Genomic DNA, 55371 nt, shown 5'->3' on the forward strand with positions numbered 1-55371 from the left:
CGCGGCCGTCGCTGATGCCTCCGGCGAGCACGATGATGCCGTCAAAGAACGCGCGCACCGCGCGGACGAACGCGAACGGATTGAGCCAGCCGGTCTGCCCGCCTGCGCCCGCGGTGAGCAGCACAAGGCCGTCGGCGCCGGCTTCCGCCGCGCGCTGGGCGTGGCGGATCGAGGCCACGTCCGCCAGCACCAGCGCGCCCGCTTGGTGCAGCGGCTCCAACACCGGCGCGGGCGATCCAACAGAGGTGATGACGATCTCCGGTCTGTGTCGCAGCAGCACGGCGAGATCCTGCTCCAGCCGTGCGTTGGAGCGATGCACGATCAGGTTCGGGCAAAGCGGCGCGGCCTTGCGACCCGTGTGATCTTCGTGTTGCCGCAGTCGCGTTTCGATCTCCGTGAGCCACGCCTCGAGCTGTTCCGTGCTGCGGCAATTCACGGTGGGGAAGCTGCCGATCACGCCATTGCGACAGGCCGCGACCATGAGCTCGACGCCCGACACCAGAAACATCGGCGCCGCGATCAGAGGCAGAGCGAGACGATCACGGAAGTGTTGCAGTCGATCGGATGCCACTCACGCCTCCTTGCGCGGGCTTTGTCGTTCCATCCCGCCTTCCCTGTGCTAGCGTTACGCGCAAACATTGGCACGTCAAAAGCCGATGACAAAGCAACGGGGAAACATATGTCCGATCCGCTCCACGCATCGTCCCCGACTTGCGCGCAGACGCTGCGGGCATTGTCGCGCTATCCCGGCCGCACCGCTTTCGCCTGGCCCGGTGGATCGTTGAGCTATCAGGGCACCATCGACCTGATCGGACGCATCCAGGCCGTGTTCATGCGGTTGGGATTGCAGCCCGGCGCGCGCGTCGCCTTCCTCACCGCGAACCGCGCCGACACCTGGTGCGCCGGCGTCGCCGCGCAATTATCCAGGCTCTGCGTTACCTGGCTGCATCCGCTGGGATCGCGGGCAGACCAGCTCTTCCAGCTCGAGGATTCCGAGGCCGAAATGCTGGTGGTCGATGCCGCCACCTTCCGCGATCGCGGCGGCGAGCTTGCCGCGAGTGCGAGCCGGCTCAAGGCGGTCTTCACCACGGGACCGGCGGACTATGGCGTCGACCTGTCGCAGGCGATCGAGATCGAGGGCCATGCCAGCGCGCATTGCTTCGCCGGCCCCGACGATCTCTCCACACTGAATTACACCGGCGGCACGACCGGCAAATCCAAGGGCGCGCTGCGCTATCACCGCGAGAACGCCGGGGGTGCTAGCGCGATCCTCGCCGACTTCGAGATCCCGGACACCCCGCACTATCTCGCGGTTGCCCCGATCAGCCATGTCGCCGGCACGAAAGTCGTGCCGACCCTGATGCGCGGTGGCACCGTGCACATGCTGAAAGGCTTCGATCCCGAGGCGGTGCTGGCGACGATCGCGCGCGATCGCATCAATTTCACGCTGTTCGTGCCGACCATGATCTATGTGCTGCTTGATCATCCCGCCTTGAGCAAGACCGATCTGTCCTCGCTCGAACTCGTGCTCTATGGCGCTTCCGCGATGTCGCCGAGCCGGCTGGTCGAGGGCATCGAGCGGATCGGGCCGGTGTTCTCGCAGCTTTACGGGCAGACCGAATGCTATCCGATTTCGGTGCTGCGCAAGGCTGATCACGATCCCAGGACGCCGGAGCTGTTCCTGTCCTGCGGCTTCCCGATCTCGACCTGCGAGGTCAGGATCCTTGACGACAACGACCAGGAAGTGAAGACGGGCGAAGCCGGCGAGATCTGCGTGCGCGCTCCGCATGTCATGGCCGAATACTGGAAACGGCCCGACATCACCGCCGAGACGCTGAAGAATGGCTGGGTCCACACCGGCGACGTCGCGCGCAAGGACGAGCGCGGCTACATGTTCATCCTCGACCGCAAGAAGGACATGATCGTCTCCGGCGGCTTCAACATTTTTCCGCGCGAGGTCGAGGACGTGCTGTCGCAGCATGCGGATGTCGCGATGGTCGCGGTCGTCGGCATTCCCGACGAGAAATGGGGCGAGGCCGTCACCGCCATCGTCGTGCCGCGCGAGGGGGCAAAGCCTGATCCGGACGAGCTGATCAATCTGGTGAGGACGCGAAAGGGCTCGGCCCATGCACCGAAGCAGATCCAGTTCGTCAAGCAGCTGCCGATGACCGGCGTCGGCAAGGTCGACAAGAAGGTGCTGCGCGCAGGCTTCTGGAGCGGACGAGACCGGATGGTGGGGTAGTCATCCCGATCTGCAACTTGTGGCAGGCAGCACCGCACGTATTCCCGCGACCGGACCCCGGGGTTCTACGGGTCGCTGTGACCCGCGAACAACAGCTCGGAAGGGACTTTTCAGGCACGCCGTCCGCGCAATTGCAGGCGAATCAACGAATCAACTAGACCGCTGACGGGGCTGGGAAGCGGAGTATCAAATGAGAGTCGCTTCCTTGGAAAGTGCGTTGGCCGCGATCACGTTGATCACGGCTATCATCGTCCTGCTGTGGGAGATCAAGATCGTCTACGGCAGCTGAACTGGCAGGACGCTGGCGTCGAACAGAGACCTCCGGACAAGAAGAGGTTCGCGACCAGGGCATCCCTTCCGCGGCGGCGGAAGTCTGCCGTTCAATCGGCTCAAGGAGCGATCACGGCGCTTGCCGTCACGCTGACCGCTTTTCGATCACCAGACTCTGCACCGCACGGCCGAAATAGCCGAGACGATCCGCGAGCCGCGACATCGCGAGGCCGGCGCCGTCGGGACCGATCCAGGATTCGCCGTCGAGCAAGATCCACTCGCCGACCGGCTGGCGCGACAGGTTCACGGTGAGGTCGGCATTGATGTAGGTCCAGGCGCGGAAGTCGAGCGTCGAGGCGGCGCCGTTGGAAAAGTCGGCGGCGACCACGGCGCGCATCGCCTGCGAGACCGCTTCGCCTTCGACCAGCGGATGGTCGAGGCGAAACCAGATCGCGCCAGCCCCGGCCTGGCCGAAGCGGCCGCGCGCGGCGCGCATCGAGACCATGCCTGCGAACGGACTGGTCGCGCCATGACCATCCTCGACCAGCGAGTCCTCGGGCGACGGCAGCGTCACCGGCAACTCCTTGACGTCGTCCGGCAACGGCTGTGATTGCCGCTTGATCTTGAGCACGGTGGCACCGACGACCTGAACGCCGTCGGCGAACAACTTGATCTCGCAGAGCTGGATCTTGCGCCCCTCGCGCAAAACCTCGCTCTCGATCGTGAGCGGCGCCACCGGCACCGGGCGCATCAAGTCGATGGTGACGCGCGCAACATTCATCGGCACCGGCGTCGGAATGCGTTCCGCCGCCCACGTCACCAGCGCAGACGGCGCCGAGCCGTGCTGCATGCGCCTGTCCCACGGGCCCGCGGCATTGGGGCTGGTGACGACGTTGTTGCCGTCGACGCGATAGATGGCGGTCATGTTTGCACGATATCTCGGCTGGCGTTACCCGGACGCAACGCGTAAGCGGTGCGCTGCAGAGCCGGGGTCCATGTGCTGCAGCGATGGGTCCCGGCTCTGCGCAGCAGCGTTGCACGCTGCAGTGTCCGGGACACGAGAGCGGTTAGAGCGGCGGATCGATCGCCTCGTCATATTCCTTCTTGAAGCGCGCGATCAGATCGGCGGCGGGGATGATGCCGTCGACGCTGCCGATGCCCTGGCCCGAACCCCAGATCTCCTTCCAGGCTTTCGGCTTGGCGCGCTCGCCGGAGGCATCCGTCCCGAAGTTCATCTTGGACGGATCGGACGTCGGCAGGTTTTCCGGATCCATGCCGGCCGCGAGGATCGAAGGTTTCAGATAGTTGCCGTGCACGCCGGTGAAGAGGTTGGAGTAGACGATGTCGTCGGCCGTCGAGCCCGCGATCATCTCCTTGTAGTTCTCGACCGCGTTGGCTTCCTTGGTCGCAATGAAGGCCGAGCCGATATAGGCGAAGTCGGCGCCGAGGATGCGCGCGGCGCGGATCGCCCTGCCGTTGCCGATGGCGCCCGACAGCGCGATCGGGCCGTCGAACCATTTTCGCGTCTCTGCAACGAAGGCCAGCGGCGAGATCGTGCCGGCATGGCCGCCGGCGCCGGCCGCAACCAGGATCAGGCCGTCGGCGCCCTTCTCGATCGCCTTGTGGGCGAACTTCTGGTTGATCACGTCGTGGAAGACGATGCCGCCCCAGCCGTGCACCGCCTGATTGAGCTCCTCGCGCGCGCCGAGCGACGAGATGATCATCGGCACCTTGTACTTGGCGCAGAGCTGCATGTCGTGATCGAGCCGGTTGTTCGACTTGTGCACGATCTGGTTCACCGCGAACGGCGCCGACGGCTTGTCGGGATGCGCGCGGTCATAGGCCGCGAGCTCTTCGGTGATCCGCGCCAGCCATTCGTCGAGCAGCTCCGGCGGCCGCGCGTTCAGCGACGGAAACGAGCCGACCACACCGGCCTTGCACTGCGCGATCACGAGATCGGGCACCGAGATGATGAAGAGCGGCGAACCGATCACGGGGATCGACAGGCGTCCCTTGAACAAGGCAGGCATGGACATAGGCGAAACGATCCTTTGGTGGCGAGCAAATCGAAAGCTGGAGGCCATACCAACAAGGCAATCTTTCCACTGTCAAGTATTGCGTTTTGACGCCGTGGCGGATGCCGTTACCGCAATTCCAACATGCGGAATTCGCTGCGCAAATGCGGGCGGCATCACCCAATCAGATCCGGATTGATCAGCCGCTCGAACGAGAACATCTCGTCCCATTTCTCCTGCGTCAGCAGCTTGCGCTCGACCACCACGATCTGGTGCAGCGACTTGCCGCTCTTGTAGCCCTCGCGCGCGATCTCGGCGCATTGCTTGTAGCCGAGAAGCGGCTTCAGCACCGTAACGATGCCGAGCGAGTTCAGCACCATGTTGCGGGTGTGCTCCTCGTTGGCGGTGATGCCGACGACACAGTTCTCACGCAGGCTGTTGACCGCGCGCTCCATGGTGCGGATCGAGAAGAACAGCGCGAACGAGATTACCGGCTCCATCACGTTGAGCTGAAGCTGGCCGGCCGAGGCCGCCAGCGTCACCGTGGTGTCGAGGCCGATGACGAGGAAGCTGGTCTGGTTGACGACCTCGGGGATGACAGGGTTGACCTTGCCCGGCATGATCGACGAGCCCGGCTGGAGCTGCGGCAGGTTGATCTCGTTGAAGCCGGCGCGCGGGCCCGAGGCCAGCAGGCGGATGTCGTTGCAGATTTTCGTCAGCTTGCTCGCCGTGCGCTTGAGCACGCCGGAGAGTTGCACATAGGCGCCGGTGTCCGAGGTCGCCTCGACGAGATCACCGGCGAGGATGAAGTCGACGCCGGTCAGCGCGCTCAAATGCCGGACCGCGAGTTTTGGATAGCCGACAGCCGCGGTGACCGAGGTGCCGATCGCGGTGGCGCCGAGATTGATCTCGCGCAGCAGCGCGCGCGCCTCGGAGATGCGGTCGACCTCCTCGCCGATCGTGGTGCCCCAACCGCGGAATTCGGCGCCGAGCGACATCGGCACGGCGTCCTGAAGATGCGTGCGGCCCATCTTCAGGACGCGCTCGAACTCGCGGCCCTTGGTGAAGAAGGCCTCCTGGAGCTGGCGCAGCGCCGTCATGTAGCTCTCGAGCCGCAGGATCAGCGCCAGCCGGAACGCGGTCGGATAGGTGTCGTTGGTCGACTGGCCGTAATTGACATGGTCGTTCGGGCTGACGTGCTGGTAGTCGCCCTTGCCGAAGCCGAGCGATTCCAGCGCGAGATTGGCGATCACCTCGTTGGCGTTCATGTTGGTGGAGGTGCCGGCGCCGCCCTGAATGAAATCGGTGACGAACTGATCCATCATGTCGCCGGCGATGACGCGGTCGCAGCCCTGGATGATCGCGTCCGCAACTTTCGCATCGACCGCGCCGAGGTCGCGGTTGGCCATCGCGGCAGCCTTCTTGACGTAACCGAGCGCCTTCACGAAGTAAGGCTCTTGGTTCATCGGAATGCCGGTGATGTGGAAGTTCTCCTTCCCGCGGATGGTCTGGACGCCGTAGTAGATGTCGTCGGCGATCTCACGCTGTCCGAGGAAGTCCTGCTCCGTGCGGCTCATGGGCGCTCCTTTGCTGGCGCTACGTCCTCAGTTCTGGCACAGCGCGCTGGTGACGAAGGTATCGGTGCGGCAGTCATCCGGTTTGCGTTGCCGGCCCGGGATCAGAACCTTGGCCGAGCATTTTTCCGCGGAATCGGCGTTCAGGCTCTTGCCTTCCTTGTAGCCCTTGCTCTGGCAGAGCTGGTCGGCGGCCTGCTTGCAGTCGGGCGCGCCATTCGACGAGGCGGGGCAGGCCATGCGCCCCGACACCATGGCCGACGGCGTCGCCAGCCGCGACAGATCGTTCATGGTCTCGCTCGGGCTTTTGATCGGCGGCAGGATCGAGGGCAGCTTGTCGAACAGCTTGCCCATTTCGTTGATCAGCCCGGGATTTTCCTCGCGCGCGGGCGGCGATGAAGGTGCTGATGTCGAGGGCGGCGGCGCGCTCTGCGGTCCCTGCTCCTGCAAGCCGAGCGCCGGCGGCGCGGATTGCGGCCAACCGGTGCCGCCGGCACCGAGCAGGAGCGAAAGCACTGCAAATATCAGCGTCCCCAGTCGGAGGACCGGATTGCCGGATCGAACCATCATGACGGCAACCGTAGCCGAACCCGGCGCGGCGGCAAAGCGCGGGGTCATCGAGTAAGCATGATCTTTTCGGAGAACCGCTTCACGCGTTGCGCTGACGCGACGCTTCGGGTCCGGATCATTCCCTAGATCAGCTTGACCGCGACGACGAAGCCGAGCACCAGCACGGCGGCGCCGAGCGCCACCCAGAGACCGAGATGCTTCTCGATCCTGACGCGGATCCAGTCGCCATAGCGGTTGAGCAGGATCGCGACGATGAAGAAGCGGCCGCCGCGCGCGACGATCGAGCACAGGATGAACAGGCCGATATTGTAACCGGCAAAGCCCGAGGTGATGGTGACGAGCTTGTAGGGGATCGGTGTCAGGCCCTTGAGCAGGATGATCACCGCGCCCCACTCCGCATAGGAGGCGCGGAAGGCATCGACCTTGTCGCCGAGGCCATAGACCTGGATCAGCCAATGGCCGACCGAGTCGAACAGCAGCGCACCGATGGCGTAGCCCAGCAGACCGCCCACCACCGAGGTCGCGGTGCAGACCGCGGCGTAGAGCCAGGCGCGCTGCGGGCGCGCTAGCGACATCGGGATCAGCATCACATCCGGCGGGACCGGAAAGAAGGAGCTTTCTGCGAAAGCCACGGCTCCCATGATCCAGAGCGCGTAGGGCTTGTGGGCGGCGTCGATGCACCAGTCGTAGATACGTTTCAGCATGGCGCCGCGATGAAGCACCATGGGACGGATTTGTCCATCGCGAGTTTTGTGACGATTTGGCGTGATCTGGAACAGTGTGTCGCGGTTTTCCGAAAGATCGCGCGCAAACAACAACCTAAAGCGCGATGACGCTTTGCTCCGGCTTCACCGCGCTTTAGTGGCGCTTGCGCGAGACGCGCCCTTCCAGCGCGACAATTGGCCGCCTGGCGGCGACGCGCGGTGACGCGACCTTGGGCAGCTTCATCGGCGACTTCGGCAGCTTCTCGGCGATGCCGAGCATGTCTTCCCGCCGCGCCATCTCGCGCCAGACATCCTCCGGGCGCACGCCGGCCGAGGCCCAGAGCACCGTGAGATTGTAGAGCAGGTCGGCGCTTTCCCGGATCACGGCCTCGCTGTCGCCATTGACCGCGTCGATGACGACCTCAATGGCTTCTTCGGCCAGTTTCTTCGCCATTTTGGATGGCCCACGCTGAAACAGCCGGGCGGTACGCGATGTTGCCGGATCAAGATCCCTGGCCGCGAGCACAGCCAGATATAGCCGCTCAAGCGAATCACTCATGGTGCTCAAAACTACCCTAAACCAATGGCTAGCGCGTTAACGCGCGGTGATAAAAGCGAAAAACGGGCCGCCGCGGCAAGCGCGACGGCCCGTTGTGGTCAAGACTTGGTAGCCAGGGACTTGGTAGCCAGGGACTTGGTAGCCAAGGCTAGTAGCAGTTCTGCATGTAGCCCTGGCCACAAAGCTCCGACGGAGCCGTGCCGCCATAGCGCTGATATTGGTAGTTCGGGCCCGGGCCGTAGTAAGGACCGTAGGCGGGGCCACTGTAATAGGCAGGGCCGCCGTAATAGCCATAGCCCGGACCCGGACCGTAATCATAGGCGTAGGCGTCACGGCTCGCCGCGATCGCGAGCCCGGTGCCGACGATGCCGGCAAAGGCCGCGGCAGCCGCCGCGCCGCCGCCGCCGCGCCAGTGGCGACCGCCTGCGTATGAGGCGGTCGGGGCGACCGCGGTCAGCGCCAGCACCGCGGCGGTGGCAAGGACGGCCTTGCGGCCGGCAAACCCCGAAAATCTGTCAAACATGTCCTGGACCCTCCTTGGGACCTCGAATGGTGCCTGACGACAGGCTCATGTCGTTCAAACACCTGCAGCCCATGTTGAGTTCCCCAACCCCAACAGAAGCTGAACGGGGTTGCGTGATCATGACGCAACCCCCGCTCATCCGCCGTTCATGTTGCCGCGCGCAGGCTCATCGCCGGCCGGCGCTGCGAGCGTCACGAAACCACAACAATGCGGGACCGGCGCAACTGATGTTTGCATTCAAGACGATCGCCCTTCGCGGCCTGCTGGCCATTGCAATCTCGCTTGCCGCGCTGGCTGCGCGCGACGTCAGCGCGGCCGAGACTGCTGCGCCGTCCACTGCGATCCACTTCACATTCGATCGTCCCGTCGATGCGAGCATGGCGCCGTTCTTCCTCGCCGCGAAGGACGGCAATTTCGGCGCCGAGCGTCTCAACGTGTCCTTCAATAGCGCAGCCGGATCGCCTGAGGCGCTCGCGCGCGTCGCCAAGGGCGACAGCGAGCTCGCGCTCGTCGACATCAACGAGCTGATCCGCTTTCGCGACAAGGACGATGCCGCGGCGGTCAAAGCCGTGTTCGTGTTGTTCAATCGCGCGCCTTACGCGATCGTCGCGCGCAGGAGCCGCGGCATTCACCTGCTGCCCGACCTCGACGGCAAGACCGTCGGCGTCGCCGACGGCGATCTGTCGATGCGGCTGTGGCCGGCGCTGGCGCAGCAGAACGGCATCAACGCGTCACAAGTGAAATTCCACAAGATCAGCGCCGCGGTCCGCGAGCCGATCCTCTCCGCAGGCCAGGTCGATGCGGTCGCCGGCTTCAGCTATCTCTCGGCGGTGAACCTGCGCGACCGCGGCGTGCCCGGTGGCGATCTCGTGGTACTCCGCTATGCCGACTATGGCTGCGAAGCCTACGGCTTCGCCGTGGTGGCCAACCCCGCTTTCGCCGCCGCGAAGCCCGACGCCGTGAAGGGTTTCGTGCGCGCATTGATCGCCGGCGTCAACGCGACCATCAAGGAGCCGGCCCGCGCGGCGGACGAAGCCACGAGCCGGATCGACGACGGCGACCGCGACCTCGAGCGGGAACGCCTGCGCAGCGTGCTCATCGACAACATCCTGACCGACGAGGTCAAGCGCAACGGCCTCGGCGGCATCGACCCGGCGCGCCTGGACCGCTCGATCGACCAGATCGCGCAGGATTTCAAATTCCGCAAACGGCCGGCGGCGGGCGATATCTTCGACGACCGGTTCCTGCCGCCGGTCGCGGGACGGCTGATCAACTGAGCAAAACCCGCAGCTTCCGCTGTATCTCACCGGCGATCCCTGATTAGAATATGGGCTCACACCGTTTTGTCCGCCCGAGTTCGTCCCCGCATGCCCATCCTCCGTCTCTACACCCGCGTTCTCGAACTGCTCGGCAAGGAGGCGCGGCTGGGCTGGTTGCTGGCGTTTGCCAATCTCCTGCTTGCGGCCTCGCAGTTCGCGGAACCCGTGCTGTTCGGCCGGATCGTCGACGTGCTCTCGGGCAAGACGGTCGCCGGATCGAACTCGGCGTGGCCGTTCCTGCTGGCCTGGGTAGCGTTCGGGCTGTTCACCATCGGCTGCAGCGCGATCGTGGCGTTGCAAGCCGACCGGCTCTCCCACCGCCAGCGCCAGGCGGTGCTGACCGACTATTTCGAGCACATTTTGCAACTGCCGCTGACCTTCCACTCAGGCACCCATTCGGGCCGGCTGATGAAGGTGATGCTCAACGGCACCGATGCGCTGTGGCGGTTGTGGCTCGGCTTCTTCCGCGAGCACTTTGCCGCGATCCTGTCGGTCGTGGTGCTGCTGCCGCTGTCGCTCTACCTGAACTGGCGGCTCGCGGTCCTCTTGTTCGTGCTCTGCATCGTCTTCACCGCGCTGACGACCTTCGTCGTGCGCAGAACCTTCGGCATGCAGATGCAGGTCGAGGAGCACTATAGCGAGCTCTCCGCGCGCGCCTCCGACGCGCTCGGCAACGTCGCGCTGGTGCAGAGTTTTGTGCGCGTCGAGTCCGAGGTGAAGGGCTTGCGCTCCGTCGCCGATGAGCTGCTGGCCGCGCAGATGCCGGTGCTGTCCTGGTGGGCGCTCGTCACCGTGATCACGCGCGCCTCCACGACGATCACGGTGCTCGCGATCTTCACGCTCGGCATCGCGCTGCACGATCAGGGGCTCACCTCCGTCGGCGAGATCGTGATGTTCGTGAGCTTCGCGACGCTGCTGATCCAGAAGCTCGAGCAGGTCGTGAGCTTCATCAACAACGTGTTCATGGAAGCCCCGCGGCTGCGCGAGTTCTTCAACGTGCTCGACGCCGTGCCCGCGGTCCACGACCGCCCCGACGCGATCGATGCCGGGCGGCTCTCCGGCCTCGTCGAATTCAACGACGTCACCTTCTCCTATGACGGCAAGCGGCCGGCGGTCGAGGACCTCTCCTTCACCGCGCTGCCCGGCCAGACCATCGCGCTGGTCGGCGCGACCGGCGCCGGCAAGTCGACGGCGATCGCGCTTCTGCATCGCGCCTTCGATCCGCAGTCGGGCTTCATCAGGATCGACGGCATGGACGTCCGCGGCGTGACGCTGACGTCGCTGCGCCGGAACATCGGCGTGGTGTTCCAGGAGGCGCTGCTGTTCAACCGCTCGATCGCGGAGAATTTGCACGTCGGCAAGCCGGATGCGACCGAAGCCGAGATGCGCAAGGCCGCGGAGCGCGCGCAGGCGCTCGAATTCATCGAGCGCAGCGGCGGCTTCGAGACCAATGCCGGCGAGCGCGGCCGCATGCTCTCCGGCGGCGAGCGCCAGCGGCTGTCGATCGCCCGCGCGCTGCTGAAGGATCCACCGATCCTGATCCTGGACGAGGCCACCAGCGCGCTCGACGCCGTCACCGAGGCCAAGGTGAACGCCGCTCTCGACGAAGTGATGAAGGGACGGACCACGTTCGTGATCGCCCACCGTCTCTCCACCATCCGCAATGCCACGCGGATCCTGGTGTTCGAGAACGGCCGCGTGATCGAAAGCGGAACTTTCGATGAACTCGTGGCCAAAGGCGGCCATTTTGCCGAACTCGCCAGGGCCCAGTTCATGGTTCAGGAAAATGCACGGGCCAGCGTGACGGCCGCCGAGGCTGCGGCGACTGCGGTCAAGTCCCCATAGCATCGTCGAAATTCGGCCTATTTCATCGCGGAATACCCGGCCGAAACCCCTGTTCTCGACGCACGAGCCGGTATAGGTTTGCGACGCCGCAAGCGGCGGCGCCGGATTTCAGAACCGAACATCAGATCACGAGATCCGACCGGAACCGGCGGGTCTCCAAGGACCGGAATCGGATAGTGCACGCCCTTCGCCCGCTGCTTCGCAAGTCCCTGTTCAACCTGTTCGCTGCGGCCCTCGCATCCGCCGTACTGCTTGCGCCGCGCACCGCGGGCGCCGAGGCACTGCTGCTGATCGAAGCTGACAGCGGCAAGGTGCTGCAGGCCGAGAACGCGACCATTCCCTGGTATCCGGCCTCCGTCACCAAGATCATGACAGCCTATGTGACGCTGAAGGCGGTCAAGGACGGCAGGCTGACGCTCGACACGCTGCTCACGGTGTCGCCGACGGCGGCTTCACAATCGCCGTCGAAGATGGGGTTCCGTCCGGGAACACAGCTCACCGTCGACAACGCGCTGAAGATGATGATGGTGAAGTCGGCGAACGACATGGCCGTGGTGCTCGCCGAAGGCGTCGGCGGCTCGATCGACGGCTTCTCGGCGATGATGAATGATACCGCGCAGAAGCTCGGCATGACGCAGACGAGCTACGTCAATCCGAACGGCCTGCCCGCCGACGGCCAGATCACGTCCGCGCGCGACCTCGGCATTCTCTCGCGCTCGTTCCTGCGCGACCTGCCGGAATACGAATACTTCGTGCACATCCCCGCAATCCGCTTCGGCAAGCGCGTCACCGGCAATTTCAACAAGCTGATCGGCCGCTACCCCGGCGCCGACGGTTTCAAGACCGGCTTCATCTGCGCCTCCGGCTACAATCTCGTGGCGTCGGCCACGCGCAACGGCCGCCGGCTGATCGCCGTCGTGCTGGGCGCCAACTCCGGTACTGCGCGTGCGGTCAAGGCGGCGCAGCTGCTCGAGCGCGGCTTCAGCCAGGACAATCTCACCTGGCTCCGCCCCTCGCTCGGCACCGTCGACAGGCTGGTGCCGGTCGACGCCTCGCCGCCGAACCTGCGCGAGGACATGTGCGGCGGTCATCGCAAACGGCCGGCCAGCGACGATGACGACGCACTGATCGCCGCCAATGGCGGCACGTCCGGATCGGCCTCCGCCACCGGCGGCGAAGCCCAGGTCACCTTCTTCACCGCGGGCCTTCAGCCGCCCCTGATGAAGGCCTCCGAGCTGATGGCCTCCGCCCCCGCTGCGGCCGAGCCCGTGCTGGTCTATACCGGCCCGACCCGCACCGGCACCGCCCTGATCGCGGCGGTCGCGGCCGATGCCGACCAGCAGGCCACGCCAAAGCCGCGTGGCAAGAAGTCGCGCGTCGCCAGGAAGCCCGACGCGACCGACAAGCCAGCCGACAAGCCGAAGGATGCCAAGACGGCGGCGGCAAAGCCGGCTGCGACCAAGCCCGACGCCAAGAGCGATACCAAGTCCGCTGCGAAGCCGGCCGGGACCAAGCATGCCGCGGCCAAGCACGATGCGGCGGCGAAACCCGCCGAGAAGCCTGCGGCAAGCGGCGATCAGGCGGCCAAGCCCGCCAAGCCCAAGGCCGCGACCAAGCCCGCCGCCAAGCCCGCCAACAACAGTTAACGGCACCCATCGCAAGCCGCGCCCGCGCTTCGCACCTGCGGCAGAACGGCTTGCGACAATTCCAGTAGCCACTCCCGGACCTTTGTCCTAAGCCTCGAACGGCTTGCCACCCGTTCCGGCAGGCTCGATACTGGCCGCAATGAGGCAAGCCCGAGACACAACGGGCTCTGGTAAATTGAGGGGAGTTTTCCATGGAGCGCATCTGGCTCAAGCAATACCCGCCCGGCGTGCCTGCTGATATCGAGCCGACCCAATACGCGTCGCTGGTCGACCTGCTGGAGGAGAGCTTCGCCAAGTTCGCCGACCGCAAGGCGTTCATCTGCATGGACAAGGCGATCAGCTATCGCGACCTCGACCAGATGTCGCTGGCGCTCGCCGCCTATTTGCAGGGCCGCGGCCTGCAACGTGGCGCTCGCGTCGCGATCATGATGCCGAACGTGCTGCAATATCCGGTCGCAACCGCGGCCGTGCTGCGCGCCGGTTTCGCGGTGGTCAACGTCAACCCGCTCTACACGCCGCGCGAGCTCGAGCATCAGCTCAAGGATTCCGGCGCCGAAGCCGTCATCGTGCTGGAGAATTTCGCCCACACGGTCGAGCAGGTGATCGCGAAGACACAAGTCAAGCATGTCATCGTCGGCAGCATGGGCGACCTGCTCGGCTTCAAGGGCGTGATCGTCAACCTCGTCGTCCGCCGCGTCAAGAAGATGGTGCCGGCCTGGTCGCTGCCGGGCGCGGTGTCCTTCAACGACGCGATATCGGTCGGCCGCGGCCTGACGTTCAACAAGCCGAAGCTGTCGCCGGGCGACGTCGCCTTCCTGCAATATACCGGCGGCACCACCGGCGTCTCCAAGGGCGCCACCCTGCTCCATCGCAACATCGTCGCCAACGTCCTGCAGAACGACGCCTGGCTCCAGCCGGCACTCGCCGCGCCGCCGCATGTCGATCAGCTCATGATCGTCTGCGCGCTGCCGCTCTATCACATCTTCGCGCTGACGGCCTGCTACCTGCTCGCGGTGCGCGCCGGCGGCTGCAATCTGCTGATCCCCAATCCGCGCGACATCGCGGGCTTCGTCAAGGAGCTGGCGAAGTACCAGGTCAACAGCTTCCCCGCCGTGAACACGCTCTACAACGGCTTGATGCACCATCCCGACTTCAAGAAGCTCGACTTCTCCAAGCTGAAGATCTCGAACGGCGGCGGCATGGCGGTGCAGCGCCCCGTCGCCGAGCAGTGGAAAGCGGTGACCGGCTGCTTCATCGCCGAAGGCTACGGCCTGTCGGAGACCTCGCCGACGCTGACCTGCAATCCCGCGACCACGACCGAGTTCTCGGGATCGATCGGCATCCCTGTGCCTTCGACTTACATCTCGATCCGCGACGACGACGGCAACGAAGTCCCGCTCGGCCAGCCCGGCGAGATCTGCGCCAAGGGCCCGCAGGTGATGTCGGGCTACTGGAACAGGCCGGAAGAGACCGCCAAGGTGATGACCGCGGACGGTTATTTCCGCACCGGCGACATCGGCGTGATGGACGAGAAGGGCTACACCAAGATCGTCGACCGCAAGAAGGACATGATCCTGGTCTCCGGCTTCAACGTCTATCCCAACGAGATCGAGGAAGTGATCGCCAGCAATCCGGGCGTGCTCGAATGCGCCGTGATCGGCATTCCCGATTCCAAGTCGGGCGAGGCGGTGAAGGCGTTCGTGGTGAAGAAGGATCCTAACCTCACCGCGGAAGCCGTGATCAAGTTCTGCCAGGAGCAGCTCACCGGCTACAAGGTGCCCAAGCACATCGAATTCCGCACCGACCTGCCGAAGACCAATGTCGGCAAGATCCTGCGCCGGCAGCTCCGCGACGAGAAGAAGGCGGAGGCGGCTTAGGCCGCGCCTTGGTTCATGACTCTTGGGTTCATGACTGACGTCGGCGACATCACGCCGTCGGGCATTCTCGCCTTCTGGCGCGAGGCCGGCCGCGAGCGCTGGTACAAGCGCAGCGACGCTTTCGACGCGGAGGTCAGGCGTCGCTTTTTTCCGCTATGGAAGCGGGCGACCGCCGGCGAGCTGGCCTCCTGGGAAGAAAGCGACGAGGGCGCGCTCGCGCTCGTCATCGCGCTCGACCAGTTTCCCCGCAACATGTTTCGCGGCACGCCGGAAGCCTTTGCCAGCGACGCGCCGGCGCGCGACGTCGCCCGCCGCGCCATCGATCGGGGCGTCGATCGCAGGATCGATCCCATCCTGCTCGAATTCCTCTATTTGCCCTTCATGCATTCCGAGCACCTGCCCGACCAGTTGCATTGCGTCGCGTTGTTTCAGAACACCGACAATGCCGAGAACCTGAAATACGCGCAGGAGCACGCCGACATCATCCAGCGGTTCGGCCGCTTTCCCCACCGCAACCGCCTCCTCGACCGCGATACCACCGAGGAAGAACAGGCCTTCCTCGACGCCGGCGGTTTTGCCGGCTGATGACAGAACGGTGAAAGACGCGCCCCTCGCCGCCAATGTTGTGCAGCGCCGCCGCACGGTCTAAAAAGCGGGACCGATTTTCAGGGAGACTGACGATGGCGATCCAGACTGGCGACAAGCTGCCCGAGGCGAAATTCCGCGTGATGACGGCCGAGGGTCCGCAGGTGAAGACCACCGACGACATCTTCAAGGGCAAGAAGGTGGCGCTGTTCGCAGTGCCCGGCGCCTACACCGGCACCTGCCACAAGATGCACCTGCCGAGCATCTTCCTCAACGCCTATGCCATGAAGGACAAGGGCGTCGACACCATCGCCATCGTCTCCGTCAACGACGCTTTCGTCATGAACGCCTGGAAGCGCGATACCGACCAGCGCGACGAAGCCATCTTCCTCGCCGACGGCAATGCCGACTTCGCCAAGGCGATCGGCATGGAGCTGGACGCCTCCGGCAACGGCCTCGGCATCCGCTCCAAGCGCTATTCGATGCTGGTCGAGGACGGCGTGGTGAAGAAGCTGAACCTCGAAGCGATGCCCGGCAAGGTCGAGGTCTCCGGCGGCGATACGCTGCTGGGGCAGCTGTAAGCTTAGGCCAGAGCTCCTTCCAAGCGGGAAGTGCCGTAGGGTGGGCAAAGGCGCGTCAGCGCCGTGCCCACCATCTTTCCTTGATTGAGAAGAAGCCGTGGGCACGCTTCGCTTTGCCCACCCTACGAAACCGGGCGACGCCGATAGCGCGTCGCCTACTCCCCCACCCGCTGCTGCAACCGCGCCTTCACGATCCCATCCCGCGCGAGTTGATCCGCGCGCTCGTTCTCCGGGTGCCCGGCGTGGCCCTTGACCCAGTGCCAGCGGACCTCGTGCTGCTTCAGCGCCGCATCGAGGCGCTGCCATAGCTCGACATTCTTCACCGGCTTCTTGTCGGCAGTGCGCCAGCCGTTGCGCTTCCAGCCGTGGATCCAGCCGGTGATGCCCTGCCGCACATACTGGCTGTCGGTATAGAGATCGACGGTGCACGGCTTCTTCAGCGCTTCGAGCGCGGAGATCGCCGCCATCAATTCCATCTGGTTGTTGGTGGTGTGGCGTTCACCGCCGTTCAGCTCTTTTTCCTTGTCGCCGAACTTCAGGATCGCGCCCCAGCCGCCGGGCCCGGGATTTCCCGAGCAGGCGCCGTCGGTATAGATCGTGACGATGGGAAGCTCGCTCACGCGACCAGTCCTGACGGCATCAGCCCGTAGTCGCGCACGCTGGAAACGCTCTGGTGGAAGCGCAGCTTGCGAAAATACTCCAGCGGATCCTTGGGCTTGACCAGCGCGCCCTCGGGCACGTTGAGCCAGTCGACCAGCCGCGTCAGCAGGAAGCGGATCGCGGCGCCGCGCGCGAGCAGCGGCAGCGCGGCTTCTTCCGCCTCGGAGAGTTTTCGCACCCGGCCATAGGCATTGAGGAAGGCGCGCGCCTTGGTGACGTTGAACGAATGGTCCGGCTCGAAACACCAGGCATTCAGGCAGATCGCGACGTCATAGGCCAGCATGTCGTTGCAGGCGAAGGTGAAGTCGATGATGCCGGAGAGCCTGTCGCCGAGGAAGAAGACGTTGTCGTTGAAGAGGTCGGCGTGGATTACGCCCTCCGGCAGATTGCTCGGCCAGACCCCGCTCGAGAGATAGTCGAGCTCGGCGGCGAGAAACGCATGCAGGCCCGGCTGGACTTGGTCGGCGCGGCTTGCCGCCGCGTCGAACAGCGGCCGCCAGCCGGAGACCGACAGCGCATTGCCACGCTTGATCGCAAAATTGGCGCCGGCCAGATGCATCCTGGCCAGTCCCTCGCCGACGCCGGCGCAATGGGCCACGTTCGGCTTGCGCGGCCAGACGCCTTCGAGAAAGGTGATGATCGCGGCCGGCCGGCCCGACAGCTCGCGCAGCGCCTCGCCGTCCCCGGCCTTCACCGGCAGCGGGCAGGTGACGCCGTGCTCGGCGAGATGCGTCATCAGCGCGAGGAAGAACGGCAGGTCGTTCTTCGCCACACGCTTCTCATAGAGCGTGAGGATGAACGAGCCTTTGCTGGTGTGCAGCAGGAAGTTGGTGTTCTCGACGCCCTCGGCGATGCCCTTGTAGGAGAGCAACTCGCCGAGATCGTATTGCTTCAGGAAATCCGCAAGCTCGTCGGCGGCAACGTCGGTGTAGACCGCCATAAAAGTCTACTCGGCGGCGGCTTCGGGACGCACCTGGCGCGGCAGCGGGAAGAACTCGTTCTCTTCCGCGGCCGAGACCGTCTCCACATGCAGCGTGTAGCGCTCGGCGAACGCGTCCATGATCTCCTCGACGATCACTTCCGGCGCGGACGCGCCCGCGGTGATGCCGAGGCTCTTGATGTTGCCGAACCTGGTCCAGTCGATGTCGGTGGCGCGCTGCGCCAGCACCGCAATCCCGCAGCCTTCGCGCTCGGCGACTTCGCGCAGGCGCTGCGAGTTCGACGAATTGGGAGCACCGACAACGATGAGCGCGTCAACCACCGGCGCCACCTTCTTCACCGCGAGCTGGCGGTTGGTGGTGGCGTAGCAGATGTCTTCCTTGTGCGGGCCGTTGATATTCGGGAAGCGCTCCTTGAGCAGCGCCACGATCTCCGCGGTGTCGTCGATCGACAGCGTGGTCTGGGTCACGAAGGCGATGTTGTCGGGGTTCTTCGGGACGATGGTCTTGGCGTCCTCGGCGGTCTCGATCAGGGTCACGGCGCCGACCGGAAGCTGGCCGAGCGTGCCGACCACTTCAGGATGATGGGAGTGGCCGATCAGGAAGATCTCGCGGCCGCGCTTGAAGTGGATCGCGGCCTCGCGGTGCACCTTGGTGACCAGCGGGCAGGTCGCATCCAGCGAGAACAAGTTGCGGGAGGTGGCGTCGGCCGGGACCGATTTCGGCACGCCATGGGCCGAGAACACCACCGGCGCGGTGGTGTTTTCCGGGATTTCGGCGAGCTCTTCGACGAAGATCGCGCCCTTCTTCTTCAACCCGTCGACGACGTATTTGTTGTGCACAATCTCGTGGCGAACATAGACGGGGGCGCCGTATTTATCGAGCGCCCGTTCCACGGTGTCGATCGCCCGGACCACCCCGGCGCAGAAGCCGCGGGGAGAACAAAGCACGATCTTGAGGTCTGGTTTGGCTGACATTGAGCGATCTCGGGACCGAATCACCCGTTTCGCCTTCTGGCGGGGGCGGTCAATGGATGGAATGGGGCTTAAAAGGGTCTGCTAGGACTCTACAGGCGTTTCCAAGGGAATTGGGCCCCCTTTCGGGCGCTGTCAAGGCACTATCTATAGCAGAACCATTGCGTGGCTAGCCCCTCCGGGCTTATATAGCGCGAATTCCCTGTCATCGCTGATGACCACCGGTTTCGCCTCCAGAGGGGTGGGCGAAGCACAAAGGAGATTTGCCATGAGCAACGCACCTCTGATGCCCAAGGCGACCGCCGTCTGGCTGCTCGACAACACCGCGCTGACCTTCGACCAGGTCGCCGATTTCACCAAGATGCATCCCCTCGAGGTGCGCGCGATCGCCGACGGCGACGCTGCTCAGGGCATCAAGGGCATGGATCCCCTCTCCAACGGCCAGTTGACCCGCGAGGAGATCGAGAAGGGCGAGAGGAACCCGGACTACCGACTCCGCCTCCAGGAGAGCAAGGTGATTCTGCCGCCCCAGCCGAAGCGCAAGGGCCCGCGCTACACCCCGGTCTCCCGCCGTCACGAGCGCCCGAGCGCCATCCTCTGGCTGCTGCGCAGCCATCCGGAGCTCAAGGACGCCCAGATCATGCGCCTGGTCGGCACCACCAAGAGCACCATCGCCAGCGTTCGCGACCGTACCCACTGGAACACCTCCCAGCTGACCCCGATCGACCCGGTGACCCTTGGCCTTTGCTCGCAGATCGAGCTCGATTTCGAAGTGGCGCGCGCGGCGAAGGAAAAGCCGATCGACGCATCCTACGGCGGCGCCACCCTGCTGCCGGCTTCCGAAACCACTAAGAAGGACGAATTCGAGCCGGCCGAGCGCTCGAGCGACGACCTCAACGTCGACGCCGTGTTCGCAAAGCTGAAGACGCTCGGCGGCAAGAAGCAGGACGAGGAGGAGGAGTAAGGCTCCCCTCTCAATTCGTCATCGAACGCAATCAAAACGCGGCGGGGAAACCTGCCGCGTTTTTGCTTTGTCTCTTCAACAAGAGTAGCCCGGATGGAGCGCAGCGTAATCCGGGATGCACGACACGCCGATGCACGTCTCCCGGATTGCGCTTCGCTACATCCGGGCTACGAACCGAGTTGTACCTACGGCCGCTGGGGATTGTTCAGCATGTATTCGCCGAGATCGCGCTGGCGGCGGTCGGCGCGGGTGGTCGCAGCGTTGCGCTGGACGTCACGGTCCTTGCGGCACGCCACATATTCGGGCGAGCCTGCCGCATAGCCGCGGCTCTGGCAGACCGCGTCGTCATCGTCGCCACCCACCGCTACCGGCGTCTGGTAGCGCGCGGAGCAGGCGGAGACAGCGATGGCGAGCAACACGGCGACAAGCAGGCGCGGCGCGGTGGCGAGTGGCATACGAGGTCCCCTGTTGGCCGGCCCTGTTTAGCGCGGAATGAGGAGATTGTAAGTCCCTGGGCGTCGTTCCCCGCTCGCTGTCATTCCCCGCGAAAGCGGGGAATCCAGTACGCCGCGGCGGTCATTGGGTCACGCAACTACCGCCGCGGAGTACTGGATCACCCGCTTTCGCGGGTGATGACAGCAGAGGTTGGGGCGGCAGCGTCGCACCTCATTGGCACGACGGCCCGAGCGTAACCTCACACCCTCCCCTTCAGCGCCTCACCGATCTCGTCCAGCACCTTGGGATCCTCGATCGTGGCCGGCATGGTCCAGGCTTCGCCATCGGCAATCTTCTTGATGGTACCGCGCAGGATCTTGCCGGAACGCGTCTTCGGCAGGCGGCCGACGGTGATGGCGAGCTTGAAGGCGGCGACGGGGCCGAGCCTGTCGCGCACAAGCGCGACGATCTCCTTTTCGATCTCCGCAGGCGGCCGCTTCACGCCGGCCTTGAGCACCAGGAAGCCGCAGGGCACCTCGCCCTTGATCGCGTCCTTGACGCCGAGCACGGCACATTCGGCGACATCCGGATGCGAGGCCAAAATCTCCTCCATGCCGCCGGTGGAGAGCCTGTGGCCGGCGACGTTGATGATGTCGTCGGTGCGGCCCATGACGAAGACATAGCCGTCCTCATCCTTGTAGCCGGCGTCCGAGGTTTTGTAGTAGCCGGGGAATTCAGTGAGGTAGGCGTCCTTGAAGCGCGCGTCCTGATTCCACAACGTCGGCAGGCAACCCGGCGGCATCGGCAGCTTGATGACGATCGAGCCCATGGTGTTGGGGCCGACGGGCTTTGCGGCTTCGTCGACGACGTCGACCTGGTAGCCCGGCATCGGCACCGTCGGCGAGCCATGCTTCACTGGCAGCATACCGAGACCGACCGGGTTGCCGGCGATGCACCAGCCCGTCTCGGTCTGCCACCAATGGTCGATCACCGGCACCTTGAGCTGCTGCTCCGCCCATTCCACCGTCGGCGGATCGGCGCGCTCGCCGGCGAGGAACAGCGTGCGGAATTGCGACAGGTCGTATTGCCGGATGAACTTGCCTTCAGGATCCTCTTTGCGGATCGCGCGGAACGCCGTCGGTGCGGTGAAGAAGGCGACCGCCTTGTGCTCGCTGATGATACGCCAGAACGCGCCGGCATCGGGCGTGCCGATTGGCTTGCCCTCGTACATGATCGACGTCGCGCCATGCAGCAGCGGGCCATAGATGATGTAGCTGTGGCCGACCACCCAGCCGATGTCGGAGCCACACCACCAGACCTCGCCCGGCTTGACGCCATAGAGGTTGAACATCGACCATTTCACCGCGACGAGATGGCCGCCATTGTCGCGCACGACGCCCTTGGGAATCCCGGTCGTGCCTGACGTGTAGAGGATGTAGAGCGGATCGGTGGCCGCGACAGGCACGCAAGCGGCCTTCTTGCCGTCGTTCATCGCCTTGCGGCGAAGGCTCGCCCAATCGTAGTCGCGGCCCGGCGTGAGGTCGCAGATATGCTGGGGACGTTGCAGCACGATGCAGGCCTGCGGCTTCGTGCCCGCAAGCTTGATCGCCTCGTCGAGCAGCGGCTTGTACTGCACGATCCGGCCGGGCTCGATGCCGCAGCTTGCGGAGAGGATGAGCTTCGGCTGTGCGTCGTCGATGCGGGTGGCGAGCTCCTTGGCGGCAAAGCCGCCGAACACGACCGAGTGCACCGCGCCGATGCGCGCGCAGGCGAGCATCGCGACGACGGCCTCCGGCACCATCGGCATATAGAGGATGACGCGATCGCCCTTGGCGACGCCAAAATCCTGCATGATGGCGCCGAGCGCCTGCACCTCACCCAATAGCTCGGCATAGGTGAACTTGGTGACCGAGCCCGTCAGCGGCGAATCATGGATCAGCGCGACCTGGTCAGCGCGGCCGCGTTCGACATGGCGGTCGAGCGCGTTGTAGCAAGTGTTGACGACGCCCCCCATGAACCAGCGACCGTAGACGCCGTGCGAGGCATCGAAGATCGTCTTTGGCGGCTCGATCCAGTCGATCTCCGTGGCCGCCTCGGCCCAGAAGCCCTGGGGATCAGCCAGCGAGCGCGCATGGACCTCGTGATAGAGGCTCGTTCCCTTGACGTTCATGCCCGCGCTCCCGTTCCCTTTTCGCCTGGCCTTGACCTGACCGACAGGACGAGCGTCCCGCCATGACAGGGATCAAGTGCCGGCGTTGTTTGAGAGGTATTTTCCCGGGAACGGGCCGCGGTTCAAGCTGAAAAGGATGGGCCTTTCGGGGGGAGGGAAGAAAGGCCATCGAGGCAAGCTGGAGCCACAGCAAAGGTGAGCCCTCTCCCCCCTTGCGGTGGAGAGCGGGAGAGAGGGGTGGCCACGAACTCAGTCTGGAGTTTGTGGCCCCCCCTCTCCCTAACCCTCCCCCGCAAGGGGGGAGGGAACGCAGTGTGCGCGGAGAGGCGCCTCAACTCTCCATCGCATTCAGCCGCTGCAACCGATCCTGCATGATCTTCTTCAGATCGTAGCCCGGACGGCGGAAGCTGGCATCACGGGTGGCGAGGAAATCGCGCTGGGTCTTGCGCAGGTCGCCGGCCGAACGGCCTTTCGTAACCTTCAACACCCGCTCATAGGTCTCGGCGATCTGGCGATCGAGCACGCCGAGTTGCGGGTCGGCGCAGATCACCTTCTCGACCTCGCGCTTCGCCGTGGCGCAATCGAACGACGGACCGTTGCCGGAATTCGCCGCGAGCGGACGCAGCGGCTCGGCGCCGAACTTCGCGATCTCCGCGATCACAGTGCGGCGGCCATTGGCCGCGTTCTCGTTGCCGGGATCGAGCTTCAGCGCCGTCTCGTAATCGGCTAGCGCCTTCTTGCGCTCGCCCATCTTCTTGTAGAGCACGGCGCGGTTGTTGTAGGTCTGCGCGAAATTCGGATCGATCTTCAGCGCGGATTCGTAGTCGTTGAGCGCCGCGCCAAGCTCGCCCTTGAGCTGGTAGGAATCGCCGCGGTTGGTGAAGAAGTTCGGCCGCGGCGCCAGCCGCAGCGCCTGGTCGTAATCCGCGATCGCCTTGTCGTACTCACCCATCGCGGCCAGTACCAGGCCACGATTGTCGTAATATTCGGGGACCTTCGGATCGAGCCTGATCGCCTCGCCGTCATCGGCGACCGCCTTGTCGAGCTGGCCGAGCTTCTTGTAGGCCGCGCCGCGATTGGTGTAGGCGCGCGGCCGGTTCGGATCGAGCCGCAGCGCCTCGCTGAGATCGCGGATCGCCTTCTCGTTGTCGCCGCCGAGATAATAGTTCACGCCGCGGTCGGACCAGGCCTGCGCATCATCCGGCTTCAGCTTGATCGCCTGATCGTAATCGGCGAGCGCGCGGTCGAGCCGGCGCTGATTGGTGTAGACGACGCCGCGCAGCTCGTAGGCTTCCGCGTCCCGCGGATCGAGTGCGATGGCCTTGCTGAGATCAGCCGCGGCGCGATTGAGATCGCCGCCGGCCTCGCGCAGCAAATCGCCGCGCAGGCGCCATGCCTTTGCATTCCTGCCGTCCAGCGCGATGGCGCGGTCGATATCCCGCAGCGCCTGCGTGAGGCCGCCTGAGGTTCGCGCATTGGCGTCGGCGCGCACCAACAGCGCGGCCGCACGGTCGGAGCTCGAATTGGCGGTTTGGTCGATGATAGCGCCGCACGCCGTGATCAGTTCGGCAGGAACGGTCTTGCTGCCCATCACGCAATCGACGGCAGCAGAGGCCGGGGCGGCGAGGACAAGGCTCATCGCAGTGCAGAGCAGCAAGGCGCGAAGCGGGACTTTGGCAAACGGGAACATTTGCGCGGAAGAACGCGTGCCGCACATCAGGAAGACTCCGTGACATCAGGTTTTCACCATTGTCGCGGCGGGCAAGGATTGGGTTCAATTCGGGCCTGTCAGGGACGCTCGGGAGCATCACTCCCTCGCCCCGCTTGCGGGGAGAGGGTGGGGTGGGGGGGACTCTCCGCGGAGACGGTGACGATGAGGACTCGCGGAGAGTCCCCCTCACCCGGAATTCAAGCTTCGCTCGAATTCCGGCCTCTCCCCGCACGCGGGGAGAGGCGAAGACCGCCTCAATACCCGTCCACCCCGTTGATCCGCTGCAAGCGTTCCTGCATCGCCTTCTTGAGATCGTACCCGGCTCGCCCATAACCGGCATTGCGGCGGGCAATGAATTCGTCCTGCTCGCGCTGAAGCGCCTTGGCTTCCGCAGGACTGCGCGCCTCCCGGATCACGCGGGCATTCGACGCAAAAATCTCCCGATCGAGATCGGCGAGCTCGCGGTTGGCGCAGATGGCCTTCTCGACGGCCCGGGCCGCACTCCTGCAATTGAAGCTGGGCTTGCCGGCCACCGCCATCTGCGCGCCGATCCGCTCGAGCTCGCGCGCCATCGCCTTGTGGTTGGCCTTGGCCTTCTCGTGGTTCGGATCGATCTTCAGCGCGGCGCCAAAATCCTGCACCGCCTTCGGCTTGTCGCCCTTCTTCAGCCAGAGCTCGCCGCGGGCGTTGAAGAGGTCGGCCAGGGTCGGATCGAGCTGAAGGGCGCGGCTGTCGTCGGCGATCGCACGGTCGACCTGGTCATGTCGCGCATAGAGCGCGCCGCGCGCGACCAGCGCCTTGACCAGGTCCGCCTTGGCGGTCTTCTCGTTGTCGATGACGGAAGCGCAGGCGGAGCCGGCCTTGTCCATGTCGTCGGCGGCAGCAGCAGCGAGGCACGGCGCGACGTCGACCTGGACGACGGCGGCGGGCTCACCCCCGGTCGCGGCATGGGCCGCTCCGAGCGAAAGCGCACAGAGCGCCACCGCACCGGACAATCGAATGAGATTTTGAGAACGCATGAAAGTCTTGGCTTTGGTCTTGGCTTGAGCCTTGCCTTGAAGGCGCACTATCCATCATACGGCCGGATTGGTGCTAGCTTGTGGCACAGCCAAAATCGGTTTCGGGGATCAACGTGTCGACATTCGAATGGATCATCGTGCTTCTGCTCGGCGCCGTTGCATTATCGGCGCTGGCGCGGCGGATCAAGGTCCCCTACCCGACCTTTCTCGCCATCGGCGGCGCGCTGATCGCCTTCGTTCCGAACAGCCCGTCCTGGACGCTCGAACCCGACCTCGCCTTGGCACTTTTTGTCGCACCGGTGCTGATGGATGCCGCCTTCGACACCTCGCTGCGCGATCTCCGCAACAACTGGGTTCCGGTCTCGACCCTGGTGGTGGCCGCGGTCGGCCTGACCACGGTCGGCGTGGCCTTCGTCGCGCACCGGCTGATGCCTGACATGCCCTGGGCCGCCGCCATTGCGCTCGGCGCCATCGTGGCACCGCCGGATGCCGCAGCCGCGGTTGCGATCCTGAGCCAGGTGAAGCTGCCCTATCGCATGGTGAAGGTCCTGGAAGGCGAGAGCCTGCTCAACGACGCCAGCGCGCTTCTGATCTATCGCATCGCGGTCGGCGCTGTCGTCATGGAGCATTTGAAATGGAGCGAGGTCGCGCCGACGATTGCACTCGGGCTGGTCGGCAGCGTCCTCGCCGGTCTTTTGGCCGGGCGCATCATCCCGCTGTTCCTGGAACGCGTGAAGGAAGCGCCGAGCGCGATCATCGTGCAGTTCGCCACCACCTTCATGGTCTGGATCGCAGCCGAGCATCTCGGCCTCTCCGGCATCCTCACCATCGTCGTCTACGCCATCACCGTCGCGCGCACGGCGGGGGCGCGCATGCCGGCGCGGCTGCGGGTGCCGTCCTATGCGGTCTGGGAAACCATGGTGTTCGTGCTCAACGTGCTCGCCTTCATGCTGATCGGCATGCAGATGCGGCCGATCTGGACGCGGCTCGACGCGGAGGTGCGCTGGGAATATTGCGTGGCTGCCGCCTGGATCCTGCTCACGGTGGTGCTGGTGCGGCTTGCCTGGATCACGTTCTACCGCACCACGCTGCGCGTCCTGATCGTGAACGGTCTCTATCATCCGAAGGATCCCAAGCAGGTTGCCTCGCCAAAGGGCGGCCTCATCATCTCATGGTGCGGCATGCGCGGTCTCGTCACGCTCGCCACCGCCTTCGCCCTGCCGGAAAACTTCCCCCATCGCGACTTCATCGTCTTCATCGCCTTTGCGGTGGTGCTGGGCTCGCTGGTCATCCAGGGCCTGACGCTGCGGCTGCTGATCCTCGCCTTCGGCCTCAAGGACGACGATCCCGTCGGTATCGAGGTCGCGCGCGCCCGCGCGATCGCCTATCGCGCCGCACTCGATGCGATCGAGGACGATCCGTCGGAGGAAGCGGAAATCCTGCGGCTCGAATACCGCGCCATCCTGATGCAGGCCGACGACGACCCGCACGGCGGCATCGCCAGCGGCGAGTTACCCGCCGATCCCCTGCGCCGCCGCGCCATCGAAGCCGCGCGCAAATCGATCCTCGGCCTTCGCGATACCGAAGTGATCGGCGACGATGCGTTTCACCGGATCGAGGAAGAGCTCGATCGCGCAGAATTGAGCGCGGGCGGATAGGTCCGCAAACGCCGCCGTCGTCCCGGACAAGCGAAGCGCCGATCCGGGACGACAGCGGACTATGAGGCGCCTTAAGCCCCCGCCTTGCACGTGATCCCGCCGTCGACCACCAGCTCGATCCCCGTCACATATTTCGACTCGTCCGACGCCAGGAACAGCGCGGCGTTGGCGACGTCCCAGGCCTCGCCCATGTGCCCCATCGGCACCTGCGCATCGCGGGCGCGCCACATCGCCTCGACGTCGCCCTTGGCGTAGCTGTTCGCAAGACCTGCGGAATGCTCCACCATCGGCGTCTTCATCAGGCCGGGCAGGATTGCGTTCACCCGCACATGGTTCTTCGCGAACTCGATCGCGGTGGAGCGCGTCAGCTGGTTCATCGCCGCTTTGCTGGCGTTGTAGCTGACATAGGAAATCCCGACATGCCGGATCGAGGCGATCGAGGAGATGTTGATGATCGAGCCGCCGCCCTGCTTCACCATCACGGGGACGACGTGCTTCATGGCGAGATAGGCACTCTTGAGGTTGACAGTGAAGACGCGGTCCCAGCTCTCCTCAGTGACCTCGACCACGCTGCCCATCTCGGCGATGCCGACATTGTTGTCGAGCACGTCGATGCGGCCATAGGCCTTCAGGCACGCCGCCACCATCGCCTCGATCTCGCTCGCGCGCGAGACGTCCGCGGTGAACGCCGTCGCCTTGCCGCCCTCACCGGTGATGATCTTCGCAGTCTCCTCGGCTGCAGCACCGTTGCGGTCGACGCAAAACACCTGCGCGCCCTCGCGCGCGAAGGTCACGGCGGTCGCCTTGCCGTTGCCCCAGCCCGGCCCGATCGAGCCGGCGCCCACCACCATCGCAACCTTGCCCTTGAGCCGATCCATCGCGTTTCTCCCGTGTTGTTGTTCTTGTAGCCCGGATGGAGCGCAGCGTAATCCGGGGCGACTGTTCCCGGATTGCGCTTCGCTTCATCCGGGCTACGGATCGTTACAGACTTTCATCGTCGTAACGTTAGCACCAATGGGATGCCCGACAATCTCCGACAACGTCCGGCAGCTTCCATCATGGCATAACCGCCATTCCCCGGCCGCGCCGGAATTGCCGAGCACGACCTCCGGCATCGGCGCGCGCGCGGGCCTCCATCGAAACCAGCCGTCGACCAGTCGCGCCTCGGGCGGCGGCTCCATGCCGGGCCCGGTGCCCTTGACCCGCGCCTGCACCAATTCGAGGCCGGCAGGTGTGACGCGCCAGTCCTCCTGCCAATCGACCTTCGCAATCGAATGCGTCCACACCAGCGTGAAGGCGGAAAGCGCGAGCGCTTTCACGCCACCCGCTGTGGCGAAGCAGAGGCTCACACCGCCTCGATCACTGCCGGCGGACGCTGCCGCCACTGCCACAGCACGAGTGCGGCGGAGAGCGTGAAGCCCGCGGTGTCGCTGAGCGGGAAGTCGCCGAGCAGGCAGAGCGCGGCGCCGAGCGCGAGGACACGTTCGAGCAGCGTCATGCGCGTGAACAGGAAGCCGATCGCGACCATGCCGAACAGGCCGATTGCCACCAGCGCCTTCAGGGCCGCGAGCGCCACCGCGCCGTAGAAGCCGAGCTTTGCCGCCATGGGATCGCCGGCCTGGAGCATCAGCGCCGGCGAATAGACGAAGATGAAGGGGATGACGTAGCCGGCGAGCGCGATGCGCATCGCCTCCCAGCCGATCTTGTCCGGGTTCTCCTTCGCAATCGGCGCTGCCGCGAGTGCTGCGAGTGCCACCGGCGGCGAGAGATCGGCCATGATGCCGTAATAGAACGCGAACATGTGGCTCGCGATCAAGGGCACGCCGAGCTTCGCCAGCGCCGGCGCGGCGAGCGCGGCGGTGATGATGTAGGTCGGGATGGTCGGAATGCCTGTGCCGAGCAGGATCGACAGCAGCATGGTCATGATCAGCGCCAGGAACAGGCTCTTCTCGCCGAGCCCGATCACCCAGCTGCCAAAAATGGTGCCGACGCCGGTCTGCGACATCATGCCGATGATGACGCCGACGATGGCGCAGGCCATCCCGACGGTGATGGCGGACTTGGCGCTTTCGGCCAGCGCGTCGCGGCACTCGCGCAGGGCCTTGAACCCGCCACGGATGAAAGCCGTGATCACGATCAGGCCGACGACGACGCTCGCGACCGGCACGATCTGGAGGCCGTCGCGCGACAGCGCGGCGACGACCAGCGCGAGCCCGATCCAGAAGATGGAGCGGATCACCATCGACGAGGCGCCGGCCGTGATGCTGGCACCGAGGATCAGCGTCACCGTCAGTGCGAGGCCCATGCTGCCGGCATAGAGCGGCGTAAAGCCCTCGAACAGCATGTAGACGAGAGCGGCGAGCGGCAGCACGAGGTACCAGCGCGTCACCAGCGCCTTCCAGGCGCTCGGGATTTCCGAGCGCTTCATGCCGACGAGACCGTGCTTGCCGGCCTCCAGATGCACCATCCAGAATGCGGACGCGAAATAGAGGATGGCGGGGATCGCCGCCGCCTTGACGATTTCCGAGTACTGGACGCCGAGCGTCTCCGCCATGATGAAGGCGACCGCGCCCATCACCGGCGGCATGATCTGGCCGCCCATCGAGGCCGTCGCCTCGACACCGGCGGCAAAGGCGCGGCAATAGCCGAACTTGATCATCAGCGGAATCGTGAACTGGCCGACGGTGACGACGTTGGCGACGCCGGAGCCGGAGATCGTGCCCATCATGCCCGAGGCGAACACCGCGACCTTGGCAGGCCCCCCACGCGTGCGGCCGAACAGGCCGAGCGAGACATCGGTGAACAGCTGGATCATGCCGGCGCGCTCCAGGAACGAGCCAAACAGGATGAACAGGAAGATGTAGGTCGCCGACACGTAGATCGGCACGCCGTAAAAGCCTTCGGTGCCGAACGACAGATGCGTGACGATCTGGTCGAAATCATAGCCGCGATGGTTGAGCGGCGACGGCAGGTATTGCCCGAAGAACCAGTAGACGAGACACGCGCCGCACATCAGCGGCAGCGCCGCGCCCATCAGACGCCGCGTGCCCTCGAAGATCAGCACCGCAAGCAGCGTGCCGACCGCGAGATCGAGCCGCGTCGGATCGCCGTCGCGCGCGATCAAATCGGCGTAGAAGATCCACTGATAGAGGCCGCAGAAGAAGCCGGCGCCACCGATAACCCAGCCGAGCGCACGACCAAAGTCGCTCTTCGCCGTAAAATTGGCGATCAGGCCGAAGGTGAGGAGTACGAGAAAGCCGACATGGACGCCGCGCACCACCTGGCTCGGCAGATAGTTGAAGGCCGCGACATAGAGCTGGAAGGTCGCAAAGGCGATGCCGATCCAGTAGGCGAGTTGGCCCCACCAACCCGGACCAAAACCTTCCGGAAAGCCATGCTCGAAATTGTCGAATTCAACCTTGATGGGCGCTTCGGTGCCCTGTGCTTTTTCCAGTTTCAAATCGCCCCAGTCCACCTGCAAAATTTATAGCATTGGCACGGCTCATCCGAACCGTCATGTCCGGGCTTGTCCCGGGCATCCACGGACTTGCTCGCCTAGCCTTAGAACGTGGATGGCCGGGACATCTACGCGAAGACGCGCTTCGCGCTTTTGCCCGGCCATGACGTCCGATAACGAAAGCTGACTACTTGATCAGCCCTTTTTCCTTGTAATAGCGGATCGCACCGGGGTGCAGCGGAACCGGGCTGCCGGTGGCGGCCGTCTCGAGCTTGATCTCCTTGCCCGCGGCATGGGCGTTCTGCAATTCGGGCAGCGACTCGAAGATCAGCTTGGTCATCTGATAGGCGAGGTCGTCCGACACCGCGGAGCTCGTCACGAGATAGTTGACTACGGCCGCGGTCGGCACGTCCTTGTCCTGGCCGGTATAGGTATTGGCCGGAATGATTGCCGAGATGAAGGGCGGGCCGATCTTGTCGATGGTCTCCTTCGGCACCGACACCACGGTGATCGAGGCCGAGCTCGAGAGATCCTTCAGCGAGGCGACGCCAAGGCCGGCCGATTGAAGCGTCGCGCCGAGCTGGCGGTTCTTCATGAGGTCGACGGATTCGGCGAACGGCAGATATTCGACCTTGCCGAGGTCCTTATAGGTCATACCTGCGGCCGCGAGGATCGCGCGGGAATTGAGCTCGGTGCCCGACTTCGGCGCGCCGACCGACAGGCTCTTGCCCTTGAGGTCTGCGAGCGTCTTGATGCCCGATTCGGCGGTCGCGACAATCTGGATGTAGTTCGGATAGATCGCGCCGATGGTGCGCAGCTTGTCCAGCTTGGACTTGAAGCCGGCTTCCTCGTCGCCCTCCCAGGCGGCCTTGAGCGAGTCACCCAGCGTGAACGCAATTTCACCGCGGCCCTGCTGGAGCAGGATGAGATTCTCGACCGACGCCTTGGTGGCCTGCACCTGCGTCTTCACGTTCGGAATCTTGTCGCCGTAGATCTTTCCGATCGCGACCCCGAGCGGATAGTAGACGCCGGAGGTGCCCCCGGTCAGCACGTTGATGAAGGATTGCGCATGCGCGCAAGGTGCCGACGCCGCCAGGGCAAGAGCCGCGGCCGCGCCGAAAATCGTCCGTTTCATGGTTGTTGTACTCCCCAAACCGGCCGGGAAATTGGCCGGATGGGGGAAGCGGGTCAACCCATCCAAAAGTCACAACAGGACTGCGGTAAACGGCTGACCCGGCTCGACTTTCAGGGAACCCGCGGGTGCGGCGAGGTGGCGCAGTCAGGGTCTGGCGCGTGTCTCGCCGTCGCCGGCAATCGATACTGGCAAGCCCCTTACTGAAAGGTCATGTCCAGGCACTTGGAGATGTCGGAGCCGAGGCCGGAGGAGATGATGATGCAGCCGCGCACCTTCTGCGCGGTGACGTCGGCGGCCCAGACCGAGTAGCCGCCGGGGCCGAAGAACGAGTTGGTGTTCGGCGGTTCGGTCTCGGTCGCGTCGAAATCGTATTTGCCGTCGGTCTCGAAGATGCGCGGCTTCTTGGTACAACCGCCGTCGGTCTGGACGTTGATGACTTCCTTGTTGTCGCGGGTCAGCGCGAGCGAGACCTGGCAGCGGAAATATTCCGAGGTCTTGGTATTGAACAGGTAAGTGTAGGACTTGCAGGTCGCGGTGTTCAGCTTGCCCGGGGCGAGGCCACGGCTGCACGAAATCCGCTGGTTGTGGCTGAGCTGGTAGTCATCCGCCCGGGCGTCGGGCGCCAGCGCCGTCACCAACAGCGCGGCGGCTGAGCAGGCTTTCACGACATGGTTCATCCGAATCATCCCCCTACCAATATTTTTGTCGAATTGCGTTCTAGACTGAAAGCGGAACATAGTCGTGCGGGGACCAAGGGAAAATCACAAACTGCTGGGCAGGACGTGATGCGCTGCGGCGCTTTCGCAAATTGACCTGTAAACGCCGTTCGTGATTTGTTCAAGACGGCAACCCCAACGATGGGGAGGATGGGACGATGGCATTTTCAACGAAGACATTTGCACTTGCACTCACAGCAGCGCTCGGCGCGTTCAGCGCACCCGCATTGGCGCAGACCGCGGCAACGCCCTGGGAGCTCAAGCCCGACACCGGCTATGCCTATGACAAGGAAGGCAAGACCTTCTCCTACAAGATGGGCACCAGCAACGCCGGTGAACTCCTGAAGGGCGCCAAGAAGGTGCCGAAAGGCACGCTGTTCTTCATCGGCCACAACGGCCAGCTCTACATGCGCAGCGGCCCGTATCTCGAAGGCGACGGCAAGTTCAAGTTCGGGTCGGATCAGTAGGGGCGACGACGCCGCCACACACTCGGTCATCACCCGCGAAAGCGGGTGATCCAGTATTCCAGAGGCCGTCGTGATTCAATCCAGAGGCTGCGGCGTACTGGATGCCCCGGTCAAGCCGGGGCATGACAGCGGAGGATGTGGCAGCGAGGACTAAAACGCCCCCGCCAGCTCCCGTGCGCCGGCATTGTTGCTGTTACTGTCCATCCGCGTGTCCGTCACCGCCAGCAGCTTGGCCACCGTGTTGTGTCGGATCGCGACCGGGTTGCGCTCGTAGCCGCCGCGCTGGAAGAAGTTCGAGGTCGGCACCTGCTCGCGCATCGCCTGCGGCATCGTCACCATGTCGAGACCGGTGCCGTCGCCGGTGAGGTTCATCATCTCGAGCTCGGCGGCGGTGAGCGGCCGGGTGTAGCCCTTGGCGCGCGCGAACAGCACCGAAGTCAAAAGCTTATGGGTTTGCAGCATCGGGCCGATATCGATGTCCAGCACCATGGCATGCATGGCCCAGCCCTGCGCGGTGTTGCCGATCTTCTCGTGCTCCGACCAGGTGTCGGGCACCGACTTCGCCTGCGCCACCATCTTCTTCAGAACGGCAAGCTTGTGCTCGAGTGGCTGGCGCGTCGGCCCGGACGTCCGCGCCACCTTGTCGGAAAGCGCACGGATGAGTTCATGCCCCTGCTCGGCCAGCAGCTCGACGCTGTTGGTGGTCAGGAGCTGGTTGTAGCCCATCGCGGTCGAGATCGCGCGCTTGCCGCCATGCTCAATACCCGCCTGCACGTCGTAATTGCCGGTGCCGCCGGTCTCGAACGAATAGACCCGCACCGCCTGCTCGCGCGTCACCCCGGAGGCGAGCGCGTAGCGAGCATAGGCGCGCTTGAACTCGACCTCGCTGGACGGCCGCTGCGGCGTGAACTGATAGAGCTCCCGCGCCGCCTGCAGGAGATCGGCGACCACCGGTATCGGCTTTCTGGTCGGACGATCCGGCGTTTCCTCCGGCTCCGGATTCACCGGCCGCTTCGGCCCATTATAGAGCGGCGGATGCTCCAGCACGTAATCATCAAGCATCACCTGCTGTCCGCTGCGCCGCTTGGCGTTGCGGCCTTTCCGCTTCTCGGAGATCTGGCTCCAATAGGCACCCGCCTCCTCGTCGAAGGCCGCGCGCGCCGCCTGATATTCCTGCAGCTTGCGGCGATATTCGAGCACGGCCGGCGACGCCCCACCCTGCGCAAAGAACTGCGACAAGAGCTGGGCCTTGGCATCGCGGACGGCCGGCGGCAGCGCGTCGGCCTCGCCGCCTCGCGCAACGGGCGCGAGCAGGACGAGCGCGAATGGAACCAGCGCGAGATGTTTTCGAATCGAATGATGCATGCTGCCCTCTTAGCAGGCATCCGGTAACCGTCACGTTAACGCGCCGTTTACCATCGTCACTTCCAGGCGAACACCGGCTGTTCCAGCTCGGTGACGCGGGTGTGACGCCCCGCCAGCACCTCGCGGAACTGGTAGATCAGCGCCGCGGTCGGCGCGTGAATCAGGCTCGTCTCGTGATGGAAGCGGATCACGCGGCGGGAGCTTTCGGGAATCGCGATGAAGTCGAACGCGTCTTCGCGCTCGATCATGGCGAGCGCGATGCGGTGGACCGAGGCGACCTCATCCGGGTTCGGCCGGATCGCGGCACTGTCGGCCGTCCAGACCACCACGGGCGTGATCAGATAGCCGGAGCGGGTCGGATAATCGTCGAGCGTGCCGAGCACCTCCGCGTGCGAGAGGCGGAGGCCAAGCTCCTCATCAAGCTCGCGCAGCGCCGCTTCGACCGGGGTCTCGCCGGCATCGCAGCGACCGCCCGGCAAGGCCCATTGGCCGCGATGGGCGCGCAGGTGTGACGCGCGCAGCGTGAGCAGGAATGCGGTGTCATCGCCGTCACTCGTCGCGGTCAGCGCGACCGCCACCGCGGCGCGCTTCAATACGGCCGGCGCATCGTCCTCCGGCAGCCGCGTGAAGGCCGCGCAGGCAGCCGCGATATTCCGCCGTGTGGCATCGTCGAACGGTCTCATGATGCTTGACTACACCACGTCCGGCCCCGATGAAATGAGATCGCAAGGCCCGCGCAGCAATGGACGACCACATGACCAACAAGGCCGCCGCAAGGCTCAAATCGGACGGCTGGAGCATCCTGGAGACCACGGGCTTCATGCACCTGATCGGCCCGTTGTGGGAGCGCAAGGTCGACGGCCATTACGAATTCGCGCTCGCCACCGAGGACAAGCACCACAATCGCCGCGGCATGGTCCAGGGCGGCGTGATGATGACGTTCGCGGACCGCACCTGCGGCATGACCGCCCGCTACGTTTCCGGCAAGGAGTTCATGGCGACGGTGCAGCTCGACACCCATTTCGTCGAGGCCGGCCAGATCGGCTACATCCTGATCTCCCGTCCGCGCGTGGTGCGCTCGACGCGCAGCCTCATCTTCATGAGCACGGAAGTGACGGTGGATGGCCGCTGCATCGTGATGGCGAATGGCGTGTTCAAGATCATGAAGGGGCCGGCATAGGCGTGCGGTCATACTGCCGCCGTTGCTAGCCACACCCACCACTGGGTCGCCCGGCTTGACCGGGCGACCCAGTACGCCGCAGCCTCTCGGCTCAATCACAGCCGTCTCTGGGATACTGGATCGCCCGCCTTCGCGGGCGATGACAGCTGAGAGTGCGGCAAGCGCCCTCCCCAACCTCGTCATTGCGAGCGAAGCGAAGCAATCCAGTATCTCACCGCGGACGCATCTCTGGATTGCTTCGCTGCGCTCGCAATGACGGCGGTAGCTAGCTATGCTGCTCTCCATCAAAATATCGAGGACCCGCCCATGCAATACCGCCAGCTCGGCCGCACCGGCCTGAAAGTCTCGCCGATCTGTCTGGGCACCATGATGTTCGGCGGGCCGACCGATGAAGCCGCATCAAATCGGATCATCGCCAAGGCGCATGAGGCCGGGATCAATTTCATCGACACGGCGGATGCCTATTCGAAGGGCGCATCCGAGGAGGTCGTCGGCCGCGCCATCGGCAACAACCGTCACGCCTGGGTGCTCGCCACGAAACTCGCCAACCCCATGAACACTGGTATGGGCGACGATCCCAACCGTGTCGGCCTGTCGCGGCGCTGGGTGTTGCAGGCCGCCGACGAGAGCCTGAAGCGGCTCGGCACCGACCACATCGACATCTACTATCTGCACAAGGAAGACCATGCGACACCGCTGGAGGAGACGGTGCGCGCGATGGGCGATCTGATCCGGGCCGGCAAGGTGCGCTATTTCGGCGTCTCGAACTACCGCGCCTGGCGCGTCGCCGAGATCTGCAACATCTGCGACCGGCTCGGCATCGACCGTCCCGCGGTGAGCCAGCCTTATTACAACGCGATGAACCGCATGCCGGAGGTCGAGCATTTTCCGGCCTGCTCCTACTACGGCCTCGGCATCGTGCCCTACAGCCCGCTGGCGCGCGGCGTGCTCACCGGCAAGTACAAGCCCGACGCAGCGCCGGACAAGGAGACACGCGCCGGCCGCAACGACACCCGCATGATGCAGACGGAATGGCGGCCGGAATCGCTCCAGCTCGCGCAGGAGATCAAGACCCACGCCGAGAAGAAAGGCATCACCGCCGGCCAGTTCGCGGTCGCCTGGGTGCTGAACTCCGCCTTCGTCAGCTCGATCGTCGCAGGCCCCCGCACCGAGGAGCAGTGGGACGGCTACATCGGCGCGCTCGACTACCGCTTCACTGGGGATGACGAGGCGCTGATCGACAGGCTGGTCGTGCCGGGCCATCCCTCGACGCCGGGCTACAACGACCCCGCCTATCCGATCGAGGGACGCCGCGCGCGGACAGCTTGAGAGCTGAAGACGATGACGGCGCACGAAGACCGCTACGGCCTGCCGCTCTCCACCTCTTCCGATGAGGCGGCAAGCGCCTATCGCGAAGGCGTCGATCTCATGCTGGCCGGCTGGACCGGCACGGCGGAGGCGCTGGAACGCGCGATTGCGGCCGATCCGGATTTCGCGCTGCCCCATATCGCCCGCGCCCGCGTGCATGCCTTCTATCAGCAGGGCGACCTCGCGCGGCAGAAGGCGGCAGTGGCACGCGAACGCGTCGCCAAGCGCGGCACGGAGCGCGAGCGCTCGCATGTCGAGACGCTGGCGCTTGCGATCGAGGGACGGCTGCCCGAAGCCATCGCATCGACGCTGAAACACGTCGACGCATGGCCGCGCGACGCCGTGGTGCTGTCGCTGCCGCTCGGCGCGTTCGGTCTCTTTGCGTTCTCCGGCATGCCCGATCACGACCGCGCCCGGCACGAGCTGTGCGAGCGCGTCGCGCAGCATTATGGCGAGGACTGGTGGTTTCTCACCATGTCCGGCTGGGCGATGACGGAGAATGGCGACGTCGCGCGCGGCCGCGGCGTCACCGAACGTGGTTTTGACCTGCGCCGTCAGAACGCCCACGCCGCGCACGCCGTGCTGCATGCGATGTTCGAGGACGGCTCGATCGAGGCGGCTGACCGTCTCGTCGACGAATGGATCCCCTCCTACGACCGCACCGGCATCCTGCACGGCCATATTCGCTGGCATCAGGCGCTCGGCGCGCTCGAACACGGCGATGCCGCCCGCGCGCTTGCGATCTATGCCGACGTGCTTCAGCCCTCCGCCACGCAGGCGCCGCCGCTCAACGTCATCACCGACAGCGCCTCGCTGCTCTGGCGCCTGTCGGCTTACGGCCACGCCGTGCCGGAGGCACTCTGGCTCGAGGCCGACGCAACCGCGCAAAAACTGTTTCCGAAATCGAGCCTGCCCTTTGCCGACGTCCACATGGCGCTGTTCGCTGCGGCGACGCAGAACCAGGGAGCGCTGGCCGCGCGCCTTGCGGCGATCGAGCAGCGGCTCGGCGACGGCAAGCTGCCGGCCGGTCCCGTGGTGCCGGCGATCTGCCGTGCGCTCGCGGCCTTTGCCCGCGAGGATTACACCTCATGCGTGCGAACGCTCGCGCCCGTCCTCGGCGAGGTCGTTCGCATCGGCGGCAGCCATGCCCAGCGCGAACTGATCGAGGATACCTACATCGTCGCGCTCATGCGCAGCGGCGAGCTGCCCCGCGCCCGCGCGCTGCTCGACGCCCGCCTGCACCGCCGGCCCTCCCTTCGCGACGCGCGCTGGCAGGCGGCGACGGGCTAGCTCTGCCACGAAAAAAACATCGGTCTGGCAGCAAGTGGCCTGCTAGGACGGGATGGGGCGATCGGGTGAATCGCCGATGGGTGGTGCGGTGGTATTCCAGTCGGGTTTAGCTGAACAAACGGGTTCGCAACCAATTTGTGGTTCGCTCGTTGTTGAGCGGAACTTTCCCGCCGCCGTGGCCCCCTGGCATACGAGCCTGATGATGCGCCTCCGCCGACCGGTCCTCGCCGCGGCCCTCGCGATTCTCGCAAGCCCTTGTTTTGCCGAGTCTTCCGCGCCCATCCCCATCAACAACCCGCCGGCGCAAAACGCCTTCATCGACCTGCTGGCGCTGATGTCGGGCCACTGCAAGACGCTGAAGGTCGCGGGGCGCACCTTCGCGTGCAAGACGGTGGCTTACGCCCATGGCGACAAGGGCCGGGTCAATTTCGCGGTCGCCGTCGACGATCCCTCCGACGCCAACCACGTCGTGTCGTTCTCCGGCGAGAACGGCCAGCGCGCGGACGACAATTCCTACGAGCTGCGAATCGACCGCATGCTGCTCAATTCCAAGGACCGCCCCAAGGTCGACGGCCTGCCGGTGCCGGCCGAGCAGACCTCGACCGGCGTCTGCCGCCAGACCGGCAATTTCGCCGCAAGGAAGGTCACGGACGTCACCTGCACGGCGACCGACAGCGAGGGCCGCCGATACGAGCTGCTGTTCGTCTCCGACGGCAAGCCGGTGAGCGTGCGCCGCATCCGGCAATCGTCGCCGTCGATCCAGGACCCGTTCAAGTAACGGCATCGCCCGCTGCTGCCGGCATGTATGATCGCGCCATGCTTTGGAGCGATTCATGACGCGCGACCGCCTGTTTCTGCTGCGCCCTGGTTTCGAGGACCCCGCCTTTCCGGGTCAGCGCTTCTATTGCTGGCATTGCGCGCTGATCGAGGGCGTGCTCGCCTCGTTTCCGCAGGTCGCCGAACAGCTCGACGTCGAGCGCATCGCATGGCCGCGCCCAAGGCTGCCGGTGATCGCGCTGGTCGGCGAGGAGAACCAGTCGCTGCCGCTGCTCGTGCTGGCCGACGGGACGACGTCGCCGCACCAGACCGGCAGCCACCAGGGCCGCGCCTTCATCGCGGACAAGGACGCAATCCTCGCCGCGCTCTCCGAACGCCACGGGTTTCCCGATCCGCATCCGTGAAAGAAGATCTCGTAGCCCGGATGGAGCGAAGCGTAATCCGGGGCCCCGAATTCGGTGCCAGACCTTCCCGGATTACGCTTCGCTCCATCCGGGCTACGGACCTTCGTCGCGAAACGAGGGAAGATTGGCATTGTGCGCTATCTCGATCGCCTCGCATAGTTCAGGTCGCAAGCAAGCCTGAAAGCCGCATCCCATGACCAGTCCCCTCCCCGCCCTCATCGTCGTCGACGTCCAGCGCGCGTTCGACGAATGGGAGGCGGCGGGCAAGCGGCGCAACAATCCGGATGCGGTGGCGCGCATCGCCGATCTGCTCGCCGCATTCAGGAAGCGCGGCGCGCCGATCTTCCACATCCGCCACGAGGGCACCAAGCCGACCTCGTCGTTCCTGCCGCAAAACTCCGGCTACGCGGTCAAGGACGAGGCGCGCGAAGCGCCGGGCGAGGCGGTAATCGTCAAGCGCGTCAACAGCGCCTTCATCGGCACCGATCTCGAGACGCGCCTGCGCGCAGGCAACATCACGACGCTGGTGATCTGCGGCGCCACCACCAATCATTGCGTCGAGACGACGACGCGGATGGCCGGCAATCTCGGTTTCGACGCGGGCCTCGTGCGCGATGCGACCTGGACCTTCGACCGGATCGGACCGGATGGCGACAAGCATTCGGCCGAAGAGATTCATGCGATGACGCTGTCGAATCTCAACGGCGAATTCGCGCGCATCGTCGCCGCCGCCGACGTGATCGCTTCGCTCGAAGCGATGCGACAATAGATCGCGCCACATCATTCACACGTCGATCGGGACTCCGTCTGCGTCGTTTCGACGCCCGGACTGGCCGGAACGCACCGGACAGCCATCTGTTGTCACACGACTTCTCAACTGGAGTGATGACATGAAGTATCTCTTTGTCGCGATGGCCGTGGGTGCTGCGGCGCTCGCCGGCGGATCCACGGCCAACGCGGCGGGCAAGGCCAGCGTGAAGCAGAACGCGCAAGCCGGCCAGTCCACCGACATCAGCGCACAGCACAGGCACCACCACCATGGCCATCGCCATCACCAATGGCGTCATCACAACCACGGCTACTATCGCCCGCACTACCGGAGCTACGACCGGAGCTACGGCTATTACCCGCGGCACCACGGCTATTACGGCGGCGGACCGTACGGCTACTATGGTGGCGGAGGTCCCGGCGTGACGTTCAGCTTCGGCGGCGGCCGCTGGTGAGAGATCAGGCCCGCCTTGTGCGGGCCTTTTTTCATCCCCGCAAAATCATCTCCGCCGTCTCCAGCCCGCTCGCCAGCGCCGCCTCGACCGTCCCCATGTCGCGGCCGCGATAGAGCGCTTCGCCTGAGAACAGCACCGGGCCGTCGGCGCGCGCCAGGATCGCCTGGGCCTCGCGCGTCCGCGGCGTCGCCCAGGAATAGGCGCCGCGCGCGAAGGGATCGTGCAGCCAGTTGGTCGCCGCAGCCGCCACGAGATCGCGCGCGATGTCGGCCCGCGACACGCCGAAGATCGCCGCAAGCGAAACGACCCCGGCATCGATCAGCCCTTGCCGATCGAGCTTCGCAAGCTCGGCCGTTCGCGGCCCGCCGAACCAGCCGGTGAGCACGGGATGCTGGTCCGGATGCCGCGTCCACCACACCGGGATCGACTGGTCCGACAGCAGGAAGGTCATGTCCGCAAGGTCTTCGCTTCGCTCGCGCCACCACGGCCGCGCGAACCGCAGCAGGATTTTTATCACGCTGCCGAAGCCGATATCGTCAGCTGCCGCAGCCTTCGCGCGTGCGGGCTCCGGAAGCGCGATCTCGCGCAGCAACGGCAGCGGCACGGTGAGGACCGCGCGATCGCAGCCATGCACGTCGCCGCCGGCACAGCGGACGGCCAGCGCGCCGCCCGTCTCCTCGATCGCTGACACCGCGCAGCCGAAGCGAAACGTCACGCCAAGCCCGCGGCACGCGCTCGCCAGAAAATCGATCAGCGCGCCGTAGCCGCCGACGATGCGCGCCTGGGTGTGATGCCCGCCGTCCATCCATTCCTCGCGCAGCGCCAGCGTCGAGGCGCGCTCGGGGTCGGCGGCGTCATAGCCCTCGACCATGCGCTCGATCGAATAGCGCAGCTGAACATACTCGGGCTCGGCGAAATGACGGCGCAGGAAATCGGCAACCGTGAGATCATCCGTCAATGCCCCCAGCGCGGCTTGAAGCTCTGCCTCGTGCGGATCGTGACGATGTTCGCGCGAGAGCCTCGTGCCGTCAAAGCTCCACTGGGTGCCTTCGATCTCCTGCAGCGACAGTCCCGCCTCGCGCACAAGCTTGCGCGTGACCGGCGCCTCGCCATGCACGAATTCGGCGCCGCCATCGGCGGGGTAGCCGAACTCCGACGCCGGCAGTGGATGGACGCGTCCGCCGCAGCGTTCGCGCGCCTCCAGGATCGTGACCGTCCTGCCCGCACGTGCCAGCTCGCGCGCCGCCATCAGCCCGGCCGCGCCGGCACCGACGATGACGATGTGCTCCAATTGTCCCATGCCGATGCCTTACCTGGGCATCGCTTGCGGGTCGTTCTTGATCAGATAGCGCAGCAGCAGAACGCCACCGCCGAGGTCGCGCGTGCTCTCCAGCGTCATCGCGGCGAGCGGCGCGCGCTTGTCGCTGTCCGCGTCCGTCGAATCGAACACGAAGGGTGCGCCCCTGGCGCCATCGATCGCGGGGCTGAGGATCAGGTTGAATTCGTCGATGAGGCCGGCGCGCAGGAAGGCGCCATTGGCAACGCCGCCGCCCTCCACCAGCAGGCGCTTCACCCCGAGCTCCCGATTGAGGATGTCCAGCGTCAGCGCCAGGTCGATCTCGGACTTGCCGGCGAAGATGTAGGACACACCCTCGCCGCGGAGCCCCGCCAGATGCGAATCCGGCACGCCCTCGGTCAGCACCACCACGATCGGGTCACCGCCGATGTCGGACCGGCCCCAGCCGATCTTGCCCTGCGCATCGAGCACGACGCCGTAGGTTTTCGCATCGCGCCGCGCGAACCAGCTTTGGCGGGGAAATGTCTCGCCCGCCGTTTCGGGATAGGGCTTGCCCTTGGCGAACTCCGAGCCGGTGACGCGGCCGATCACCCAGGCGTCGCCGCCGAGCTCGTCATGGATCTTCTCGAACCAGTCTGTGCTCGCCCCCTTCGGCCGCCAGCGGCTGGGATGCGTGCGGCCGTCCAGGCTGGAGTGCATCAGGCAAATGACGTAGGGCTTCATGCAATTCTCCGGTCCGCTTCAGGCGCCTGATCCATCGCGCCCGGCGCGATCCTTCACGATCACCGCCAGTGGATTGAGCTTGGGCGGCGCGACGAGCTTGAGCGTGTTGCTGTCGTGATGATTGAACGGCGCGCCGCGCACGAACAACTCGGTCTGGATCAGATAGCTCCAGCTTCCGTCATCGTTGAAGGTGATGTCGCAGCGATAGGAGTCGGTGCGGAAGGCCTGTTCCAGGAAATCGGTCGAGCAGATTCCGTAAGCGGTATCGCCGCGCTTCGCCGTGACCGATATCTTCCTGTCATCCGGCCCGGCCTTGCCCGAGGCGAGCAGGACCTGTCCGCGCGGGATCGCGAGCGTCTGCATGATCAGCCCGGTCGCGGGCTCCCACAGCCAGTAGCCGACCTGGTCGTGGAAGGTGATGTCTTCCTCGGGCGTGTTGATGTGGATGTGATAGCGCAGCCCGTAAAACAGCTGCGGCCCGTTGGCCTGCGGATCGATCGGGTCCATGCGGATGTGCTCGATGAAGGTCCGCCGCTCCGGCCCCTCCGCCTTCGGATTGATGTCGATGCCCTTGTCCGCCTGCCAGCTCCCTGCGAGCCGGCGGAGCGGACCGAGATTGGCAAGGCCGTCGGGCGAGACGTCCTCTTGTTCGGTGAAGATGTCGGCGGGAATGGGGAGCATGGGAACCTCGCATCGTTGCGGGGAACAGCAATAGCACAAGGGCTGCGGGAATCGACTGGAACGGAACCAGAGCGTGCGCCGGGTGTTATGTGAGCTTGAGTACGAGCCCTGGAAATCGGGCTCGAATGGGCAAGGACGCCCATGTCACGCGTAGCGGGGGATCCGGTGCTGTCTGAGAGAGCTGCTCGGCAGTCAACTGATCTGGACTTCCTCGCTGACGGCGGCGGGCTGGGCGCCATGATGAGCGCCCGCGACTGGTCGGATTCGCCGCTCGGTAATCCCCGCGATTGGTCTCAGGCGCTGAAAACGACGGTCAGCATGCTGCTGGCCGCGCAAGCCCAGATCGTCCTGTTCTGGGGGCCTGACTTCGTCGCGCTCTACAATGACGCCTACGCCCCGGGCATCGGCGTCAATCACCCCCGCGCCCTCGGTCGCCCCGCGATCGAAAACTGGGGCGAGCTGTGGGACGATCTCGAACCGCTGCTATCAGGCGTGCGCCGAACCAGAAAGACGTTCGCCGCCAAGGATCGTCCGTTCTACGTCGAGCGCCACGGCTACGGCGAAACCAGCTACTGGGATGTCTCCTACTCGGCCGTGCGGGACGATGACGGCTCGGCCGGCGGAGTGCTCTGCATCGTGTCCGAGACGACGGAGCGCGTGCTGGGCGAGACGCGGCTGCGGGCGAGCGAAGCGCGATACAGGGAGCTGACCACGACCCTCGAGCAGCGCGTCGCCGAACGAACCGCCGAGCGTCATTTGCTGGCGACGATCGTGGAAACCACCGACGGACAGATCCAGGCGCTCGATCTCGATTATCGCTGGCTGGCGATCAACACGTCCTGCGCCGATGCCTATCAGCGCATCTACGGCAAGCGGCCGCAGATCGGCGCTTCCCTGCACGAATTCCTGGCCGACCGGCCCGAGCATCTCGCTGCGGCAACCGCGATCTGGAGCCGGGCGCTGGCCGGCGAAGCCTTCACCAACATCGATGAGTTCGGCGATCCCCGGTTCGACCGCCGCGTCTACGAGATGAAGTTCGAGGCGCTACGCGCTCCTGACGGCACGCGGATCGGCGCGTTCCTGACCGGGGTCGACGTGACGGATCGCCTGGAGGAGCAGGCGCGGCTCGCGCAGGCCGAGGAGGCGCTCCGCCAGGCCCAGAAGATGGAGGCCATGGGCCAGCTCACGGGCGGCGTCGCGCACGACTTCAACAATCTGCTCACGCCGATCGTCGGCCTGCTCGACCTGTTTCAGCGCAAGGGCATCGGCGGCGAGCGCGAGCATCGCCTCATTGCCGGCGCAGCACAGGCGGCCGAGCGCGCCAAGACGCTGGTTCAACGCCTGCTTGCTTTCGCGCGCCGGCAACCGCTTCAGGCCATTCCCGTCAGCATCGGTCTCCTCGTTGCCGAGATGGGCGACCTGATCTCGAGCACGACCGGACCGCAGATCCAGGTGACGGTGGACACGCCGGAAGACCTTCCTGCGGCCATGGCCGATCCCAACCAGATCGAGATGGCGATCCTGAACCTCAGCGTGAACGCCAGGGATGCCATGCCCGACGGCGGCAAGTTGCGCATCTCGGCGAAGGCCCGGACGGTCGGAGACTCTCACAATTCCGAGTTGGCACCGGGCACCTATGTCTGCATCTCCGTCGCCGACACCGGCATCGGCATGGACGAGTTCACGCTGGCCCACGCCGTCGAACCGTTCTTCTCGACCAAGGGCGTCGGGCGAGGCACCGGTCTTGGCCTCTCGATGGTCCACGGCCTCGCGTCACAGCTCGGCGGCGCGCTGACGATCAGGAGCGCCATGGGCGCGGGAACGACGGTCGAGCTGTGGCTGCCGGTCAGCCACGCCGTCGCGGGCGCGATCGATGCCGTCCCGCAATCAAAACTGCGGCCACAGCCCGTCGGCACCGCACTGCTGGTGGATGACGAACCGCTGGTGCGCATGAGCACCGCCGAGATGCTGGGCGAGCTCGGCTACAACGTCGTTGAAGCCGTCTCGGCGGAGGATGCACTTCAGCGCGTCAGGGAAGGCCTGCGGCCGAACCTGCTCGTCACCGACCATTTGATGCCCGGCATGAGCGGAACAGACCTCGGCCTCGCGCTGCGCAATCAATATCCCGAGCTCCAGATCCTCGTCGTGTCGGGCTACGCCAACAACGAAGGCATCACGCCGGACTGTCGCGGCTGACGAAGCCGTTCCGAAGCGATGAGCTGGCGGCGAGTTTGGCCGGCTTGGCGAAGGCGGGGCGATAGCGACGCAAGCAGGCGAGCAGCTCGCATGAGCGAAAGCGACATGCCGGTGCGATGATGTGTATCGGCGATCACGCCGTGATTATCGATGCGCGGGCGACTGTACCCAGTCCGATCGGAGGAGGCTGCCGAGCGGACGAACCTCCTCAACCCCAGCCGCGTCTACTTCAACGCCAGACTCTGGGCGTGAACTGAGAAGACCGAGGTGGAGGCCCGCCGGTTCACGCTGGCGGGCTCACTACGTTCTGAGAGCGTCAACCGCGTGGGCGACGAGAACGCCAATGCTGAGTACGATCAGGCAAATAATCGCCGCTTGAAATAACATCGGAGTAAATTCCGTGGGCCAGGGTCGGCTTTTATAAGCCCTCACATTCCGCCAGCATTTGGCCACCCAGAAGGCGCTTCGGTGTCCGCCTCGTTACAAGTATGCAAGGTTCATTGGCCTCGCGCGACGACGTCTCACTCCTTCAAAGCGGTGCGAGAATCTGCCAGACGATCAGCAGCACAACGACTACTAACATGGCGTAGATAGTCCCGCGGCCGATCCGGTTCATTCGAGAACCTCGTATTCGAACGCCACTCCCACAGGATCGTTCTCTACGAACCATGCTTCCGCGGCATCCTGGCTGGCGAAACGGGGCTCGATATCCGAAAGCCGTACGTCATCCGGCCAGCGGTCCGCATTCAAGGACACGCAATGGCAATTGTTACGTTTACCTACAAGCGGTTCCGAGCCTGAGTAGCATGAGCGCTTTTCGCGCCAGGTAGCATCAATAAACGCCCCAGCGTCTGGCAAGGGCTTTTACTGGCGGTATTCCCCTCGCTCCGCCAGTATATTCACCTCCATCCATCCACGGAGATCGATATGCATCGTGTCGCTCCGATGCTGAAGTTACTCACTGCCGCTGTATTCCTTGCTTTTTTGGAGCCAGTCCGAGCTGTCGAGGCGGATCGATACTGCCTGCGAGGTCGCAATTGGGGCTTTCCGGGCAATTGTCAGTTCGCCACCCGCTCGCAATGCCTGGCTTCTGCTTCTGGCACGAACGCATATTGCGGCATCAACCCGCGCTATGCCGCTCCGCGGCGGCGCTAATCACCGCTCGGAGCTATTCGGCGGCACGGCATGGCAGAAGCGGTCAATCAAGGAAGACCCCCGATGCGAAAGCTTGCACTGTTCGTCATCCTGCTCTCGTTCGCAGGAATGGTCCCTTCCAGCGAATTATTTTCTCAGAGTGCGCTGCGAGGTGCCGTCATCGGTGGTGCTGTTGGTGGTCGCCGCGGCGCTGCCATAGGGGCGACGGCCGGAGCCATCGCGGGCGCCCACCGGCGACATCGGCATTGGCATCGATATTATTGGAGGAACGGCAACTGCTGGTACCGCTCGTCCAGCGGAAGGTCGCACCGGGTGTCGCATCGGTACTGCCGTTGAGCCTTCGCGTAGCGGGCCGTGCGACTGGCCTACAGAAGAGATCGAGAACGGCAACTCAATAAGGGGATCGCAATGTTCTTCGCTCAGGAAGGATTCACATATCGAAATTTTCTGATGGATATAATTGCTGTATTCGCATTTGTCGTTTGGTTCTGGCTGCTCATTGTCATCTATGGCGACCTGTTCAGGCGCCACGACATTTCCGGATGGGGTAAGGCACTGTGGGTGCTTGCGCTTGTTCTGACCTCCTACCTCGGCATCTTTGCTTACCTCATCACCCAAGGCAGGGGGATGGCGGAACGCAGCGCTGAGCAGGCTCAGCGGGCGCGCGAGGAATTACGGCACATCGTCGGCTTTAGTGTCGCCGACGAGCTTTCCAAGCTCGATCAGCTCAAAAAATCGGGCTCCATAACCGACACCGAGTACGGGCGCCTTCGCACCAAGCTGGTCTCCTAACCATCGGTGAGGGAAGCGGGGAGGCCCATGATGTTCGCAAAGCCTTTTGGAACCGTTGGAGCTCTTATTGCCGGCTTTGCAATTGCGTGGACTGAAAGCGCGCATGCGGAAATATTCATAACAACCGCCACCATATCGCAGGGCGAGTTGGTCATCGTCGGAAGAGTAAGACGGCCCCGCGAGCCCAGCGTGGAGATCAAGATCAGTCCGAGCAAAACCGTGAAAGTCGAGAGCACGTCGACGGGAGGATTTCGGTGGATTGGACCGGAGTTTCCATCCACTTGTATCGTCAAGATCACGTCCGGATCAGATACGAGAGACGTGGTGATACAGAATTGCGGCCTCCCCGGGCCAGCGGGTCCTCCAGGGCCGGCCGGACCTGCAGGCCCGATCGGACCGCCCGGGCCCAAAGGGAATTAGAAGGCAGACTTCGTCTTGCGGGTTTGCAGGTTGCCCACCGGATCGCTCTCGCATCAACAATGGAGGTGTCGGTTCGAAGTTCTGACGGAGCGCTACTGAGCATTATTGGACTTGGTTGCGTTTTCGACCGGAACCGCAGCGTGCGATGATAGGTACCGGCGATCACGCCGTGATTATCGATGCGCGGGCGACTGTGCCCAGTCCGATCGGAGGAGGCTGGCCTAGCCGACGAGCCTCCTCAACCCCAGCCGCCCCTACTTCAACGCCAAGCTGCTGCAATAGGCCGAGGTCTCGCCCGACCGCCAGCCGGTGACTCGTCCGGCTTCCTTGCACTCGTCGTAGGTCTTGAAGTTGCCGACGTTCCGGCACGTGAAGGAGTACACGCCGCCCGAAGCGTTGCAGCCGACCCAGCGCTGATTTCCCGTCTTGAAGCTCGATTGGCAACCGCCGGCACAGCTGCTCGTTTCGCGTTCGAGCTTGGCGAGCCTCGCGGCATCCGACATCGGCACCGCCGCGGCTGTCGATGTGGTTGGCGATGTCCGATACCCGGTGCTGCGGGCGGCCACGTGATGCGTTGGCTTGTGCGGCCTTGCCACCTGTCGCGGCGCGTCGACCGTGACGCTGGGAAGCTGGGTCTCGGTGGGCGTCGGTTGAGACATTGCCGTGCCGCTCAGGCCGCACAGCAACAGTGCAATCGATGGGAATGCGACAGCGGGACGCGCAACGAAGCGTGACGACAACGTCATGGCCATGTCCTTCCAGATGCGGAGGGACAGTCCATTCCATCCCCCGAGACGAGGATATCACGCGCCAATTGGAGTTGCATCGCCGAATCCTGCAACTTGATTCGGCCGGTCTCGTCATCCGCCCGTGGTGATCAACCACTGGACGAACGTCATCAGAACGGCGACCGCGATGGCCACGACGACGAGGTTTGGCTCCTGGAGCGTGCGGAAATCATCGTTGCGTTCCGCCATGAAGCGCGCGCAGCCATGAATGAGCATCGTCAACAGCACCGCACCCGCTGAACCAAGGTACGCGCTCAGCCACGATGCGTGGCGTTGCTGGAATAGGCCGGAGAAATTGGCGTCAGCGGATGCCGGAGAACGAGGGCAAGCACCAGGATGGTGCCCAGGGGCGGAATCGAACCACCGACACTGCGATTTTCAGTCGCATGCTCTACCAACTGAGCTACCTGGGCGTGCTCCAAAGAGGGGCCAAGGCCCATCGAGCGGGCGGTTTATAGTGGGCTGGAAGCGGCCTGTCCACCCGGCTTCGCCAAGTGGCTTCGCTGGGCGCGGCCCGCCTGTGCACAAGGTGGGGCGGGCTTGCTGCGGCTGGTTCACGGAGAATCGACCGCCTGACTAAGAGATTGATATTACTCGTTATTCTTCGCCATCCGCCTCGTCGTCGCGGCCGGGAATGACGTAGGAGCCTTTCAGCCAGCGGTTCAGGTCGACGTCGCGGCAGCGCGAGGAGCAGAACGGGCGGGTGGCTTCCGACTGCGGCTTGCCGCAGATCGGGCAGGTTTTGAGCGGGCCGGCGGGCTTTTTGACGTGGTCGTCCATGATGTCGGCAGCTTACTCGGGGTGAAGGCGTTCAAGAGCCTGTCGGCGAAGCGGTTCCTCGCCCGGACGCGCAGGCGCTGCGGGCCGGGTCCGGCGGCCCATTCTACTGTGCATGGGGTTGTTTTCGAGATTTTTGTCGGCGCGCTAGATCGCCGTGGCGTTGAGCCAGCCGAAGCGGATCGGAAAACCCTCGCCGCCGAGCAGCGTCGTGGTCTCGTAGAGCGGCAGGCCGACGACGTTGCTGTAGGACCCCACCATCTTCACCACGAAGGAACCGGCGATGCCCTGCACGGCGTAGCCGCCGGCCTTGCCGCGCCATTCGCCAGAGCCGATGTAGGCCTGGATGTCGTCCTCGGAGAGGCGCTTGAAGCGGACGCGGGTCTCGACCAGACGCTGGCGGAAGGCCTCGCGCGGCGTCACCAGGCAGATCGCGGTGTAGACGCGGTGGTTGCGGCCCGACAGCAGCCGCAGGCACTGCGCCGCCTCGTCCACCAGATTGGCCTTGGGCAGGATGCGGCGGCCGACCGCCACAACCGTGTCGGCCGAGAGGATGAAGGCGCCGCGCAGCTCGTCGTCGAGCTGGACTGATTTGAGCGCCGCATCGGCCTTGGCCCTTGCGAGACGGTTGGCGCAGGCGCGCGGCAGCTCGCCCCGCTTCGGCGTCTCGTCGACGTCGGCCGGCCGGAGCGCGTCCGGCTCGATGCCGGCCTGGTTGAGCAGCGACAGGCGCCGCGGCGAACCGGAGGCAAGTACGAATTTGGGGCGGCCGAGCATCAGGTGATTGGGGGATGAAGCAGGGGGTGAATTGCGCGCGGAACCTATCGGAAGGGGGCTGATTTCACAACCCGGGAACCCGGACTTTACTGATTCGAGGCGTCCCACATGCATGTGCCCTCGGTCTGTGACGCGGGTGTTACGGCTAACCGCTCGCCGCGCCGACCTTCGCGAAACGCCTGCGGATGCGCATCAGGAGCTGGTCGCAGACCTCGCGGTAGGCGGCGAGCTTCTGGTCGCGGCTGCCTTCGATCGTGGTGGGATCCTGCGTCGGCCAGTATTCGACGTCGGCGGCGAGCGTGCGGGTCAGCTCCAGCGCCTTGTGGTGCGCTTCGGGCGAGAGCGTGATGATGAGGTCGAAATTCAGCCCCTCCCAATCCTCCAGCTCCTCGAAGGTCTGCGGCTTGTGGGCGGAGATGTCCTGCCCCAGCTCATCCATCACGGCGACCACGAAGGGATCGAGCTCGCCTTTCCTGGCGCCGGCCGACTTCACGTAGAGGCCTTGTGGAAACATGTGCCGCAGCAGGCTCTCGGCCATCGGCGAGCGCACGCTGTTCATCGCGCAGGCGAACAGCACCGATTGCGGATCGCGTGCGCGTGGCGGCGCCGCCATCGCACTTAGCCCTTCCAATGAAGGACGGTGATGAGCGTGAACAGCCGGCGCGAGGTCTCGAAATCGACCCGCACCTTGCCCTTCAGCCGCTCCTGGAGCGTGCGCGATCCCTCGTCATGGATGCCGCGGCGGCCCATGTCGATGGCCTCGATCTTGTCCGGCGTAGCTGTCCGGATCGCCTGATAGTAGCTGTCGCAGATCATGAAATAGTCCTTCACGATCCGCCGGAACGGCGTCAACGACAACAGATGCGCGACCACGGGCGTGCCGTCGTCGCAGCGAATGTCGAACATCAGCCGGCTGCCGGTGATGCCGATATGCAGCGTGAACGGCCCCTTCCCGTCGGCGCCATCGGGCGCGAACAGATTCTGCTCGATCAGATCGTAGATCGCGATCGCGCGCTCATGCTCGATGTCGGGCCCGGAACGGCCGATCGAGTCCTCGTCGAGGGTGACCGCGACGATGCGATTGGTCGTGTCGTCCTGTTCGGGCGGCTGGGTCATGACAGATTGAGGCGCAATCCAATCGAGCGCGAATGAGCGTCCAGCCCCTCCGCTTGTCCGAGCGTCATCGCGGCAGGTCCGAGCGCACGCAGCTGGTCCGGGCCGCATTTCAGGATCGAGGTGCGCTTCATGAAGTCGGCAACTCCGAGGCCTGAGGAGAACCGCGCCGAGCGCGCCGTCGGCAGCACGTGGTTGGAGCCGCCGACATAGTCGCCGATCGCCTCCGGCGTATGCGCCCCGAGGAACACCGCGCCGGCGTTGCGGATCTTTGCGGCAAGCGCGTCGGGATCATCAGTCATGATCTCGAGATGCTCGGCCGCGATCGCATCCGCGAGCGGAATGGCATCGGCAAGATTCTTCACCATGATGATGGCGCCGAAATCGGCCCAGGAGGCGCCGGCAATTGCTGTGCGCGGCAATGTCTTCAGCTGCGCTTCGACGGCTTTTTCGACATCGGCGGCCAGGCGCGCGGAATCCGTGATCAGGATCGATTGCGCGCTGGCGTCGTGCTCGGCCTGCGCCAGCAGATCAGCGGCGATCCAGTCGGCATTGCCGGTGTCATCGGCAATCACCAGCACCTCGGAGGGACCGGCGATCATGTCGATGCCGACCTTGCCGAACACCAGCCGTTTTGCTGCGGCGACATAGGCGTTGCCGGGGCCGACGATCTTTGCGACCGGCGCGATCGTCGCGGTGCCGTGGGCGAGCGCCGCCACGGCCTGCGCGCCGCCGACGCGGTAGATCTCGCTGACACCGCCGAGCGAAGCGGCCGCCAGCACCAGCGGATTGAGCTTGCCGTCCGGCGACGGCACCACCATGACGAGGCGCGCGACGCCGGCGACCTTCGCGGGTACCGCGTTCATCAGCACCGAGGAGGGATAGGCCGCGGTACCGCCGGGTACATAGAGGCCGGCGGATTCGATCGCGGTATAGCGCCAGCCGAGCTCGACGCCGAGCGGATCGGTGAAGCGCTCGTCCTTCGGAAGCTGGCGGCGGTGATAGGTCTCGATGCGGTCGCGCGCGAGCTTGAGCGCATCCAGCGTCGCGGCATCGCAGGCCTTTACGGCCGCCTCGATCTCTGCGGCGGTGACGCGCAGGCCGGATGCATCCAGCTTCAGCCGGTCGAACTTTGCCGTGGCCTCGAGCAGGGCCGCATCGCCCCGCCTGGCCACGTCGTCGACGATGACGCGCACGGCGGCCTCGACGTCGGCCGAGACCTCGCGCTTGGCGGCGAGGAAGGCCGCGAATCGCTGGTCAAAATCGGCGCTGCTGCGGTCGAGACGAACGGGCATTTTTGGCTTGGCTTCCGGCTGGTCTTTGGGGCGGATTGGCTCACCCGACCCCCTGCTCAATGGCGCGACGGGGAAGCTGCGTCAACCCTCGGGAGATGCCGTTCCGGCAGCGGCCCGACCTGGCTTGACTGGTATACCGGTCAACTCACCCCTCCTCCTCGATGCCCAGTCCCGCCCCCAGCTCGTCCGCCCCCAGATCAGTCAACTCGCACTCCAGACATTCGACGTCGAGGCGGATGGCGCCGCCATGGGCGAACAGCAGCAGGGCGCTGCCGCCGGGCTCCTGGTCGCGGCCGTCCTGGGGGTGAAACTCGATGCCGACGAGGTCCAGAACCTCGTCCGGCGCGCCGAGATCGATGTTGCGCGATTTGCAGGCGAGCACGCGGTCGAAGCGGAGCGCGGCGACCAGCCGGCGGGGTTCGGCCTCGCCGTCCAGAGTCTGCTCCCAGTCCAGCCGGCTCATCCCGACCACCAGCCGCTTCTCGCTCTGCCGCCAGATGATGTCGGCGGCCTGGACGCGGGCGTCCTGCACATGGGTCGAGATCACCGCGAGATCGTCGGCATCGAGCGCGATCAGTTTGAGCTGGGGAGACATCGCCGGCATTTCTCCTCGGGGGACTGATATGGCTCAACGCGCGCGGACGCGGAAATTTCCGTGAAACTAACGGGCCAGCCGACTAGAGGCTATTGATATCCTCCATCTCCAGTACCTTCCGCGGATACCCCTCCCGGGCGACACGAATCATGGCGCGACCCATCTGCTCGGTCGAGGTGACCAGCCGCGGCGAGATCCGGCGCAGCGCCGACCAGAGCGGCCCGGTTGCGGCATACACGGCCTGCACCCAGGCGGTCTTGGAGCGGGCGCCGTGCAGGGGCTGGATCGCCCCGGGCCGGAACATGTAGGCGCCCCGGAATGGCAACTTGAGCAGATCGTTTTCGGTCTTGCCCTTGACCCGCGCCCACATCCGCGATCCCTGCTCGGTGGAATCGGTGCCGGCGCCGGTGACGTAGACGAACGTCATCTGCGGATTGAGCTTCGCGAGCGTCGTCGCCGCCGCGAGCGTGAGATCGTAGGTGAGATGGCGATAGCGATCCTCGCTCATGCCGATCGAGGAGACGCCGAGGCAGAAGAAGCAGGCATCGAAGCCCGTGAGCTGCGCTTCGATCGCCGAGTAGTCGGTGAAATCGCCGTGCGTGATTTCGGTGAGCTTGGCGTTTCGCACTCCGGTCGGGCTGCGGCCGACCACGAGCACGCGGTCGATGCCGGTGTCGATCAGGCATTCGCGCAATACGCCCTGACCGACCATGCCGGTCGCGCCGAAGATGATGACTTGCATCGTGACGTTCCCAACCGGCCCGCGGCTCATGCGGCAACCGCGATCTCGTCGAAGGATACACCGGTCAACGTCGCCGAGACATCCCACAGCATGGCGGCCGCGGCGAAATCCTTCGCCTGCGGCATGATCTTCGCCGGCGCAGGCGGCCCCTTCAATTCGTAGAACCAGTTCGGACCGTAATAGCCACCGGACTCTGCAGCCGGCGAGGTCGCCGCGAACAGCGTGGGCAGCGCGCCTTCGGCTGCGGAGTGGCTGATGAAAGGCTGGAGCCAACGGCTCACGCGCGACTGGAAAGTGTTCGCGCCCGGCCCGTTCGGAATGAGATCGGTCCGCGCGTAGCCGGGATGGGCGCCGAGGCTCGTCAGGCCCCAGCCGGTGGCGAGGCTGCGGCGCTGCAGCTCCAGCGAAAACATCAGCATCGCCAGCTTGGACTGGCAATAGGCGCGCCAGGGGCGATAGGAACGCTTGCCTTGCAGATCGTCGAAATTGATCGCACCGGAGCGGTGCGCGAGGCTCGACAGATTGACGATGCGCGGCGCTTTCGCGCGACGAAGCTGCGGCAACAGCTGTGCCGTCAGCGCGTAATGGCCGAGATAGTTGGTGCCGAGCTGCATCTCGAAACCATCGTCCGTCTGCTGCCGCTTCGGCAGCGCCATCACGCCGGCATTGTTGATCAGGAGATCCAGCTGCTCGTTGCTGGCGGCAAAGCGCCTGGTAAAATCGGCGACGGAGGCGAGACTGGCGAGATCGAGATGCTCGTAGGCGATCAATGCGTTGGGAAACCGCTCGCAAATGCCCTCGATCGCCCGCAGGCCCTTTGCGTCGTTGCGTCCGGTGAGTATGACAATGGCACCGGCGCCCGCCAGCGCCATCGCCGTCTCGTAGCCGAGGCCGCCCGTCGCCCCGGTCACGACGGCGGTCTTGCCGCTGAGAGAGGGGATGTCTGCCGTGCTCCAGTCGGTCATGCCATATCTCCGTTCGGGGCTGGAAAAGCCCCGCGACGGGTCTAAATGTGCACTGAGTGCAAGTTTGCAAGAGGTGAAATAATTGAAGGCTTCGAAGGCCGCCGGGAAATCAGCCAGGAAAGGCGCCAAGCCATTGGCAGCAGGGGCAAAATCCCCTGATGGCCTGGGCTTGCGCGAGCGCAAGCTGCAGGCGACCCGCGAGCGGTTGACCCGCGCGGCGATGGCACTGTTCCTGGAGCGTGGCTTCGAGGCCACGACCATCGACGACATCGCGACCGCGGCGGACGTGTCGCGCCGCAGCTTCTTCCATTATTTCGCGTCCAAGGAGGATGTGGTCGCTGCCTGGCAGGAGGGCGCGGCAACCGCGCTGGTCGCCGAGATCGTGGCGCGGCCCACGAACGAGTCCATGCTGACCGCGGCCGAGAATGCGATCGCGGGGGCGATCAAGCGGATCGACCCGGCGGAGGCGGCGGCGATGTCGCGGCTCAAGCGCGACAATCCAGCGCTGCAAGCGCGCGATCAGCTCAAATACGAGAAGCTCGAGCGCGCATTGGCCGAAGGGCTTTCGCAGCGCGCCAAAACCAAATCGGACAGGCTGAAGGCACGGCTCGTCGCCATGATCGCCACCGGCGCGATGCGGGTCGGCGGCGAAAGCTGGATCGGCGAAGGTGTGCGGGAGAAACCGGAGGTCTTCGTGAAGCGCACGTTCGATGCGATCAGGGCGATCTTGAAGTGACGCTCTTCCTTCTCCCCTTGTGGGCCTGTTGCGTTATCGGCTCTTGAGGCTGAAGACGTCAGGAGAGAAGGCCTTGGTCCCGGTAATTTCCTGCCAAG

55 protein-coding genes, 1 tRNA gene and 1 pseudogene (1 of these 57 only partly in view) are annotated in these 55371 nt (G+C 65.0%); 21 read left to right on the plus strand and 36 right to left on the minus strand.

What is annotated here, in order from left to right:
• A protein-coding gene (locus AC5ZFO_RS03890) for an NAD(P)H-dependent flavin oxidoreductase (RefSeq protein WP_282519808.1) crosses the window boundary here: on the minus strand, positions 1-571 show its 5' portion. It extends 395 nt beyond the left edge of the window; 571 of the gene's 966 nt are visible here — the first part of the coding sequence; its start codon is at positions 569-571; its stop codon lies off the left edge, out of view.
• Between the two features lie 108 nt (positions 572-679).
• Between AC5ZFO_RS03890 and AC5ZFO_RS03895 the strand changes: the two genes are divergently transcribed.
• Positions 680-2242 carry an AMP-binding protein gene (locus AC5ZFO_RS03895; RefSeq protein WP_496121424.1) on the plus strand — a complete coding sequence of 521 codons (1563 nt, stop codon included), beginning with the start codon at positions 680-682 and terminating at the stop codon, positions 2240-2242.
• Between the two features lie 415 nt (positions 2243-2657).
• Here AC5ZFO_RS03895 and AC5ZFO_RS03900 read toward each other — a convergent pair whose 3' ends face one another.
• The 7 genes from AC5ZFO_RS03900 to AC5ZFO_RS03930 form a co-directional block, all read right to left on the minus strand.
• The gene (locus AC5ZFO_RS03900) at positions 2658-3437 is read right to left on the minus strand and encodes a thioesterase family protein (protein ID WP_282519806.1); all 780 of its coding nucleotides are present in this window, start codon (positions 3435-3437) and stop codon (positions 2658-2660) included.
• Between the two features lie 142 nt (positions 3438-3579).
• Positions 3580-4548 (minus strand): NAD(P)H-dependent flavin oxidoreductase, encoded by a 969-nt coding sequence (locus tag AC5ZFO_RS03905; protein ID WP_282519805.1) that lies wholly within the window; start codon positions 4546-4548, stop codon positions 3580-3582.
• Positions 4549-4703: 155 nt separating this feature from the next.
• Positions 4704-6104, minus strand: coding sequence for an aspartate ammonia-lyase (locus AC5ZFO_RS03910; protein ID WP_282519804.1), 1401 nt, complete (start codon positions 6102-6104; stop codon positions 4704-4706).
• 27 nt (positions 6105-6131) lie between these two features.
• Positions 6132-6671: a hypothetical protein gene (locus AC5ZFO_RS03915; RefSeq protein ID WP_282519803.1), complete on the minus strand. Its 540-nt coding sequence runs from the start codon at positions 6669-6671 to the stop codon at positions 6132-6134.
• Between the two features lie 122 nt (positions 6672-6793).
• Positions 6794-7396, minus strand: coding sequence for a YqaA family protein (locus tag AC5ZFO_RS03920; RefSeq protein ID WP_081369120.1), 603 nt, complete (start codon positions 7394-7396; stop codon positions 6794-6796).
• A gap of 133 nt (positions 7397-7529) precedes the next feature.
• Complete coding sequence (hisE, locus tag AC5ZFO_RS03925) at positions 7530-7934, minus strand: phosphoribosyl-ATP diphosphatase (RefSeq protein ID WP_282519802.1); 405 nt, start codon at positions 7932-7934, stop codon at positions 7530-7532.
• 148 nt (positions 7935-8082) lie between these two features.
• A complete protein-coding gene (locus tag AC5ZFO_RS03930) occupies positions 8083-8457 on the minus strand; it encodes a hypothetical protein (RefSeq protein WP_282519801.1) in 375 nt (124 codons plus the stop codon).
• A 227-nt stretch (positions 8458-8684) separates the two neighbouring features.
• Here AC5ZFO_RS03930 and AC5ZFO_RS03935 point away from each other — a divergent pair, with 227 nt between their 5' ends.
• From AC5ZFO_RS03935 to AC5ZFO_RS03960, 6 genes are all read left to right on the plus strand, one after another.
• Positions 8685-9734 carry an ABC transporter substrate-binding protein gene (locus tag AC5ZFO_RS03935; RefSeq protein WP_282519800.1) on the plus strand — a complete coding sequence of 350 codons (1050 nt, stop codon included), beginning with the start codon at positions 8685-8687 and terminating at the stop codon, positions 9732-9734.
• Positions 9735-9824: 90 nt separating this feature from the next.
• Complete coding sequence (locus AC5ZFO_RS03940) at positions 9825-11621, plus strand: glucan ABC transporter ATP-binding protein/ permease (RefSeq protein ID WP_282519799.1); 1797 nt, start codon at positions 9825-9827, stop codon at positions 11619-11621.
• Between the two features lie 176 nt (positions 11622-11797).
• Entirely contained in the window at positions 11798-13267 is a 1470-nt protein-coding gene (locus AC5ZFO_RS03945) for a D-alanyl-D-alanine carboxypeptidase family protein (RefSeq protein ID WP_282519798.1), read from the plus strand.
• Positions 13268-13458: 191 nt separating this feature from the next.
• Entirely contained in the window at positions 13459-15144 is a 1686-nt protein-coding gene (locus tag AC5ZFO_RS03950; RefSeq protein WP_282519797.1) for a long-chain fatty acid--CoA ligase, read from the plus strand.
• Between the two features lie 30 nt (positions 15145-15174).
• The gene (locus tag AC5ZFO_RS03955; protein WP_282519796.1) at positions 15175-15729 is read left to right on the plus strand and encodes a DUF924 family protein; all 555 of its coding nucleotides are present in this window, start codon (positions 15175-15177) and stop codon (positions 15727-15729) included.
• Between the two features lie 95 nt (positions 15730-15824).
• The gene (locus tag AC5ZFO_RS03960) at positions 15825-16310 is read left to right on the plus strand and encodes a peroxiredoxin (protein WP_007597501.1); all 486 of its coding nucleotides are present in this window, start codon (positions 15825-15827) and stop codon (positions 16308-16310) included.
• 155 nt (positions 16311-16465) lie between these two features.
• Here AC5ZFO_RS03960 and rnhA read toward each other — a convergent pair whose 3' ends face one another.
• From rnhA to ispH, 3 genes are read right to left on the minus strand one after another with little or no spacing between them, the layout of a single operon-like run.
• Positions 16466-16930, minus strand: a complete 465-nt coding sequence (gene rnhA, locus AC5ZFO_RS03965; protein ID WP_014491534.1) for a ribonuclease HI — start codon at positions 16928-16930, stop codon at positions 16466-16468.
• Positions 16927-17910, minus strand: a complete 984-nt coding sequence (locus AC5ZFO_RS03970; RefSeq protein WP_282519794.1) for a homoserine kinase — start codon at positions 17908-17910, stop codon at positions 16927-16929. The genes rnhA and AC5ZFO_RS03970 overlap by 4 nt, the downstream gene beginning before the upstream one ends.
• A gap of 6 nt (positions 17911-17916) precedes the next feature.
• The gene (ispH, locus tag AC5ZFO_RS03975) at positions 17917-18885 is read right to left on the minus strand and encodes a 4-hydroxy-3-methylbut-2-enyl diphosphate reductase (protein WP_063985850.1); all 969 of its coding nucleotides are present in this window, start codon (positions 18883-18885) and stop codon (positions 17917-17919) included.
• A 265-nt stretch (positions 18886-19150) separates the two neighbouring features.
• Here ispH and AC5ZFO_RS03980 point away from each other — a divergent pair, with 265 nt between their 5' ends.
• Positions 19151-19846: a DUF1013 domain-containing protein gene (locus tag AC5ZFO_RS03980; protein WP_282519793.1), complete on the plus strand. Its 696-nt coding sequence runs from the start codon at positions 19151-19153 to the stop codon at positions 19844-19846.
• A gap of 185 nt (positions 19847-20031) precedes the next feature.
• Here AC5ZFO_RS03980 and AC5ZFO_RS03985 read toward each other — a convergent pair whose 3' ends face one another.
• The 4 genes from AC5ZFO_RS03985 to AC5ZFO_RS04000 all read right to left on the minus strand — a co-directional run bounded on the left by AC5ZFO_RS03985 (position 20032) and on the right by AC5ZFO_RS04000 (position 25181).
• Positions 20032-20301: a hypothetical protein gene (locus AC5ZFO_RS03985; protein ID WP_282519792.1), complete on the minus strand. Its 270-nt coding sequence runs from the start codon at positions 20299-20301 to the stop codon at positions 20032-20034.
• 239 nt (positions 20302-20540) lie between these two features.
• Positions 20541-22451, minus strand: a complete 1911-nt coding sequence (locus tag AC5ZFO_RS03990) for a propionyl-CoA synthetase (protein WP_282519791.1) — start codon at positions 22449-22451, stop codon at positions 20541-20543.
• A gap of 331 nt (positions 22452-22782) precedes the next feature.
• Positions 22783-24168 (minus strand): tetratricopeptide repeat protein, encoded by a 1386-nt coding sequence (locus tag AC5ZFO_RS03995; RefSeq protein ID WP_496121433.1) that lies wholly within the window; start codon positions 24166-24168, stop codon positions 22783-22785.
• Between the two features lie 248 nt (positions 24169-24416).
• Positions 24417-25181, minus strand: coding sequence for a tetratricopeptide repeat protein (locus AC5ZFO_RS04000; RefSeq protein ID WP_496121435.1), 765 nt, complete (start codon positions 25179-25181; stop codon positions 24417-24419).
• Between the two features lie 80 nt (positions 25182-25261).
• Here AC5ZFO_RS04000 and AC5ZFO_RS04005 point away from each other — a divergent pair, with 80 nt between their 5' ends.
• Positions 25262-26839, plus strand: a complete 1578-nt coding sequence (locus AC5ZFO_RS04005) for a cation:proton antiporter (RefSeq protein ID WP_496121437.1) — start codon at positions 25262-25264, stop codon at positions 26837-26839.
• A gap of 71 nt (positions 26840-26910) precedes the next feature.
• On the opposite strand, the gene AC5ZFO_RS04010 is transcribed toward AC5ZFO_RS04005, so the two are convergent.
• The 5 genes from AC5ZFO_RS04010 to AC5ZFO_RS04030 form a co-directional block, all read right to left on the minus strand.
• Positions 26911-27717 (minus strand): SDR family NAD(P)-dependent oxidoreductase, encoded by an 807-nt coding sequence (locus AC5ZFO_RS04010; RefSeq protein ID WP_282519787.1) that lies wholly within the window; start codon positions 27715-27717, stop codon positions 26911-26913.
• A gap of 93 nt (positions 27718-27810) precedes the next feature.
• On the minus strand, positions 27811-28188 hold the full coding sequence (locus AC5ZFO_RS04015; RefSeq protein ID WP_282519786.1) for a DUF1850 domain-containing protein: 378 nt from the start codon (positions 28186-28188) through the stop codon (positions 27811-27813).
• Positions 28185-30293, minus strand: a complete 2109-nt coding sequence (locus AC5ZFO_RS04020; RefSeq protein WP_496121462.1) for a TRAP transporter permease — start codon at positions 30291-30293, stop codon at positions 28185-28187. The genes AC5ZFO_RS04015 and AC5ZFO_RS04020 overlap by 4 nt, the downstream gene beginning before the upstream one ends.
• Before the next feature lie 190 nt (positions 30294-30483).
• Complete coding sequence (locus AC5ZFO_RS04025) at positions 30484-31431, minus strand: TAXI family TRAP transporter solute-binding subunit (RefSeq protein ID WP_282519784.1); 948 nt, start codon at positions 31429-31431, stop codon at positions 30484-30486.
• A gap of 197 nt (positions 31432-31628) precedes the next feature.
• Positions 31629-32108: a hypothetical protein gene (locus AC5ZFO_RS04030; RefSeq protein WP_282519783.1), complete on the minus strand. Its 480-nt coding sequence runs from the start codon at positions 32106-32108 to the stop codon at positions 31629-31631.
• A 197-nt stretch (positions 32109-32305) separates the two neighbouring features.
• Here AC5ZFO_RS04030 and AC5ZFO_RS04035 point away from each other — a divergent pair, with 197 nt between their 5' ends.
• The gene (locus AC5ZFO_RS04035) at positions 32306-32614 is read left to right on the plus strand and encodes a hypothetical protein (protein ID WP_282519782.1); all 309 of its coding nucleotides are present in this window, start codon (positions 32306-32308) and stop codon (positions 32612-32614) included.
• A 150-nt stretch (positions 32615-32764) separates the two neighbouring features.
• Here the strand turns inward: AC5ZFO_RS04035 and AC5ZFO_RS04040 are convergent, their stop codons facing one another.
• Positions 32765-33979 (minus strand): hypothetical protein, encoded by a 1215-nt coding sequence (locus AC5ZFO_RS04040; RefSeq protein WP_282519781.1) that lies wholly within the window; start codon positions 33977-33979, stop codon positions 32765-32767.
• A 56-nt stretch (positions 33980-34035) separates the two neighbouring features.
• Positions 34036-34662 (minus strand): NUDIX hydrolase, encoded by a 627-nt coding sequence (locus AC5ZFO_RS04045; RefSeq protein WP_282519780.1) that lies wholly within the window; start codon positions 34660-34662, stop codon positions 34036-34038.
• Positions 34663-34733: 71 nt separating this feature from the next.
• On the opposite strand from AC5ZFO_RS04045, the gene AC5ZFO_RS04050 reads away from it, so the two are divergent.
• The 7 genes from AC5ZFO_RS04050 (at position 34734) to AC5ZFO_RS04080 (ending at position 40221) form a co-directional block, all read left to right on the plus strand.
• Positions 34734-35159, plus strand: coding sequence for a PaaI family thioesterase (locus AC5ZFO_RS04050; RefSeq protein ID WP_282519779.1), 426 nt, complete (start codon positions 34734-34736; stop codon positions 35157-35159).
• 306 nt (positions 35160-35465) lie between these two features.
• Positions 35466-36488 carry an aldo/keto reductase gene (locus AC5ZFO_RS04055; protein ID WP_282519778.1) on the plus strand — a complete coding sequence of 341 codons (1023 nt, stop codon included), beginning with the start codon at positions 35466-35468 and terminating at the stop codon, positions 36486-36488.
• A 12-nt stretch (positions 36489-36500) separates the two neighbouring features.
• Entirely contained in the window at positions 36501-37817 is a 1317-nt protein-coding gene (locus AC5ZFO_RS04060) for a tetratricopeptide repeat protein (protein WP_282519777.1), read from the plus strand.
• Between the two features lie 202 nt (positions 37818-38019).
• The gene (locus tag AC5ZFO_RS04065) at positions 38020-38595 is read left to right on the plus strand and encodes a hypothetical protein (protein ID WP_282519776.1); all 576 of its coding nucleotides are present in this window, start codon (positions 38020-38022) and stop codon (positions 38593-38595) included.
• Between the two features lie 55 nt (positions 38596-38650).
• On the plus strand, positions 38651-38998 hold the full coding sequence (locus tag AC5ZFO_RS04070) for a DUF3088 domain-containing protein (RefSeq protein WP_282519775.1): 348 nt from the start codon (positions 38651-38653) through the stop codon (positions 38996-38998).
• Between the two features lie 193 nt (positions 38999-39191).
• Positions 39192-39767, plus strand: coding sequence for a cysteine hydrolase family protein (locus tag AC5ZFO_RS04075; protein ID WP_282519774.1), 576 nt, complete (start codon positions 39192-39194; stop codon positions 39765-39767).
• 121 nt (positions 39768-39888) lie between these two features.
• Positions 39889-40221, plus strand: a complete 333-nt coding sequence (locus AC5ZFO_RS04080) for a hypothetical protein (RefSeq protein WP_496121442.1) — start codon at positions 39889-39891, stop codon at positions 40219-40221.
• A 31-nt stretch (positions 40222-40252) separates the two neighbouring features.
• Here the strand turns inward: AC5ZFO_RS04080 and AC5ZFO_RS04085 are convergent, their stop codons facing one another.
• The 3 genes from AC5ZFO_RS04085 to AC5ZFO_RS04095 are packed head-to-tail and all read right to left on the minus strand — an operon-like array spanning position 40253 to position 42922.
• On the minus strand, positions 40253-41521 hold the full coding sequence (locus tag AC5ZFO_RS04085; protein WP_282519772.1) for a flavin monoamine oxidase family protein: 1269 nt from the start codon (positions 41519-41521) through the stop codon (positions 40253-40255).
• Between the two features lie 9 nt (positions 41522-41530).
• Positions 41531-42241 carry a RibD family protein gene (locus AC5ZFO_RS04090; protein WP_282519771.1) on the minus strand — a complete coding sequence of 237 codons (711 nt, stop codon included), beginning with the start codon at positions 42239-42241 and terminating at the stop codon, positions 41531-41533.
• An 18-nt stretch (positions 42242-42259) separates the two neighbouring features.
• Positions 42260-42922, minus strand: coding sequence for an FABP family protein (locus AC5ZFO_RS04095; protein WP_282519770.1), 663 nt, complete (start codon positions 42920-42922; stop codon positions 42260-42262).
• A 141-nt stretch (positions 42923-43063) separates the two neighbouring features.
• Between AC5ZFO_RS04095 and AC5ZFO_RS04100 the strand changes: the two are divergent.
• The 3 genes and pseudogenes from AC5ZFO_RS04100 (at position 43064) to AC5ZFO_RS04110 (ending at position 47065) form a co-directional block, all read left to right on the plus strand.
• Positions 43064-45183 (plus strand): annotated as a pseudogene (locus tag AC5ZFO_RS04100) (hybrid sensor histidine kinase/response regulator).
• An 862-nt stretch (positions 45184-46045) separates the two neighbouring features.
• Positions 46046-46273: a DUF3551 domain-containing protein gene (locus tag AC5ZFO_RS04105; RefSeq protein WP_496121445.1), complete on the plus strand. Its 228-nt coding sequence runs from the start codon at positions 46046-46048 to the stop codon at positions 46271-46273.
• Positions 46274-46681: 408 nt separating this feature from the next.
• Positions 46682-47065: a PLDc N-terminal domain-containing protein gene (locus AC5ZFO_RS04110; RefSeq protein WP_028147401.1), complete on the plus strand. Its 384-nt coding sequence runs from the start codon at positions 46682-46684 to the stop codon at positions 47063-47065.
• Positions 47066-47739: 674 nt separating this feature from the next.
• Here the strand turns inward: AC5ZFO_RS04110 and AC5ZFO_RS04115 are convergent.
• The 11 genes from AC5ZFO_RS04115 to AC5ZFO_RS04165 all read right to left on the minus strand — a co-directional run bounded on the left by AC5ZFO_RS04115 (position 47740) and on the right by AC5ZFO_RS04165 (position 54537).
• A complete protein-coding gene (locus AC5ZFO_RS04115) occupies positions 47740-48231 on the minus strand; it encodes a hypothetical protein (RefSeq protein ID WP_496121447.1) in 492 nt (163 codons plus the stop codon).
• A 114-nt stretch (positions 48232-48345) separates the two neighbouring features.
• Positions 48346-48495: a hypothetical protein gene (locus AC5ZFO_RS04120; RefSeq protein ID WP_282519766.1), complete on the minus strand. Its 150-nt coding sequence runs from the start codon at positions 48493-48495 to the stop codon at positions 48346-48348.
• 115 nt (positions 48496-48610) lie between these two features.
• Positions 48611-48686 (minus strand) — tRNA-Phe (locus AC5ZFO_RS04125).
• A 184-nt stretch (positions 48687-48870) separates the two neighbouring features.
• Positions 48871-49053, minus strand: coding sequence for a DNA gyrase inhibitor YacG (yacG, locus tag AC5ZFO_RS04130; RefSeq protein ID WP_028151429.1), 183 nt, complete (start codon positions 49051-49053; stop codon positions 48871-48873).
• Positions 49054-49197: 144 nt separating this feature from the next.
• Positions 49198-49827, minus strand: coding sequence for a Maf-like protein (locus tag AC5ZFO_RS04135; RefSeq protein ID WP_028151428.1), 630 nt, complete (start codon positions 49825-49827; stop codon positions 49198-49200).
• Between the two features lie 145 nt (positions 49828-49972).
• Complete coding sequence (locus tag AC5ZFO_RS04140) at positions 49973-50440, minus strand: arsenate-mycothiol transferase ArsC (RefSeq protein WP_028151427.1); 468 nt, start codon at positions 50438-50440, stop codon at positions 49973-49975.
• Positions 50441-50445: 5 nt separating this feature from the next.
• The gene (locus tag AC5ZFO_RS04145; protein WP_282519765.1) at positions 50446-50943 is read right to left on the minus strand and encodes a UPF0262 family protein; all 498 of its coding nucleotides are present in this window, start codon (positions 50941-50943) and stop codon (positions 50446-50448) included.
• On the minus strand, positions 50940-52235 hold the full coding sequence (gene hisD / locus AC5ZFO_RS04150) for a histidinol dehydrogenase (protein WP_496121451.1): 1296 nt from the start codon (positions 52233-52235) through the stop codon (positions 50940-50942). The genes AC5ZFO_RS04145 and hisD overlap by 4 nt, the downstream gene beginning before the upstream one ends.
• A 145-nt stretch (positions 52236-52380) precedes the next feature.
• Complete coding sequence (locus AC5ZFO_RS04155) at positions 52381-52830, minus strand: DUF2948 family protein (protein ID WP_282519763.1); 450 nt, start codon at positions 52828-52830, stop codon at positions 52381-52383.
• A gap of 82 nt (positions 52831-52912) precedes the next feature.
• A complete protein-coding gene (locus AC5ZFO_RS04160; protein WP_282519762.1) occupies positions 52913-53572 on the minus strand; it encodes an NAD(P)H-binding protein in 660 nt (219 codons plus the stop codon).
• Between the two features lie 26 nt (positions 53573-53598).
• A complete protein-coding gene (locus AC5ZFO_RS04165) occupies positions 53599-54537 on the minus strand; it encodes an SDR family oxidoreductase (RefSeq protein WP_282519761.1) in 939 nt (312 codons plus the stop codon).
• 82 nt (positions 54538-54619) lie between these two features.
• Between AC5ZFO_RS04165 and AC5ZFO_RS04170 the strand changes: the two genes are divergently transcribed.
• Positions 54620-55273, plus strand: a complete 654-nt coding sequence (locus tag AC5ZFO_RS04170; protein ID WP_282519760.1) for a TetR/AcrR family transcriptional regulator — start codon at positions 54620-54622, stop codon at positions 55271-55273.
• Positions 55274-55371: the final 98 nt, after the last annotated feature.

Source organism: Bradyrhizobium sp. Unk1 (genome assembly GCF_059512345.1).

Coding starts and splice junctions, on each gene's coding strand:
- AC5ZFO_RS03895 (WP_496121424.1), top strand. CDS start 680: ATGTCCGATCCGCTCCACGCATCGTCCCCGACTTGCGCGCAGACGCTG.
- AC5ZFO_RS03900 (WP_282519806.1), bottom strand. CDS start 3,437: ATGACCGCCATCTATCGCGTCGACGGCAACAACGTCGTCACCAGCCCC.
- AC5ZFO_RS03905 (WP_282519805.1), bottom strand. CDS start 4,548: ATGTCCATGCCTGCCTTGTTCAAGGGACGCCTGTCGATCCCCGTGATC.
- AC5ZFO_RS03910 (WP_282519804.1), bottom strand. CDS start 6,104: ATGAGCCGCACGGAGCAGGACTTCCTCGGACAGCGTGAGATCGCCGAC.
- AC5ZFO_RS03915 (WP_282519803.1), bottom strand. CDS start 6,671: ATGATGGTTCGATCCGGCAATCCGGTCCTCCGACTGGGGACGCTGATA.
- AC5ZFO_RS03920 (WP_081369120.1), bottom strand. CDS start 7,396: ATGGTGCTTCATCGCGGCGCCATGCTGAAACGTATCTACGACTGGTGC.
- hisE (WP_282519802.1), bottom strand. CDS start 7,934: ATGAGTGATTCGCTTGAGCGGCTATATCTGGCTGTGCTCGCGGCCAGG.
- AC5ZFO_RS03930 (WP_282519801.1), bottom strand. CDS start 8,457: ATGTTTGACAGATTTTCGGGGTTTGCCGGCCGCAAGGCCGTCCTTGCC.
- AC5ZFO_RS03935 (WP_282519800.1), top strand. CDS start 8,685: ATGTTTGCATTCAAGACGATCGCCCTTCGCGGCCTGCTGGCCATTGCA.
- AC5ZFO_RS03940 (WP_282519799.1), top strand. CDS start 9,825: ATGCCCATCCTCCGTCTCTACACCCGCGTTCTCGAACTGCTCGGCAAG.
- AC5ZFO_RS03950 (WP_282519797.1), top strand. CDS start 13,459: ATGGAGCGCATCTGGCTCAAGCAATACCCGCCCGGCGTGCCTGCTGAT.
- AC5ZFO_RS03955 (WP_282519796.1), top strand. CDS start 15,175: ATGACTGACGTCGGCGACATCACGCCGTCGGGCATTCTCGCCTTCTGG.
- AC5ZFO_RS03960 (WP_007597501.1), top strand. CDS start 15,825: ATGGCGATCCAGACTGGCGACAAGCTGCCCGAGGCGAAATTCCGCGTG.
- AC5ZFO_RS03970 (WP_282519794.1), bottom strand. CDS start 17,910: ATGGCGGTCTACACCGACGTTGCCGCCGACGAGCTTGCGGATTTCCTG.
- ispH (WP_063985850.1), bottom strand. CDS start 18,885: ATGTCAGCCAAACCAGACCTCAAGATCGTGCTTTGTTCTCCCCGCGGC.
- AC5ZFO_RS03980 (WP_282519793.1), top strand. CDS start 19,151: ATGAGCAACGCACCTCTGATGCCCAAGGCGACCGCCGTCTGGCTGCTC.
- AC5ZFO_RS03985 (WP_282519792.1), bottom strand. CDS start 20,301: ATGCCACTCGCCACCGCGCCGCGCCTGCTTGTCGCCGTGTTGCTCGCC.
- AC5ZFO_RS03990 (WP_282519791.1), bottom strand. CDS start 22,451: ATGAACGTCAAGGGAACGAGCCTCTATCACGAGGTCCATGCGCGCTCG.
- AC5ZFO_RS03995 (WP_496121433.1), bottom strand. CDS start 24,168: ATGTGCGGCACGCGTTCTTCCGCGCAAATGTTCCCGTTTGCCAAAGTC.
- AC5ZFO_RS04000 (WP_496121435.1), bottom strand. CDS start 25,181: ATGCGTTCTCAAAATCTCATTCGATTGTCCGGTGCGGTGGCGCTCTGT.
- AC5ZFO_RS04010 (WP_282519787.1), bottom strand. CDS start 27,717: ATGGATCGGCTCAAGGGCAAGGTTGCGATGGTGGTGGGCGCCGGCTCG.
- AC5ZFO_RS04025 (WP_282519784.1), bottom strand. CDS start 31,431: ATGAAACGGACGATTTTCGGCGCGGCCGCGGCTCTTGCCCTGGCGGCG.
- AC5ZFO_RS04030 (WP_282519783.1), bottom strand. CDS start 32,108: ATGAACCATGTCGTGAAAGCCTGCTCAGCCGCCGCGCTGTTGGTGACG.
- AC5ZFO_RS04035 (WP_282519782.1), top strand. CDS start 32,306: ATGGCATTTTCAACGAAGACATTTGCACTTGCACTCACAGCAGCGCTC.
- AC5ZFO_RS04040 (WP_282519781.1), bottom strand. CDS start 33,979: ATGCATCATTCGATTCGAAAACATCTCGCGCTGGTTCCATTCGCGCTC.
- AC5ZFO_RS04045 (WP_282519780.1), bottom strand. CDS start 34,662: ATGAGACCGTTCGACGATGCCACACGGCGGAATATCGCGGCTGCCTGC.
- AC5ZFO_RS04050 (WP_282519779.1), top strand. CDS start 34,734: ATGACCAACAAGGCCGCCGCAAGGCTCAAATCGGACGGCTGGAGCATC.
- AC5ZFO_RS04055 (WP_282519778.1), top strand. CDS start 35,466: ATGCAATACCGCCAGCTCGGCCGCACCGGCCTGAAAGTCTCGCCGATC.
- AC5ZFO_RS04060 (WP_282519777.1), top strand. CDS start 36,501: ATGACGGCGCACGAAGACCGCTACGGCCTGCCGCTCTCCACCTCTTCC.
- AC5ZFO_RS04065 (WP_282519776.1), top strand. CDS start 38,020: ATGCGCCTCCGCCGACCGGTCCTCGCCGCGGCCCTCGCGATTCTCGCA.
- AC5ZFO_RS04070 (WP_282519775.1), top strand. CDS start 38,651: ATGACGCGCGACCGCCTGTTTCTGCTGCGCCCTGGTTTCGAGGACCCC.
- AC5ZFO_RS04075 (WP_282519774.1), top strand. CDS start 39,192: ATGACCAGTCCCCTCCCCGCCCTCATCGTCGTCGACGTCCAGCGCGCG.
- AC5ZFO_RS04080 (WP_496121442.1), top strand. CDS start 39,889: ATGAAGTATCTCTTTGTCGCGATGGCCGTGGGTGCTGCGGCGCTCGCC.
- AC5ZFO_RS04085 (WP_282519772.1), bottom strand. CDS start 41,521: ATGGGACAATTGGAGCACATCGTCATCGTCGGTGCCGGCGCGGCCGGG.
- AC5ZFO_RS04090 (WP_282519771.1), bottom strand. CDS start 42,241: ATGAAGCCCTACGTCATTTGCCTGATGCACTCCAGCCTGGACGGCCGC.
- AC5ZFO_RS04095 (WP_282519770.1), bottom strand. CDS start 42,922: ATGCTCCCCATTCCCGCCGACATCTTCACCGAACAAGAGGACGTCTCG.
- AC5ZFO_RS04105 (WP_496121445.1), top strand. CDS start 46,046: ATGCATCGTGTCGCTCCGATGCTGAAGTTACTCACTGCCGCTGTATTC.
- AC5ZFO_RS04110 (WP_028147401.1), top strand. CDS start 46,682: ATGTTCTTCGCTCAGGAAGGATTCACATATCGAAATTTTCTGATGGAT.
- AC5ZFO_RS04115 (WP_496121447.1), bottom strand. CDS start 48,231: ATGACGTTGTCGTCACGCTTCGTTGCGCGTCCCGCTGTCGCATTCCCA.
- yacG (WP_028151429.1), bottom strand. CDS start 49,053: ATGGACGACCACGTCAAAAAGCCCGCCGGCCCGCTCAAAACCTGCCCG.
- AC5ZFO_RS04135 (WP_028151428.1), bottom strand. CDS start 49,827: ATGCTCGGCCGCCCCAAATTCGTACTTGCCTCCGGTTCGCCGCGGCGC.
- AC5ZFO_RS04140 (WP_028151427.1), bottom strand. CDS start 50,440: ATGGCGGCGCCGCCACGCGCACGCGATCCGCAATCGGTGCTGTTCGCC.
- AC5ZFO_RS04145 (WP_282519765.1), bottom strand. CDS start 50,943: ATGACCCAGCCGCCCGAACAGGACGACACGACCAATCGCATCGTCGCG.
- hisD (WP_496121451.1), bottom strand. CDS start 52,235: ATGCCCGTTCGTCTCGACCGCAGCAGCGCCGATTTTGACCAGCGATTC.
- AC5ZFO_RS04155 (WP_282519763.1), bottom strand. CDS start 52,830: ATGTCTCCCCAGCTCAAACTGATCGCGCTCGATGCCGACGATCTCGCG.
- AC5ZFO_RS04160 (WP_282519762.1), bottom strand. CDS start 53,572: ATGCAAGTCATCATCTTCGGCGCGACCGGCATGGTCGGTCAGGGCGTA.
- AC5ZFO_RS04165 (WP_282519761.1), bottom strand. CDS start 54,537: ATGACCGACTGGAGCACGGCAGACATCCCCTCTCTCAGCGGCAAGACC.